The sequence below is a fragment of the Micromonospora arida genome, from assembly GCF_042873195.1.
GTDB classification, from domain to species: Bacteria; Actinomycetota; Actinomycetes; order Mycobacteriales; family Micromonosporaceae; genus Micromonospora; species Micromonospora arida.
The window spans coordinates 403165-458775 of record NZ_JBIALC010000004.1 but is presented as its reverse complement, the minus strand read 5'-3'; the positions used below and the strand labels follow the sequence as shown (position 1 = coordinate 458775).

Below are 55611 nucleotides of genomic sequence, written 5' to 3'. Positions count from 1 at the left end.
GCCCCGCGGTCAGGCCGAGCGCTACGGTCTCGGCGAGGATCAGCAGGCTCAGCCGCCAGCCGGGCCAGCCGATGCAGGCCAGTACGGCGAGTTCACGTCGACGAACCCGGACCGCCGTGGACACCGCGTTGCCGACCAGCAGAGCGCAGACCACCAGCAGCAGCCCGAGCAGCATGATGTTCTTGCGATCCACGGCGGTGACGATTTCGGTAGCGACGCCCTTGCGGGTACGCGCCTCCAACAGGTCCAGCTCGGGGCGGCCGAACTCGCCAGCAGGCAGCAGCACCGGGCTACGTACCGTCGAGCCGCCCAGCACGATCTCGACGGTCAGGCCGGTCTGTCGGACAATCTCGTCAGCCACCATCCGGACCCGCTCCCGGGCCACCTCGTCGAACCGGTCGATACCGGCGACCCGGACCCGCACCGAACTCACCGGGGCTGCCGCGAGCGCGGGCGCGACGCTGGAGTACAGCTCGCCGGCCACGGTCAGACTGGTCACCAGACTGGGCGCGCCACGCGGGTAACCGAGCGGGTCGTCTCCGGGAAGCAGTGGGCGGTCGCCGAGCAGGCCCCGGGAGCGCGCGTCGGCGCCCACCGGCGGGGTCCGACGGTAGAGGTCGAGGGCCTGTTGCGCCGCGCCGGCGGTGGATTCGAGCGCATCCGGTGCGAAGCTGCCCACCGCGGTGACCGACCACGACGACTGCCCGAGCAGACTCACCGGATCCGCCGTCCCCACACCGCCCGTGCTGAACCACGAGTCTCGCCACACGTCGTCGATCGTGGGGTCGACCGATTCGACTCCGTCTGATCGGGGCACCATCCGATCGCGGCCGTCGGGTTGCGGCGAGTAGGTCGGCGGCCCGGGCCGGAGCAGGGCCATGATGGTGGCCAGTGGGGCCTGCTCGGAGAGTGCGGAGTCGAGCCGGTCGCGGTAGATCTGCGCCAGGTCATGCTGGAGCGTTTGCGGCGGGCCCGTCGCCGAGTTGTGCAGCAGGGGCCAGAGCGCCTGAGTCGCGGTGCCGGGCACCTGGTCGGCCGCCCGGCCGGTCAGCCGGGACACGGCAATGTCCACCCGCTCGTCGATCGCGATGTCGTCGGCGGCGAGCACCGGCAGCGTCCGGCTGGCCGGGCTGCTCGTGGGCAAGGTGGAGGACAGGGCATCCGGGGCCGCCGAAGAAACGGCATCGGTGCCGGTCAGGTAGCGCCCCTGGCGTACCGCCCGGTCCAGGCCGACCAGGCGCGCCTCAGCCGCCGGATCGATCGCGGCGACGAGCATCGGTACCACCTTTGGCAGCCGGAGTTCCAGCCGGGCGGTGGCGGGCACCACGGACGCCGGACGGCCGGACGTGAAGATGGATGCCAGCCGGAAGGTGCCGTCCGGAAGTAACTGGTATGTCACGACGTCACTGACCTGGGTCCGCCGGGCGTCGGGATCGAAGCTGCCGGCGGCGATGTCGCACACCTGACGACGCTGGCCGTCGGGCTGCACCTCCAAGGTGCCGCCACCACCGGTGCCGGGGCACTCGGCGGCGGAGGTGGCCTGGCGGACCCTGGTGCCATCGGCGTACACGAACCGTTGGTCGTTGATTGCCGCCAGCGGCACCAGCGGCCGTCGCGACACATAGACGTAGGTTGGCGCCGCCGTCAACGTGCTCAGCCCGCGCTCCCCGCTGATCCGGGGAGCGACCTCGATGACCTGCCGCTCAGCCGACCTGTCGACCTGGTCGGTGAGGTCCACCCGCGGCTCGACTCGGAGATCGGCGATGCCGAGGACCGCCAGTGGGGCGGCCACCTCGACGCCGGAGATCCCTTCGATCAGCCGCCACTGGTCCAGCCCGATGCCGCCGTAGGCCGCGGTGGGCCGGTCCTGGTGAAGCAGGCCGGTGGCCGGCGCCGCGGGGTGGACCAGGATGTCGTACGACGGACGGAACTGCCCGTCGACGGAACCGCTCGCGACCAGCCGGGAGGTGCTCGCGGCACCGGTGAGCACGGTGAACCCGGTGGTCGCGACCAGTACAGCGGAGAACACTGCGAGGCTCCGGCCTGGTGTGTTCCGCAACTGCGATCGGACCATCCGCAACGTCGCCCAGCCCGGTGTTGCTCGCATGAGGAGACGAAAGTATCGGACAGAGCGTCAATATCTCAACCCGCTCTGTCGGCCGGCGGTGTGGGCGCGGCCCCACCTCCGCCGTCGTGCGGCAGTCGCGCCACCATCTCCTGGAATTCCCGTACGGTCATCGCCGTCCGCAACGTGGCAAAGACGGCGCCGGTTCCGGCCCGGGCGGTGGCCGGGTCGACCCCGGCACGCTGTTCCACCCGACGAAGGAACTCCGTCGGGCCGGCCTCCATCGGGGTCGCGCCGGCACCGCCGACCTCCAGGCCCACCCCGCTGGTCAAGCCATCGGCGCCGGCATGCGGGCCGGGGGCCACGGCCGCATCCGGGGCTGGGAGGGCCGTCCCGGCCGCATCCGGGGCCGGGCCGGTCAGGTAGCCGTCGACCTCGTTCGGAAGGTGCGCGACGAGGTCGCCGGGTGCGCCGCCGGTCACCCGTTCGGCCAACGTCTGGAGCACGGCGCGGGCGAGCACGCCGGCCTCCTCGGCCGGCAGGCCGGACCGTTGGGACACCGCGTCGATGAAGTACGGGAACCCGTCGCCGTCGGTCACGCTCGGCCGGTTACCCCTGGCCGGCCGCGACAAACTGCCGCTAGGCCAGCAGACCCTCGGCCAGCAGGTGGTCGAAGATGATCTGGTCGACCGGTGAGGTGCGGTGTCGGTCCGCGTACCCGAGCCAGGCCATCTCGGCGATCTCGCTGGCCGGCCGCAACTGTCCTCGATAGCCGGCCCGGTAGCAGGTCATCCGCACGGTGATGCCGGTCGTGTGGCCGTGCGCCTGAGCGGTGAAGGTGCCCAGGTGCACGGCACCGGGCACGTCTACCTCGACGCTCAACTCCTCGTCGATCTCCCGACGCAGGGTCTCCAGGTCGGTTTCGCCCGGCTCGCGCTTTCCGCCCGGCAGGTACCAGACGTCCTTGCCCACCGACCGGGTGCTCAGCACCCGACCGTCCTCGACGAGGATCCAGGCCACCTTGTCGATCTCGCGCACGATGCTCCTTACGGCCGCCGGGACCGGGCACGCTACCACCCGGCGGCGCGCTCAGTCGGCGAGCAGGTCGAGCAGCAACGCGGCGGTCCAGCTGAACGCCGGTGAGCCCAGCCCGGCGCCGGTGTCCGGGTGGAAGTACTCATGGCAGCCGGCCCCGGCGACCAGACCGATCATCGAGCGGCGCAGCCCGGCGGCCAGCTCCGGGTGCCCGTGCCCGAGCAGCCCACGCCGGACCAGCCAGCCGATGTTGAGCCAGCTCGGCCCGCGCCAGTAACGCAGCGGCTCGAAGTCGGGTGCGGTGCGGTCGTAGGTGGGCAGCGGCCGATCCATGAGACGGGCCACCCCGAAGCGCGCCGACCGAGCCTCGACGACCAGCGCGTCGGCCTGCCGGGTCGGCAGGTCGGGCAGGATCAGGGGGGTCAGCCCGAGCACGGTACGGGCGCTCACCAGGCGGTCGGTGCGCAGGTCACGGGGCTGGAACGTGCCGGTGTCCGGGTCGTACAACCGGCGCAGGAGAGCTTCGGTGATGCGGGCCGCGCGGGCCCGGTGCGGCCCGGGGTCGTCGCCGACGAGCGCGGCGATCTCGGCGAGGGCGTGTTCGGCGGCCCCGAACGCCGCGTTGAACAGCGGGCACTCCACCAGGAACGGGTGCCCGGCGGCCAGGTCGCGGTCGGAGTAGCCGTGGTCGCGGTAGGCGGCGACGATCGCCAGATAACGCGCGTAGTCCAGGTCCGTGGGGCGGTGCGCGGCGTCGGCGTGCGTGGTGTCGTGCCGACGGTACGCCCGCATCACGGCCGCCTCGGCCGGCACCGCCGCCATCGGCTCGTCCCACGCCGGGCTGTTGTCCAACCCGGACTCCCACGGGTGCACGATGCAGACCAGCCCGTCACCGGCCACGTCCCGCCGGTCAGCCAGGTAGCGCTGTTGGGCGACCAACGCGGGGTAGAGCCGGCGCAGCGCGGCCAGGGCGGTGGGGTCGGGCGCCCGCCGGTACGCCAGCAACGCGGCGAGCGCGTGCACCGGCGGCTGGACCAGGCCGGAGGTGGCCACCGTCGGCGCGCCCGGCACGTCGGCCGAACGCCACATCTCCGGCCCCGGGAAGTACGCGCCGACCCGCAGCGCCGGGTTGAACACGATGTGCGGCACCCGTCCGTCGGCCCACTGCGCCCGGAACAGGGTGGTCAGCTCCCGCCAGGCGCGGTCGGGACGGACCTGGGCCAACCCGATCGCGATGAACGCGGAGTCCCAGCTCCACTGGTGCGGGTAGAGCGTGCGCGAGGGCACCGTGTGGTCGTGCTCCCAGTTGGCGTCGAGCGTGTCGACCGCGAGTCGACGCAGCCCGGCCGCGTCGGCCGGGCCACCCGTGCCGGCGGGGTCGGCGCGCGTCGCTCCGACGTCACCGACCCCGTCGACACCGGCGGTCGCGTCGACGCTTGTCGGCCCGGCGTCGGCGGTCACGCGGCGGCCCGCCGGGGCAGCGCGTGTCGCAGCACCGTGGCGGCCTGTTGCAGGGCGCGGACCGGGTCGCCGCGGAGCCGGCACTCCAGGGCCAGCCATCCCCGGTAGTCCAGCTCCAGCAGGGTACGCACCAGCGCCGGCCAGTCCAGGTGCCCGGCGCCGGGCTGGTACCGGTTGGAGTCGCTGACCTGTACGTGCCCGAGGTACGGCGCGGCGGCGCGCAGCGCGCGGTGCACGTCGTCCTCCTCGATGTTCATGTGGAAGGTGTCGGCGACCACCCGGACCGAGGGCAACCCGAGCGCGGCGCAGAGCGCCACCGCCTCGTCGAGACGGTTGACCATGTGGTCCTCGTACCGGTTGAGGGGTTCCAGGAAGAGGGTGACCCCCTCGGCCCGGGCGTGTTCGCCCAGCTCGCCGAGGGCGTCGAGGAGCACCTGCCGGTCGCCGTCCGGGGCCCGGGGCGGCTCGAACGGCGGCAGTCGTCGGGAGAACATCCCCCAGGCGGCCGGGGTCATCACCCCGACGCCGCCCAGCTCGGCGATCACCGAGAGTTGGGAGCGCAGGTTACGGACGGCGTCGGCGGACCGGGCGGGGTCGAAGTCGCCGATGAAGTGGTCCATCTCGACGCAGACGGTGGGCATCACCACCCCGGCGGCGCGGGCCCGGCGCAGCTCCGGCAGCCGGCGGGCGAAGGCCAGGTCGCCGCGGCCGCGTAGCTCGATGCCCTGGTAGCCGAGGGCGGCCGCGAGGGCGTACTTCTGGATGAGGTTGGTGCCCGGCAGGAGTTGTTCCTGACAGGCCAGCGCGATGGTGGTCATGAGAACCTCAGCACGACTTGGAGGACGTCACCGGCGCCGCGGTCGAGCAGCGCGAGGGCGTCGGCGACCGCGCTGGCGTCGACGATGTGGCTGACCAGTGGCAGCGGGTCGACGCTGCGGTCGGCCACCAGGTCCATGAAGGTCTGCGCGACCCGGTCTCCGGTCCACCGGCCGGCCATGCTCGGCGCGGGGGTGGGCCCGGAGACCTGGGCGGCCACCATCTGGATGCGGTTGTGGTGGAACTCCTCACCGAGGCCGAGCGCGTCGGCCTGGCCCTGGTAGAAGCCGGCGGCCACGACCCGGCCGGCGTGGGTGGTGGAGCGGATCGCCTCGTGCAGCGCCGGGTACGCGCCGGACAGCTCCAGGCAGACGTCGGCCCCCCGGCCGTCGGTGGCCTGGCGCAGCACGGCGGCGGCGGAGGTGACAGTGGCGTCCACAGTCGAGTGTGCGCCGTACCGGGCGGCGCGCTCCAGCCGGTCGGGTACCGGGTCGACGGCCACCACCCGGGCCCCGGAGAGCACGGCGAGCCGGGTGGCGAGCAGCCCGATGACGCCCTGGCCGAAGACGCCTACCCAGTCGCCGAGGTGCAGGTCACCGGCGAGCACGGCGGTCAGCGCGATGGCGCCGGGGCGGGCGAAGACCGCGGCGAGGGGATCCAGCCCGGCGGGGAGCGCGCGGACCGCGTCGGCTGCGAGCACGGCCTCGGCCCGGTGTCCCCAGATGCCCCAGACGAGCTGCCCCGGGTGCCGGTCGGTGACGTCCGGCGCGACCTCGATGACCTCACCGACCTCTTCGTAGCCGAAGCCGATCAACGGGTAGGGCACCGGGGTCTGTCGGGGGACGAACATCCGGGCGGCATCGTCCCAGTCCTTGCTGAGCCGGGGATTGCTGCCCCGGTAGAGGGTCAGCTCGGTGCCGGCGGAGATGCCCGAGTAGCAGGTGCGGACTCGGACCTGACCGGAGCCGAGCGGATCCGGCGGGCAGGGCTCAAGGCTGATGCGTCGAGGCCCGGCGAGAGAGACCACCCAGTTGCCCATGTGTCACATCCCGGTAGCACTGGGCTCCAGGATAGACACAAAATCGCAATATGTCTTGTTATTGATCAATCGAAGGTGTTGAATCCGGCATGTACCCTTCGAGAGGAGTGTCACCGATGTCAGCACCTCCGAGGCGGATACTCGCCACCACCCTGATCATGGCACTAGCAGCGTCCACCCTGCTGGCCTGCGGCGACGACGAACCAGACAGCAACAGCAAAAAGATCACCGTCTGGAGCCTGGAAGACGTGGCCGACCGGGTCACCGCCACCAAGGCGATCATCGCCGACTTCACCGCCAAGACCGGGATCCAGGTCGATCTCGTGACCGTCAACGAGGACCAGTTCCCCTCCCTGATCGCCGCCAACGCCGCCGCCGGCGACCTGCCCGACGTGGTCGGGTCGGTCTCCCTCGCCGGCATCCGTACGCTCGCCGGCAACGAGCTGCTGCACACCTCGGCGAACGCGGAGGTCGTCGACAAGCTGGGCAAGCAGACGTTCTCCCCCCGAGCGCTGGAGCTCACCTCAGACGACGGCAAACAGCTCTCCGTGCCCAGCGACGGCTGGGGGCAGCTGCTCGTCTATCGCAAGGACCTGTTCGCCGCGGCCGGTCTGCCCGCCCCCGACACGTACGAGCGGATCACCACCGCCGCAGCCCGACTGAACACCGGCGGCGTCGCCGGCATCACCGCGGCGACCGCCCCCAGCGATGTGTTCACCCAGCAGACCTTCGAGCACCTGGCGTTGGCCAACGGCTGCCAGCTCACCGACGACTCGGGGAAGGTGACACTGGATTCGCCCCAGTGCGTCGAGGCGTTCCGCTTCTACGGTGACCTGATCCGCACCAGCTCGGTGAAGGGCGCGCAGGACGTGGACACCACCCGGGCCACCTACTTCGCGGGCAAGGCCGCCATGGTGATCTGGTCACCGTTCATCCTCGACGAGCTGGCGGGGCTACGCAACGACGCCAAGCCGACCTGCCCCCAGTGCCAGGGGGACCCGGCGTTCCTCGCGAAGAACAGCGGGTTCGTCACCGCGATCAAGGGCCCGAACGGCACCGAACCGGCCCAGTACGGCGAGATCAGCTCCTGGGCGGTTCTCGACGGCGCGGCAGCCGACCCGGCGAAGTCCTTCGTGGAGTACATGCTCGGCGACGGTTACCCGCGCTGGTTCGGCATGTCCCCCGAGGGCCGCTTCCCGGTGCGCAAGGGCACCCCCGCCGAGCCGGAGGCGTACCTGACCGCCTGGAACACCAGCCAGGCGGGCGTGGACGCGAAGAAGCCCCTCACCGACGTGTACGGCGACGAGGTGCTGACCACGCTGCGCCGCAGCCCGGACACCTTCGGGCGCTGGGGCCTCAGCCAGGGGCAGGGCAAGCTCGTCGGCGCCATGCTCGGCGAGTTGCCGGTGCCCAAGGCGCTGGGCGACCTCGTCTCCGGCAAGTCCGACGCGGCAGCCACCGCCAACCGCGCCACGAAGGACGTGGACGCCATCAAGGCGGGCGTCAATTGACCACCACCGCGCCGGGCCCCGGCCGCTCCCCCACCAGGGAGCGGCCGGCGCCACCCCGGCGCCGACCGTTGACCCTGCGCCGCCGCGAATCCCGGGCCGGGCTCGCGCTGGTCGCACCGACCCTGCTCGTCACCATCGCGGTCATCGGCATCCCGATCGTGTGGACCCTGGTGCTCGCCTTCCAGCGGGTCCGGCTGGCGACGCTGCGCAAGACCGGCCTGTTCGGCGAGTTCACCATGGACAACATCGACCGGGTGCTGCACACCCCCGGCTTCGCCGAGACGCTGTGGGTCACGCTGATCTACAGCATCGGCGGCACCGTCGGGTCGATCCTGCTCGGCCTGGTGGCCGCACTGGTCGTCCGCCGGCCGTTCCGGGGTCGCACCCTGGTCCGGGCGTCCATGCTGCTGCCGTACGTGGCGCCGGTGGTCGCCGTGACGTTCGTCTGGCAGGTGATGCTCGACCCACAGCTCGGCATCGTCAACGCGTGGGGCCAACGCCTGCTCGGCTGGGACGCCCCGGTGCCGTTCCTCACCCAGGAGTCGACAGCGCTGGCCACGGTGATCGTCTTCGAGGCCTGGCGGTACTTCCCGTTCGCGTTCCTGTTCCTGCTGGCCCGGCTCCAGGCGGTGCCCGGCGAGTTGGAGGAGGCCGCCCGGGTCGACGGCGCCACCCCCACCCAGCGGTTCCGGCACATCCTGCTACCGCAACTGCTGCCGGTGATCGCCCTGCTGGGTGTGCTGCGCTTCATCATGACGTTCAACAAGTTCGACGACGTCTACCTGCTCACCGGTGGTGCGGCCGGCACCGAGGTGGTCAGCGTGCGGGTGTACGAGTTCCTCACCGCCCGTACCGACATCGGGGCCGCGGCCGCCCAGGCGGTCGTGCTGGCCGTGGTGCTCATCGTGTTCGTGCTGATCTATCTGCGCTTCTTCGGACGGAGGGTGAGCTGATGGACCGGGACGTGGTCGAGACGGTGAGCCTGCGTTGGCTACGCCGCCTGGTGATCGCCGTGTTCCTGGTGATCACGGTCTTCCCCTTCTACTACATGCTGGTGCTCTCGGTGCGCCCCATCGAGCGGCTGCTGCTCGACCCCGGAGCGCTGGTGGTCGGCTTCGGTGAGCTGACCGTGGCCACGTACGCCGAAGTGCTCAAGGCCACCGACGACGGCGGCCAGGGTTTCCTCACCTTCATCCGCAACAGCGGGCTGGTCGCCGTCGCGGCGACCGTGCTCACTCTCCTGGTCGCGATCCCCGGTGCGTACGCGGTGGCCCGGCTGCGGTTCTTCGGCCGGCGACAGGTGGACTTCCTGTTCCTGGCGGTCTACCTGTTCCCGTCGATCGTCATCGCGATCCCGCTGTTCGTGGTCTTCACCAGGGCCGGGCTACGCGGCTCGCTGTTCGGTCTGGTGCTGGTCTACATCTCGCAGACGTTGCCGGTGTCGGTCTACATGCTGAAGAACTACTTCGAGACCATCCCGGTCAGTCTGGAGGAGTCCGCGGCCATCGACGGTGCCGGCCGGCTCGGCATCATCCGCCGTGTCAGCCTGCCCCTGGCGATGCCGTCGATCATGGCGGTCGCGCTCTACGACTTCATGATCGCCTGGAACGAGTTCCTCTTCGCCCTGCTGTTCCTGGTCGACAAACCCAACCGGTGGACGGTGTCACTCGGGTTGTCGCTGCTCGCCGACGGGGTGGAGGTCCCCAAGACCGTGCTGATGGCCGGGTCGGTCGTGCTCACCCTGCCCATCGTGATCCTCTTCTTCGCCAGCGAACGGCTGCTCACCGAGGGGCTGACCAGCGGCGCGGAGAAGGGATGATCGTCTCGTCCGGGTCGCCCGCCGGGCCCCCACCGGCCCGGATACGGTGGCCTCATGGCCAACCCGACCCGCTGGGCGACCGACACCGGTCCTGAGCACTCACAGTGGTATATCGACCGGTTCCGCAAGCTCGCGGCCGAGGGCGCGGACCTGGCCGGCGAGGCCCGACTGGTGGACGCCCTCGTCGCGCCCGGCTCGCGCATTCTCGACGCCGGCAGCGGCACCGGCCGCGTCGGTGCCGCGCTGGCGGAGCGGGGGCACACGGTGGTCGGGGTGGACGCCGACCCCGCGCTGGTGGAGGCGGCCCGCGCCGACTATCCCGGCCCGACGTGGCTGGTCGCCGACCTCGCCGAGCTGGATCTACCGGCGCTGGGTGAGGCGGAGCCGTTCGACGCGGCGGTGCTTGCCGGCAACGTGCTCGCCTTCGTCGCCGTCGGCACCGAACCGGAGGTGCTGCGCCGGGTGGCCGCGCACCTGCGACCCGACGGCGTGCTGACCGTGGGGTTCGGCACGGAGCGCGGCTACCCGCTGACCGCGTTCGACGCCGACGCGGTGGCCGCCGGGCTGCGCGTGGAGCAACGCTTCGCCACCTGGGACCTGCGCCCGTGGCGCGACGACGCCCCGTTCGCGGTCACCGTCCTGCGCCGCCCGGCCGACTAGGCACCGTCCGCCGCGCGTTGCCGCGCGTCGCTTCCCGGTGATCAAGAGGTTTGCGTCAGCATCGTGCGAACTTCTGACGCAAACCTCTTGATCACCGCCGGTACGCGGGCACCGCCGGCACGCGGGCACCGCCGGCAGGCGCCGGCACCGCGGGCAGCCGCCGGCACGCCGCGGGGCGGGTCGCCCTCAGGCCGGGGCGGCGACGGCGCGGGCGGCGGCCGGGTCGAGGGTCGCACCGGCGGGCACCAGGCTGACCAGCCCGGCCGGTAGCCGCACCGGCCGCACGTCGCGGTAGCCGAGCATCGGGAGCACCTCCGGGTCGGCCAGCACGTACCGTCGGCCCAGGTCGGTGACCACGGAGACCGCGCCGCCGGTCGCGCCGGGCGCCGCCGCGGCCTCGACCACCGCGCCGCGGCCCGGCTCCACCACCACGTGGTCCGCCAGCACCGCTGCGCCGGTCGGCGCGGTGTGGGGCACGGCCGTCAGGTCCCGCAGCGGTACGCCCCAGCGCACCTCACCAACCCCGCCGTCGTCGCCGATGCGGGTGCAGAGCGCCCCGCCGTCGCCGGCCGCGAGCCGGGGCGGGGTCGGTGGCGGGGCGTTCGGGCCGGTCGGGGCCAGGTCAGGCACCGTGGGCAGCGCGGCGAACCGACCCAACGTCATCGGCACCGGCTCGACCTGCCCGGTGCGGGCCAGCAACAACCCCGCCTGCAGCTCGGTGATGCCGGCCAGGCCGGCGTCGAGCGCCACCGCGTACTGCCGGCCGCCACCGGAGTTGCTCACCAGGTAGACCGTGCCGATCGCCGCACCCGGCACCCGGGTGGCGGGCCGACCCAGCGCAGGCAGGTCGAGTGGGGCGAGGTCGGTGCCGGCAGGCAGCGAGTTGAGCAGTGCCGGCGCCACCCGAACCGCCTGGGCCCGGGTGGTGGCGAGCGCCGCCAGCACCCGGCTCGGATCACGGACGAGGTAGCGGCGCTGGTGCCAGAGCAGGTGCAGCCCGCCGTCGGGGTGGCGCAGCAGCAGCGCGTCATCGCCCAACGGCCGACCGCCGTCGGGCTCGGTGCCGATCAGCAACGCGGAGCGGGGCGCCTCGACGCCCGTACCGGCCGGGACCGTCGAGCAGACCGTCCACGCTGCGCCGGCCAGCCGGCCCGGGGCGGGCAGCGAGTCGGGTGCGTCGGCGATGCCCAACGGCAGCCCGCGCGGCACCCCGTCGATCGTGCGTCGGGACACCAGAACGGTCTTCGAGCGATCCGCACCGACGATGAGCAGCGCCGAGGCGTAGTTGAGCACCGGGTGCAGCTTCTGCTCGCGATAGACGAACCGGGCGCCGGACTCCTTCTCCACGATCACCGCGCCCGGGTCGCGCCACCCCTTGCCGCCGCCGGCGAACAGGCCGTAGAGGGCGAAACCACCGAGCCCGATCGCCGCGACCAGGACGCTGGCCAGGCCGGCACCGGCCAGCCGCCGAAACGGCGACTGCGCGGGGTCGGTCTCCCGCATGACCAGGGCGGCGACTGCCCGTTGGACGCTGAACTGGTAGGAGTGCAGCTGGTCCTGCCGCGACGGCATGAGTCCGTTACCTTTCGGTGCGCTCTAGTGAGCGCGTGATTGGTTGCCCCGCCTTGCGGTGGGGACGGTCCCGGTCTTGCCGGCGGATGCCGTGCCGGGTTCACGTTTCACAGCCACCTGCCCATGTGTGTGGGTCTTCTGGTCGGCTCCGCGTGCTGCCACCGAGCCACTCCCGGCGGTGGTGAACTCAGCCGCGAGGGCGGCCAGGTTGAGTGCGGCGTTGTGGTCACGGTCGATGACCAGGCCGCACGCGTCACAGTCGTACTCACGCTCGTGCAGGGCGAGCTTGGCTTTCACCGCGCCGCAACCCGAGCAGGTTTTCGAGGACGGATACCAGCGGTCGGCCACGAGCAGCCGGCCGCCGTTCCACCCGGTCTTGTATGCCAACTGACGGCGGATCTCGGCGAACCCGGCATCGGCGATGTGCCGGGCCAGCCGCCGGTTGCGCAGCATGCCCGCGACGTTCAGGTCTTCGACAACGATGCTGCCGTGTTCGCGTGCCAGCCTCGTGGTGAGCTTGTGCAGCCCGTCGCGGCGCAGGTTCGCGACTCGCGCATGGGCACGACCAAGTCGGTCCGAGGCGCGTTGCCAGCGGTTCGAGGGCCGGCAGCCGTTGCGCCGGTCGGGGCCGGACTTCCGCGACGACGCCCGACCGAGCGCCCGCAGTCGGGCCTGCGCGGCGACGAGGTGGCGCGGGTTGTCGACCCGCTCGCCGGTGGACAACACCGCAAGATGTTTGATTCCGACATCCACCCCCACCACCGAGGCGGGCCGGGCCGGTTGCCGTTCGGTCCGCTGCACCTCGACGGTGAACGAGACGTGCCACCGTCCGCCGTCGCGGCGCACGGTGGCGGACATGATCCGCGCGGTGCCGCCCTCGATACGGCGGGCGAGCTTGCGGGCGGATTCGTGCAGCTTCAACCGACCCAGCCTCGGCAGCACCACGTGCCGGCGGTCGGGCTCGACGCGGATCGCGCCGGTGGTGAACCGCACCGACGGTGTGCCACGGCGGCGGGACTTGAAGCGGGGGAAACCGACCGGTCTGCCGGCCCGCCCGCCCTGACGGGAGTCAGCCCAGTTCTTCAAGCCGCGGGCGAGAGCGTCCAGGCCGGTGTTGAACGCCTCTTTCGACACCTCACCCCACCACGGCGCCGCATCAGCCTTCGCAGCGTTCCACGCCTTACGCAGCCCGGCGAGCGACCACGGCAGCGACGGCGTCAGCAACGCGTCCGGCACCCCATAGGAGCGCTCCGCAGCGCGCTGGTCCATGACCGCCTTGACCCGGGCGAGCGCCCAGTTGTGCGCCACTCGCGCGGCCCCCACATGCGCCCTCACGGCGCGTTCCTGGCCTGGGGTGAGGTCGAGGGCGAACCGGTAAGCCTGGATCGTCTTCACGTCGGATCCTCGATGACCACCTCGGCCGCGCGGCGAGCCGGTACGCGGGAACAGGCAACGTCCCGGACTCGTACCGCCGTCGCGTACGAGACGCCGGTAGCCGCCGCCCACTCCTTCAAGTTCACACCGCCCCTCAAGACGACCACTGAACACTCCTGACCGTCAGAACGCCAGCAGTTACTTCCCCTCCGGTGGATCGGCCGGGCACAGGATATGCGCTGCGTCGATGTCCCGTGGACCCTGCGTGGCCGCCGGTCGCGGGGCAACCGGTACCATCCGTGGACGAATCCGGCGGCGAGAGGGCACCCGTGGGCGCGCGTTTCGAAGAGCTGGCCTGGCGGGAGACCCCGATCGGCGCGATCAGCCTGCGCCGACGCCGGGACCCGGCACTCCAGGTCGAGGTGTACGAGGTCAAGCTCGACGACGAGTACCTGATGTCCAGCCTCTTCCCGGTCGCGGAGATCGAGCTGGCCCGGCTCGGTCTCGCCGAGGTGACCGGTGACTCGCTCGACGTGGTGGTGGGTGGTCTCGGGTTGGGCTACACCGCCTGCGCGGCGCTGGGCGACCCCCGGGTGCGCTCACTGTTCGTGGTGGAGGCGATCGAGGACGTGATCGACTGGCACCAGCGAGGGCTGCTGCCGTTCGCGGCGGGGCTCGCCGAGGACCCCCGGACCCGCTTCGTGCAGGCCGACTTCTTCGCGGCGGTGGCCGGTGACACCGGCTTCGACACCGAGGTGCCCGGCCGGCGGTTCGACGCGGTGCTCCTCGACGTCGACCACTCCCCGCGCAACGTCCTGCACCCGAGCCATGCGGCGTTCTATCCGCCGGCCGGGTTGCGTCGCCTGGCCGCCCTGCTGCGCCCCGAGGGCGTCTTCGCGCTCTGGTCGGACGACCCGCCGGACGCCGAGTTCACCGCCGCGCTCACCGAGGTGTTCGCGAGCGTACGCGCGCATGTCGTGCCGTTCGCCAACCCGCTGACCGGCGGGGAGTCGGCCAACACCGTCTACGTGGCGCGTACCGGCCGCTGATCGACTCCGGTATGCCGCTCGCGCATGGTGTCGGCCGGACGGGGAACGAGGAGCCGGGGCCGGCCGCACCAGGCGCGGCCGGTTACGGGAGGTCGACATGCGTGCACTGCTCTGGGTTGTCGGCGTGGTCGCCGGCGTGCTGATCCTGCTCGGGTTGCTTCTCGAGGCGGTCCGCTGGCTGATCATCATCGGTGTGATCGCGCTGGTGATCGTGATCGTCTGGGGCGTCGTCAAGGGGCGGCAGGCCATGAGCCACCAGTCCCGCCGACGGTGACGGGCGGCGGGACCGGTCAGAACCAGTCCGGGCGCATGTCGAGTGTGGTGCGGTCCCGGCTCTCCAACAGGTCGAACTGCGGGCCGGTCCGGGGCAACTCGACGGTGAAGAAGTAGCGGGCGGCCTGGCGCTTGCCGGCGTGGAACGCGTCGCCGGCCCCCTCCGCCGGCAGCGCCAGCACCTGCTCCAACCACATCCACGCGATCACCACGTGCCCGACGGCCTCCAGGTAGGCGGTGGCGTTGGCCAGCGCGAGCACCGGGTCGCCGTCGGCCCACAGTCGACGGGTGACAGCGGTGACCCGGTCCACCGCGGCGGCCAGCCGGTCGGCCAGCTCGGCCGCCTCTCCCCCGGCCTTGCTGGCGCGCTCGACCGTGTCACCGATCGTCGTGGTCAGCAGGGTGAGGCCAGCGCCGCCCTGCATGGTCATCTTGCGCCCCAGCAGATCCAGTGCCTGGATGCCGTGGGTGCCCTCGTGGATCGGGTTGAGCCGGTTGTCCCGGTAGTGCTGCTCCACGTCGTGGTCGCGGGTGTAGCCGGCGCCTCCGAGCACCTGGATCGCCAGGTCGTTGGCGGCGAGGCACCACTGCGACGGCCAACTCTTCGTGATCGGTGTGAGCACGTCCAGCAGCAGGTGCGCGCGCTCGCGGTCGGCCTCGGCCGGGGCGGTCTTCTGCTCGTCGAGCAACCGCGCGCAGTAGAGCACCAGCGCCAATGCCCCCTCCACGTAGCTCTTCTGGGCCAGCAGCATCCGTCGTACGTCGGGGTGGTCGATGATCGGCACCTGCGCGGCGGCCGGGTCCTTCGCGCCGACCGGCCGGCCCTGCGGCCTCTCCTTCGCGTACGCCAGGCTCTTGAGATAGCCGGTGTAGCCCAGCGCGGTGGCGCCCGCCCCGACCCCGATCCGGGCCTCGTTCATCATGTGGAACATCTGCGCCAGGCCCTGATGCGGCGCGCCGACCAGGTGACCGACCGCTCCGGCGCGGCCGGCCGGGGTGTGCGCGCCGTCGCCGAAGCTGAGCAGGGTGTTGGTGGTGCCCCGGAACCCCATCTTGTGGTTGAGCCCGGCCAACGCCACGTCGTTGCGCTCACCGAGCGACCCGTCCGGGCCGACCAGCACCTTCGGCACGATGAACAGCGAGATGCCCTTGACGCCGGGCGGCGCGCCCGGAATGCGCGCCAGCACCAGGTGGACGATGTTCTCGGCCAACTCGTGGTCGCCACCGGAGATCCACATCTTGGTGCCGAAGAGCCGGTACGTGCCGTCCGCCTGCGGCTCGGCGCGGGTGGTGATGTCGGCCAACGAGCTGCCGGCGTGCGGCTCGGACAGGCACATGGTGCCGAAGAACCGACCGTCGAGCATGGGCCGGACATAGGTGTCCACCTGCTCGGGACTGCCGTGCGCCAGCAGCAGGTTGGCGTTGCCCAGGGTGAGGAACGGGTACGCCGAGGTGGCCACGTTGGCGGCCTGGAACCAGGTGAAGCAGGCCGCCGCGACCGCGTGCGGCAGTTGCAGGCCACCGACCGTGGCGTCCAGCCCGGCGGTGAGCAGGCCCGTCTCGGCGAAGCTGTCCAACGCCGCACGGACCTGCGGGATCAGCCGCACCCGCTGCCCGTCGAAGGTGGGCTCGGCCAGGTCGGCGGCGCGGTTGTGCGGGGCGAACTGCTCGGTGGCCACCCGCTCGGCGAGATCCAGGGCGTCGTCGAAGGTCTCCCGGGAGTGCTCGGCGTAGCGGGGGCGCTCGACGAGCTCGGACACCCGCAGCCACTCGTGCAGCAGGAAGTCGAGGTCACGGCGGGAGAGCAGGGTGGACGGCACGGCACTCCTCAGCGGGCACGGGGGCGGGTCGGGCCGGGGCGACGGCCCACTGTCGCCCCGCCCATCCTCGCGGATCGGCAGGGCGGGCACCACCGGCCCCGGCGGGGTTCGACGAGCGGAACTTGTCACACCGACCGGTTAGCGTCGTTGTCCGTGACCGCACCCGGAGACGTCCCGCCCGAGGTCCTCGACCGGCTGCGGCCGATCTGTCTCGGGCTGCCGGAAACCTACGAGGAGCCCGCCTGGGTGGGCACCCGCTGGCGGATCCGCAAGCGGACCATCGCCCACGTGCTCACCGTCGACCCCGATCGCCAGCCGGTGCACGCCCGGGCTGCCGCAGTCGGCCAGCCCGCCTGCCTGCTGACCTTCCGGTCGCCACTCGACGAGATCGCCGGGCTCCTGGCCACGGGGCACCCCTTCTACAAACCGGACTGGAGCCCGAACGTGATGGGCATGGTCCTGGACGCGAACACCGACTGGGAGGAGGTGGGCGAGTTGCTCACCGAGAGTTACTGCGTCATGGCCCCGAAGCGGCTCGCCGCCCGGGTCATCCCTCCGGCACCGCCGATCGGCTGAGCGCCGAGGGCATCCTGCCGCCGGTTGAGCGTCGGCGGTGTCCTGCGACCGACGGTTTCGGCCGGCACGCTCCGGGGATACCGCGCCGGACGGCCGTAGCCGTCGGTTACCGGCTGAAGCCGAGGCGCCGCCGGGCGGGTGAGGAGCAGGTCGATGTCGTCGCTGCCCACCGAGGAGGATCACCGGTTGACGCCGGTGTTTCAGGAGGACCGGGTGTGCACGGGCGTGACCACAGTGCGAGGGCGGGTGTTCCTGAGCTACCCGTTGGCGGATCGGCCCGGCGTGCAGGTGGTGGAGGTGCTGCCGGACGGTCGTCGTGTCCCGTACCCCGACGTCGCCTGGAACCGCGCCGACCAATCGCCGAGCGGGGCGTTCGTCCACGTCAACGGGTTGCGCGGCGGCCCGGACGGCCGGTTGTGGATCGTCGACTCGGGCGCGCCGCAGATCGGTTCCGCGCAGGTGCCCGGCGGTGCTCGGCTGATCGCGGTCGACCCGGACGACGACCGCGTGGAGCGGGTCTACCACCTCGACGAGGCGGTACGCCCGGGCAGCTACGTCGACGACGTCCGATTCAACGGCCGGGTGGCGTATTTCAGCGACGCCGGGGCGGCCGGCCTCATCGTGCTCGACCTCGACTCTGGTCGGTCGAGACGGGTGTTGGACGGGCATCCGAGCACGGCGGGCGGCCCGGTGGTCGCCGACGGTCGCGTGCTGCGTGACCCGGACGGCGCCGAGGTACGCCTGCACGTGGACCAGTTGGAGGTGTCGCCGGACGGTAGCTGGCTCTACTACCAGCCGGCCTCCGGCGGGATGTCCCGGATCGCCACCCGCTGGTTGGACGATCCGTCGGTGTCCGCCGACGAGTTGGCCCGGACTGTCGAACGCTGGTGTGACACACCCAGCACCGGCGGCACGGCCATCGACGCCGCCGGCACCATCTATCTCAGCGACCTGGAACGGCGGCGTGTCCTCGTCCTCGCACCCGACGGCAGCGTACGGACGCTCGTCGCCGACCCTCGACTGGCCTGGGTGGACGCGATGTGGCTCGACGCCGATGCCCGGCTCTGGATGCCGGCGGCCCAGCTGCACCTGACCGCCGGGCTCAACGGCGGGGTCTCGGCCGTCGAATACCCGGTCCAGATCTACCGGATGCCCGTTGAGATCGGGCCGCCCGCCCGGGACCACGGCTGAGTGCGCAATTCGACAGCCGCCGAACGGCACCGGGTCTCCCCCGGCCGGGTACGAAATCCCGGTGGAGAGGATGCGCCGGATGGGTGAAGATCGCAGGGTGTCCGTCCCTGCCCGTCAGATCCGTGCTCGTTTCTCGGCCGAGACGATCACCGTGTACCAGGCGTACCCATCGGAGATCGCGCTGCCGGCGGTGGCCGCCGGTCGCTTCGTGGCCCCCTTCAAGCGTGACCGGATGACCTGGATCAAGCCGTCGTTCCTGTGGATGATGTACCGCTGCGGTTGGGCCACCAAGCCTGGGCAGGAGCGCGTGCTGTCCATCGACATCACGCGGGAGGGCTTCGAGTGGGCGCTGACGCGAGCCTGTCTGAGTCACTACGACCAGGGCCTGCACGGTGACCGGGCGACGTGGTCGCGGCAGCTCAGGGCCAGCCCGGTACGGGTGCAGTGGGATCCGGAACGGACACTGCACCTGAGCGCGTTGCCCTACCGGTCCTTGCAGGTCGGACTGTCCAGCGAAGCCGTCGCCCGGTACGTCGACGACTGGACGGTCAGCGTCACGGACATCACCCCCACCGTCCACCGCGTACGGGAACTGGTGCGGGCCCATGACGTGCGGGCGGCCACGGACCACCTGCCGGCCGAACGGAGCTATCCGCTCCCGAGGCAGATCGCGGCCCACCTCGACGCCACCGGCTGACCTTTCGCGGTCACCGGCCCAGGCCCGCACCTGGTCCTGACGTATCGGGGCTGTCGGAGGGTGCCGATAGGGTCCCGCCCATGGCTGAATTCGTACTGGTGGCGGGGGCGTGGCTGGGATCGTCGGCATGGGACGAGGTGGTGGCACCACTTCGGGAGGCCGGCCACGGCGCCCACGCATTGACCCTCTCCGGCCTCGCCGAGAAGCAGGGCGTGCCCGCCGGGCAGCACACCCACGTGCAGGACATCGTCGACGAGATCGAGCGCGGCGACCTGCGCGACGTGGTGTTGGTCGGGCACAGCTACTCGGGCATTCCGGTGGGTCAGGCCGCTGAGCGGATCGGCGACCGCTTGGCCCGGGTGGTCTTCGTGGACTCCGAGGTGCCGGTTGACGGTGGGTCGTTCGCCTCCGGCTGGTGGCAGGGTCAGGCGGCCTTCGAGGCGCAGATCGCCGACAACAACGGTTTCTGGGCTCCGCTCGGCGCGGCCGACTTCGACGGTCAGGGTCTCACCGACGAGCAGGTCGCCCGGCTGATCGAGGGCTCCACGCCGCATCCGGGGGCGACGCTGACCGAGCCGGCCGTGCTGAACCGGCCGTTGGGTGAGCTGCCGGCGACGTACGTCAAGTGCCTGCTCGACGGGCCTGAGCCCAACGACACGGTGGCGAAACTGCTGACCAGTGACCACTGGCGACTGGTCACCATGGACACCGGCCACTGGCCGATGTTCTCCCAACCCACCGAGCTGGCCCGGATCCTGTTGGCCGAGGCCGCCTGACCCGCGGTGTCCTGGGCCGCGGCTCAGGACACCGCGCCGCCGCTGCCCTCAGGCGGCGTCGATGGTCTGGATGCGGCGCACCGGTGACGCGAGCAACCACAGCACGGCGAGCACGCCACCCAGGCCGGCGATGGCCAGGGTGGGTCGCAGCCCGATGGTGGTGCCCAACGCACCGCCGACCAGCGCACCGAGCGGTCGGATGCCGTAGTTGACGGCACTGTAGGCACCGGCCCGGCGTCCCAGCGCGTCGGCGGGTGTCACGGCGATGATGAGGGCGTTGAGGTTCACGTCCATCAGCATCACCCCGACGCTGGAGACCAGCTCGATGGCCGCCAGCATGGCGACCTTCGTCCAGGTGGGTCCGGACACCAGCGCGGTCAGCGCCAGTGGCGCGGGGAAGAGCACCGCGCCGATCATGGCGGTACGGCCCAGGCCGATGGCGCGCGAGACCCGAGGTGCGAGCGCCGCGCCCGCGAAGCCGCCGAGCGCTCCGAAACCGAGGGCGATGCCGATCGCGCCGGCTGACAGGTCGAGTTCGCGGCTGGCGTAGAGGACCAGCAGCGCGCCAGCGATGAAGGTGAAGAAGTTGACAGTGCTGGTGCAGCCGAGGGCGGCCCGTAGCACCGGGTGCCGCAGCACCAGCACGAGCCCTTCGCGGACCAGGCCGAGAGTGGACGTCCGGCGCGGCGGCGGCGGGGGCTCGGTCACCGGGATGCGGCTGAGCAGCAGCGCGGAGCCGAGGAAGGAGACCGCGTCGACGACGATCGCGACCGGCGCGCTGAGCGCCTGGACCAGCCCACCGCCGACGGCCGGGCCGGCGATGAAGGACAGCGACCGGCTCATGCTCATCTTGCTGTTCGCGTCCACGTACGCCGATCGCGGCACCAGGCCGACGAAGAACGCCTGACGCGCCATGGCGAAGAGCACCGCGCCGAAGCCGGTGAGCAGTGCCACCAGGTAGAGCTGGGTGAGGGTGATCGCGTCGAACAGGTAGGCCACCGGCAGGCTGAGCAGCACGGCGGCGCGGATCAGATCCGCGATGATCAGCAGTCGACGCTTGTGGGTGCGTTGGTCCACCCAGGCGCCCAGGAACAGGCCCAGCAGGTTGGGCAGCCAGATCAGCGCGGTGAGGACGCTGACCTGCACGGGGGTGGCGGTGAGCAGGGTGACGGCGATCAGCGGTAGGGCCAGTTCACTGATCCGATCGCCGAAGTGGGAGATCGTCTCGCTGATCCAGAAGGTGCGGAACCGCCGGTCGCGGTGCAGGGCCGGCGGGGGCCCGGTGTCGGCGGGGGCGTCGGTGGCGGCGGTCACGACGTGGCCGCGTCGTCGTCGCCGGGCTCGGCCGGGGCTTCGTCCCCCGGCTCGGGCAGCAGGTAGCGCAGCATGCGGACGATCCGCGCGTCGGGCGGGGCCGCCCCCTCCTTGCGCCGCACGTACGGGGCGATCAGTTCTTCAATGGACTCCTCCAGTTGCCGCAGCTCGTCGGCGGTGGCCACGAACCGCGTGTCGGCCATGCCGGCCAGCGTGCGCCACTCAGGGTCCAGTCGGGGCTCCTCATGCAGCAGCCACTGCTGGGGTGCATCGGCGTTGCGGGCGAACATCTCGCCGCGTAGCTGCCGGCTGGCGGACTGCCCCTCGGTGCCCTCCGGCACCGTGAAGCGGAAGCCTCGGGCTGCCGCCTGCCACCAGCGTTCCCGCTTGCTGGTGGCACCGTCCCAGTCGAGGACCAGGCCGAACGTCGCGAGGTGCCGCAGATGCCAGCTGACCACCGACGGTGTGGCGCCGACGTGCGGCGAGAGCCCGGTGGCCGTGGCCGGGCCGTGCCGCTGAAGGTGCTCCAGGATCGCCAGCCGGACCGGGTGGGCCAGCGCCCGAAGCGCCTGCGGCTCGCTGATCTCGAAATCCCCGTACGGATTCTTGAGAGACATGTTTCGAGAGTAGTCTCTCAGATTGGATCGGGGCAACCCCGAGCCGCCGCCGCGGCCCCGTTGATCAGGCGATGCCCAACCGCGCCAACGGCTCGACCAGCTCCCGCTCCTCGTAGCTGAGGTGCGACAGGAGGGCGTCGGTCAGCAGGTCCACCGCGGCCCGCAGCTCGGCGAGGCCGTCCGGAGACCCGACGTACGCGACCAGGGCCCGGTCGACACCCTCCAGCACGTCGTGGATGACGTGATGCTCCTGCTCCAGCCGGTCGACCACCGGGCCGAGTCGGGGATCACGTGCCCGCAACCGGGGGAAGAGCGACTGGTCCTCGATCGTGTGGTGGGTGGTGACGATGCGGCAGTACGACTCGCAGTAGACGCCGAGGGTCCACCGGTTCTGCCTCATGGTCATCGTGTTGATGTGGGACCGGGCCGCACCGGCGTCGATCTCGCCGGCCGCCACCTGCTCGATCAGGTCGTGAATCTGGGCCAGCTCGGCGCGCAGGCCGTCGTGGATCTGCACGAGGTGTGCGCCGGTGGCCTGCTCCTGCGGGGTGTAGGCGCGCTCCGGGTCGGGCTCAGGCCCGGTCGGCCGGGTCGACTCGTCCCACACCTGCTGCTCGCTTCGCCGTACGCCGTCGTCCGGGGTCGGCACCACGGCGAACGCACCACCGGTCGCGGCGGCGCGGCTCGCCCGGACCGGCGGCGCAGCGACCGGCTCCGGCTCGGGTTCCGGCGTACGCTCCGCAGCCGCGCCCCGGTCACGTTCGGCAGCGACCAGCTCGCGAACGGCGGGGGCCACCTCGCCGGCGAAGCGGCGCAGGTCGTCGGGGTCGTCGCTGCCCAGGATGAAGGTACCGACGCCCTCCTCCAGTGCGAGTTCGGCCAGCTCCTCGGCCCACTGCTCGGCGGGCCCGTTCAGTGGGCCGCGCCCGACGGTCGAGAACTCTCCGGCGATGTTGAGCAGCCGGCGCACGTCCCGCGGGGACCGGCCGGCCTGCTGGGCGGCGTCGTCGATGATCGCGTTGCCCTTGGTCAGGTCACCGGGCTGGAGGTAGCCCAGCGAGGGCAGCCAACCGTCGGCCCGACGACCGGTGAGCCGGAGCATCCGGGGCTTGTACGCACCCAGCCAGATCGGCACCGCGTGGGCCGGAGCGGGACCGCGCTTGGCGCCCACCACCCGGTGGAACTCGCCGTCGACCCGCACTCCCCCGCGCGTCTCGACGTCCCAGAGCTGACGGACGACCTCGATGGCCTCCTCCAGCGCTCGTACGCCCTGGCCGGGGGTCAGCCGCCGGCCGCCCATCGCCTCGATGGCATCCCAGAACGCCCCCGCCCCGAGGCCGAGGCTGATCCGGCCACCGCTGAGCAGGTCGAGGCTGGCCACACTGCGGGCGAGCACCGCCGGCGGACGAAGTGGCAGGTTCGTCACATTCGCCGCCAGGTGCACCCGGTCGGTGCGGGCCGCCACGAAGCTCAGCAGCGTCCAGGTGTCGAGGAACGCCGGCTGGTAGGGGTGATCCTGAAAGGTGACCAGGTCCAACCCGACCTGCTCGGCCAGGACGGCGACACCGACCGTACGGTCCGGATTGTCAGCGCTGGGCGTGACGAAGGAGCCGAAGACCAGGTCGTGGCCGTAGTCGCTCATCTGCGAGCCTCCCGATTTCCCCGACGCCTCGGACGATGCGTCGCAACCTTAACCTTATGCCACACAGAACATCTTCTGCCAACAAGGTCTGGCTCACTGCGCTATTGTCGGGGGATGACGGGTGCCTCTCACCGGCCGGACCGGCCCGATCCGCTCGACGACGACCTGGGCTGGATGCTCGGGATCGTCTTCCGCGGCTACGTCCGGGCGGCCGAGCACGCGCTCACCGATTTCCCCGGCGGCCCACGCGGCTACCAACTGCTCACCGCGGCCAGCAACGGGCCGGCCCGAAACCAGGGCGCGATCGCCGAGGAGATCGGCATCGACCGCACCGTCCTCACGTACCTGATCGATGACCTGGAGCGGCCCGGGTTCGTCGCCCGGCGCGCGGACCCGGCAGACCGACGCAACCGGCTGATCGAGGTCACCGACGCCGGCCGTGCCGCGTGGGAGCAGCGGCGGTTGGCACTGCGGCAGGTCGAGTCGCACCTGCTGGGGGCGCTCACCTCGGCCGAGTCGGCGACGCTGCGGTCACTGCTCCAGAAGGTCGCCTGCTCGGCCCAGGCGGTGGACCCGTTGCGCGACCTCTGCGAGGTGGTGACACAGGTGCAGGCCGACTCGGCGACACCGGCGCCTGCTGCGCGCCGGACCGGCGCCGCGACGGCGCGGAGCGGGCGAACCGCCACCCCCCGAGCCCGCCGCAGCAGGCCCGACTGACCTGGATGCGACATCGGGCCCGCCCCGCACCGCCCGACGTCGTCCGTCGAGCGGTGCCGGACAGGCCCGATGTCGCTACCGCGCCCGGTCAGCGCACGTGCACGAAGACCGGGTTCGAGTAGAACCACAGGTCGTCCCACGGGCTCTCCAGCCCATCGGCGAGCGGCTCGGCCTCGTCGGTGCTGGTGCCACGCACCCGCGCGTAGGTGTCCGCCTCGACGTTGCGCAAGGTGTGCCGGATGACGTAGCTGTCGCCCTGCCGACGCCAGTCCCGCGGGCCGAACCGGGCCGCCACCTTGGTGGTGGAATTGGTGTCGGCGTCCAGGCTGGCGCTCGGACCGGTGATCTCACCGACGATCAGGTCGACCCGGCGGACCTCGGGCCGGTCGCCGTTCGCGTTCACCCCACCCAGCGGTCGGAAGGTGATCTCGATCTCGACATCGGTACGGCTGCGACGGCTCACCGTGATCGTCTCGCCCACCTCGGCGGTCCTGCCCTGGGACCTGGCGGTGACGTCGAGGCTGCGGATCAGGTCACCGGTGGTGACCCAGATCCGGCCGTTGCGCAGGCCATCCATGATGTCGCCGTAGTCCTGGCGGGCGTGCACGTACGTCTTGCTGTACTCGCCCGGCCAGAAGTCGGAGCCGCCCCGGGTCCAGTGCACGTGCGAGTCCGAGGTCGCGGTGATCCACCAGCGCCGGCCCTCGCCGAGCAGTGAGTCCCACAGGCCGCCGACCCGGGCGGTCATCTGGTCGAAGCCGCCGTAGGTGGGGTGGTTGCCGTAGCCGCCCCGCTTGCCACCGTTGAGCGGGCCGGCCTGGTGACCGGGCGCGCCCTCGAAGCCGATGTAGACGTCCGGCGCGGCGTTGTTGCCGTTGCGGAACTCGCGCGGGGTGTCCTGGCCGTAGACGCCGAGACCGGGCGCCGAACGGGACGCGTGGTGGGCGATCACCAGCGGCTTGTGCGGCATGCCCCGGGCGACCTTGAGGAACTCCACCATTCTGGCCTCGGTGTCGCGGGCCGGGTCGGTGGGGAACGCGTCGTACTTGGCGAACCGGCTCTCCAGCTCGAAGAGCTGCTTCGCCTCGTCCTCGTGGCGCGGGATCATCAGCGTGTGGTGGTCCAGCGAGGGCGCGTCGAACTCCATACCCCAGAACTGGAGCACCTCGGGGACCAGCTTGCGGGACCGCAGCAGGTCGGGGTACGCCTGCTCGATGTTCACCTTCGAGTGGGTCGGTCCACCGTGGTCGGTGCACATCGCCCAGGTCAGGCCGAAGTTCTTCGCCATGATGGCGTTGGTGACGATCGGGTAGACCGCGTCCGCGCCCTTGTGGAAGACGATCGGGGACTTCGTGGTGTCGAACTCGCCGCTGTACTCGGAGTGGATATGGTGGTCGCCCGCACGCCACGCCCGGTTCTTGGAGTTGCCCCGGTCGGTCTTGTCGTCGTCACCCGGCCGGCGGTCCTCGTCGGCCCATGCCGCGCCGGCCCCGACCAGTGGGCTGGCCGCGGCCAGCGTCGCGCCGACGCCCGCGTACTTGACCAGCTTGCGCCGGGACAGCTGCGCGTGCTCGGTCTCTTCGGGATGCTTGTCTCTCACCTGAGAGCCTCTCCTCGATCAAGCGAATGCTCTTTCGATCAAGGAGCCTCGGAGAAGGCGGTGAACAGCCGCCGTACGCAGCAGGTGCGCACGATGAACACCCTGCCCCGACCTGCGTGCAACGCCGGATTGGGCAGCAGCGGGTCACCCCGTGCTCGCGCAGTGTCCAGTCGGCACCGAGCTGTCCGGGTCAGGGCACCGGACGACCGGTGCCGGTCGACGGCCCGGTCAGATCCGGGCGCGCGGCAGCCAGCCCAGGAATCGGAGCCGGACCCGGGGTAGCGGCACCGTGGGCAGGTCCTCAGCGGCGGCGACGAGGCAGGAGCCGAGATAGACCGCGAGGGAGGCGCGCGCGCCACCGAACTCGGCGAGCAGTTGGCTCTGCTTGGTGGCGCAGGGCCACTCGCGGCCGCATCCGGTGCAGGTCCAACTCGGCGGGTTGGGGAGGTGCTCCGGCAGCTTGGCGCGGCGGTACCGACCGACGACGCTGTTGTCCGAGCGCACGTCGCGTCGCCGCGCCGCGGCACTTTCGTTGCGGTGGGCCACCGGGCGGGCTCCGGGCAGGTAGCGGCCGACGGTGCCGAAGAGCACCCCGACGCGGATCAGGGCGTCCGGTCCGACGTGCTGGGTCAGCAACGCGGTCATCAGATAGTGCCCCAGCAGGTCGAAGGCGTCACGGTGCAGGCCCAGGTCGCGGCAGAGGTCGACGAACTCCGGCGTGGTCAGTGGCACCCGGTCGTCGAGTGCGCGGCGCAGCACCTCACGGAGCCCACGTCCGAGCCTCTCCAGCGCGTCTCCCTCGCCCAGACCCAGGCTGTCCTCGTCCGCCACCCGGGCCAGCGCCTCGGCGACGGCCAACCGAACGACGCGGTCAGGATCGGTACTGTCCAACGCTTCCCCCTCCGTGGGTCGGCCTTCCGGCAGTGACCCGGTCATCCTCCGACGAATCATGAACAAGATTTCGCTGTCGGCCACGAGGGTGGCTAGGACAGCAGACGTAGAGCCAGTTGGCGCGCTAGCCGGAAAACGAAGTCGAGCTGCCGACACAGCACGGTGATTCGCAGGACGGCGCGTCGGCGATTGTCGTATGGTGACATTCCCATCTACAGATATTGCGGCTCAGACTCGCTGAATGGTCAGACCAGATCCGACACACTCAACCGGTCGCTGCCGTCCCGCTCGCGACGTTCCATCTCACCGCACCGCCGGCCAACGATGCGCCGGGTCACCGCCGAGTACCCCGGCACGTCCCGAACCTGCCGTCGGCACCCGTTCCAGCACCCGGCGGCACCTCCACCGGACGGAGACAGCGGATGACGTCATCGCCAGTGCAGACCCACGAGTTCGACAGCAGTGACCCGGCGACCATCCAGGAATTCCTGTCCGCCACGTACGACCCGAAGCTGCGTATTCAGAGCAGGAACGGATATCGGCTCACCCATCACCGCGTCGACACCGGCCCCTTCGCCATCGCGACCACGCGCCAGAACGGGCACCTTGAGATCGACGCCAGCGCCCTCGGCGGGCTGGCCATCGGTCGCGCTCGCACCGCGCACGGCGATCGCTCCTGCGCCGGATCGGCCCACCGGTTCGGCCCCGGCGATGTCTTCCTCGTGACGAGGCCGGAGGAGCCGTGCACCATCCACTGGCATCCCGGCGAGGTGGAACTCTGCGTACTGGACCTGTCGGTGCTGGCGCAGGTGGCCACCACCGCGCCGACCCGCCGGCCCGGTCGGATCGAGTTCACCGAACTGGGTGCCGCCAGCACTGCCCTCGCCCGTCAGTGGCGCAACACCACCAGCTTCGTTCGCGACATCGTGTTGAACAGCCCGGCCGCCGGGGCACAGTCGCTGGTGATCGGCAACGCCGCCCGGATGCTGGCCGCGGCGGCGCTGGCGGTCTTCCCCAACACCGCGTTCACCGAACCGACCGCCGCGGACCGGAACGACGCCACCACCGCCACGTTGCGACGGGCGATCACGTTTCTGGAGGAGCACGCCGACCGGGACATCAGCGCGGCCGACATCGCCGGCGCCGCCGGCGTCTCCCTCCGGGCGGTGCAACTCGCCTTCCGCCGTCACCTCGGCACCACCCCGATGGCCTACCTGCGTCGGGTCCGGCTCGTCCGGGCACACCACGACCTGGTACGCGCCGACCCGCGCCAGGAGACGGTCTCGGCGATCGCCAGTCGGTGGGGATTCGCCAGCCACAGCAGGTTCACCGCGCGTTACCACGCCAACTTCGGTGTGCCGCCGCGCGAGACGCTGAACACCTGAGGCCGTCCGTCCGCAAAGGGACGCCAACCAGCCAGGCGCCCGGTGTTCAACGGAGGACGCGGGCGAGGCGTCGAACGGCCTCGTCCATGAGTTCGGGCGCGGCTGCCGCGTAGGTGAGGCGTAGGTGCGGGGCCGGGGGCTCGGCCGCGTACCAGGGCCGGCCCGGGAAGACGGCGACGCCTTCGGCCGCTGCGGCAGCGGCCAGTGCCTCGTCGTCGGTGCCGGCGGCGAGGCGCACCCAGAGGTGCATGCCCCCACGGGGGATCGACTGGGGGGCAAGGCTTGGCAGATGCCGGCGTAGTGCGCTCAGCAACGCGTCACGGCGTGTCCGGAGGGCCGTGCGCAGTGCCCGGCGATGCCGCGACCACGCCGGAGAGGTGAGGAAGTCGATCGCCGCCTGTTGCAGTGGTCCGGCGACGAAGAAGTCGTCGAGCAGCCGCGCGGCGCGCAACCGCGCCCCGGCCGGGCCCCGGGCTCCGATGGCGGCGACGCGTAGCCCGGGGGCGGTCGACTTGGTCAGCGAGCGCAGGTAGATGACGTGCCCGTCGAGATCATCGCTGGCCAGTGGTGGCGGGGCTGGACCGTCGATGGTGAGGTCACGGGCGTAGTCGTCCTCGATCAGGAACGCCCCGGCGTCGCGTACGGCCTCGGCGACCTGCGCCCGGCGGTGCTCCGCCAGCGTCGCGCCGTGCGGGTTGGCGTACAGGGGCTGGCAGTAGAAGAGCCGGGCGGCGGTGCGGGCGAACGCGGCGGCGAGTTGGTCGGGCCGTACCCCGTCGGCGTCAGCCGGCACGGGCACCACCCGCAGCCCGGCCGCGCGGGCCGCGGCCAACGCACCCAGGTAGGTCGGCGACTCGACGAGCAGGGCGTCGCCGGGCGCGGTGAGCGCCCGCAACGCGGACGACAGTGCGGCCTGCCCGCCGGGGCAGATCAGCACGTCCTCGGCGTGCAGCCCTGCCCCGGCCTCGCGGGCGAACCAGGCGCGCAGGTCCGCGCGACCCTCGACCGGCCCACGCTGCCAGCTCGCGGGCTGGCGGGCGGCTCGGGTGAGGGCGGCGCCGAGCGCAGCGGCAGGCTGCAGGTCCGCGTGGAGGTAGCCACCGGACAGCGGGATCGTTCCGGCGGGCGTCAGCGCCAAGAGCGCCTGCATCTCATCCTGACCGAACCGGCGGGGCCCGAGCGCGACGGTCTGCCAGGACAGGTCGGGTACGCCTGGCTGGTCCGGCGCAGTGGCCACAAAGGTGCCCCGGCCGGGTCGCGCCTCGATCAGCCCTTCGGCCGCCAACTGACGGATCGCCTCGGCGACGGTGACCGGCGAGGCCTGATGTCGGGCGGTCAGCTCGCGTACCGAGGGCAACCGGGCACCGGGACCGGCGGCGGCAGCGAGACTCCGCAGATCTTGGATAACGCGTTGGGCTGCGTTACCGTTCTCCATGAGGGACAAGAGTAGCGCTACTGTCAGAACCACGGTAACAGCGGATCGGATCGTCGGGCTCGGCCTCGGCGCACTGGGCGTGCTCGGCTTCAGCCTGTCGCTTCCAGCCACCCGCATCGTCGTGCAGCAGCTCGACCCGTGGTTCGTCGCCTTCGGCCGGGCTGTCGGCGCGGGGCTGCTGGCCTGGGCGTACCTGCGTCTCACCGGCGCACCGCGGCCTACCCGCGCTCAGTGGCAACGGCTGCCGATCGTCGCGCTCGGAGTCATCGTCGGCTTTCCCTTGTTCACCTCGATGGCGCTTCTCACCCAGACCTCCGCGCACAGCGCGGTCGTCATCGCCGTGCTGCCCGCGATGACGGCGGTGTTCGCGGTGCTGCGGGCCGGCGAACGCCCGCCGCCGCTGTTCTGGATCGTGAGTGCCGGCGGACTGCTGGCGGTGCTCGCTTTTCTCGGCGCCAGCGGCGCGGTAGGCGGGGCCCTCACCTTGCCCGACCTGTTCCTGCTCGCGGCGGTCGTGCTCTGCGGCCTTGGCTACGCCGAGGGCGGCGCGCTCGCCCGCGAGCTGGGCGGCGCTCGGACGATCTGCTGGGCGTTGCTGCTCTCGCTGCCCGTCACCGTTCCCGTCACGGCCGTTGCCGCCGCCGCCAGTCCGCCGCAGGCCGACGCTCTCGGCTGGTCGGCGTTCGGCTATCTCACCGGGGTCTCGATGTTCCTGGGCTTCTTCGCCTGGTACGCGGGCCTGGCCCGGGGCGGCATAGCGCAGGTGGGCCAGGTCCAACTCGCCCAGCCGGTGCTCACCCTGGGGTGGTCGGCGCTGCTGCTCGGCGAGGTGGTCTCCCCCGCCTCGATCGCGGCGGCGCTGGTGGTGCTGGGATGCGTCGTGGCGACCCAGCGCATCCGCCAGAGCCCACGGACGGTCATGGCGCGACGCGAAGCCGGGGCGGGATCGTCCTAAGGCCTTAGCCCCGGTCGCGCTCGCGGCTGTCGCGGGCGGTCTGCAACTCGGGCACCGAGGCCTCCAGCAGATCGGCGAGGCCACGCAGTTGCTCGGCGACCCGGGCGCCGAGCGGGGTCAGCGAGTATTCGACGCGCGGTGGGATCGCGGTGAGCACTTCGCGGGTGAGCATCCCGTCGCGTTCGAGGGTCTGCAGGGTCTGGGAGAGCATCCGCTCGCTGACCCCGTCGATGCGGCGACGCAGCGCGTTGAAACGGTAGCGGCCCTCGCCGAGCGCCAACAAAGCCAGCGAGGCCCACTTCGAGGTGACGTCCTCGAACGCCGCACGGGAGGTGCAACCCCGCGCGAAGACATCACTGACGAATTCCTGGGTAGGCCCCGCCGGGTCCTGGGCCGGCATGTCGCTCACCTCACCAGCCTATCTCATGCCGCCTATTGGTTAGTGCTGTAGATTCGGAAGTGCTTACTGATCTGTTCCCACCCCTCGGAGGTTCCCATGCCCACCTATGCCGTCACCGGCGCCACCGGCCGGCTGGGCCGCCTGGTGATCGAGCAGTTGCTCGACAGCGGCGTACCCGCCGCCGAGATCGCCGCCATCGTCCGCAGCCCGGAGAAGGCCGCCGACCTGGCCACGCGCGGAGTCGAGATCCGTAAGGCCAGCTACGACGACCCGTCGACGCTGCCCGGCGCCGTGGCCGGCGTACGCCGCCTGCTGCTCATCTCCGGCGACACTCCCGGTCAGCGCGTCGCGCAGCACGCCGCGGTCATCGACGCCGCCAAGCTCGCCGGGGTGGAGCGTCTCATCTACACCAGCATCCTGAAGGCCGACACCACAGCGAACCCGCTCGCCCCGGAGCACAAGGCCACCGAGGAGGTCCTCGCCGCGTCCGGTCTGCCCTACACCGTGCTGCGCAACAGCTGGTACACCGAGAACTACACCGACCAACTCCCGCAGTACCTGGCGTCCGGCACGATCCTCGGCGCCACCGGCGGCAGCAAGATCTCTGCGGCGACCCGGGCCGACTACGCGGTGGCGGCCGCGGCCGCGCTGGCCCGGGAGGAGGACGGCAACGCCGTCTACGAACTGGGCGGCTCCGCGTTCACCTTCGACGAGTTGGCCGAGACCGTCACGGAGGTGACCGGCACCACCGTCGTCCACCAGGACATGTCCGCCGCCGAGCTGGCCTCCGCTTTGGAGAACGTCGGCCTGGACGCGGGCACCGCCGGCTTCGTCGCCGCGCTCGACCACTCGATCGCCAATGGCGAACTGGCAACCGACAGCGACGACCTCAGCCGTTTGCTCGGCCGCCCGAGCACCCCACTGCGCGACGCCATCCGGGCCGCGCGGGCCTGACCGAGTTCATTGCCGAAGCGGGCGGCGGGGGCCCCGGTCGCCGTCGCCCGCTTCGACGCTGAAGCCGCACAGTTATCCTCGGCGGCATGGTGAGGCAGCACGTCGATGAGCAGCTCTCCCGGCCCGTCGGGTCGCCATGTCGGCACGCGTTGCGGTCCGATCTGGACACTCCGGCGTCCGCCCGGTGAACGGCGGCGACTTCGTGGTCCGCGCCGCCGTGGAGCAGGACGACCCCGAGCTGGTCTTCGACGTGCTGTGGCAACTCGCCCCCGACGACGCTCGGCCGGACGCCGCCCGGCTCGCCACCGCCTGGCGCGACCTGCACGCCCAAGCCGGCCGCCGCCTCCTGCTGGCCGTCGCCGGAGACACCTTCGTGGGCACCCTGGACACCCTCGTCGCCCCCAACCTCACCCACGGCGCGCGACCGTACATGGTGGTGGAGAACGTGGTGGTCGCGCCCGGCTGGCGCCGTCGTGGAGTCGCCCGAGCCCTCATGCTGGCGGCGCTCGACGAGGCGACGGCGGCCGGTTGCTACAAGGTCCAGCTGGTGTCGAACGCCGCGCGTACCGACGCCCACCGGTTCTACGCGTCCATCGGGTTCGCGCAGTCCGCTCTCGGTTACCGCCGATATCTCACCACCGCAACGTGACGCCGGCTGCGGGCGCTCCCGCGTCCCGGCCGACTACTCCGCCTCGCCCTGCTCCTCGGTGAGCTCGGCAAGGACGTCGGCCGCGTCAGAGTTCCCGCCGTCGGCGAGCCGACGGAGTTCACCGACGTCCGCCCGCTCCGCGGCCAACTCGACGAGTTGGTCAGCCGCGTCCCGGTCACCCTGGTCGGCGAGACGCCGCAGCTCTTTCGTGTCGCCGAGTTCGGTGGCGAGTTCGACAAGTTGGGCCGCCGCGTCGGCGTTGCCGTCCTCGGCCAGCTGACGCAACTCGCCCAGGTCGCCCCGCTCCCCCGCGAGCTCGACGAGCTGGTCGACCGCGTCCCGGTCACCGTCCTTGGCCCGTTGGCGCAGGTCGGCAAGATCAGAGTCGGACATCGCGCACCTCTCCGCAGTTGGCGCGGGGTCGCCTGGTCCCGCTCACCATCGAGAACCTAGACCAGCGGGCGTCGAGGTGGGCGGAGGACCGGCAGACACCACCGGTACGCCGGAGGTGGTCAGCCCGCCTCGGTCGACTCCCCGAGCAGCAGGCCGGTCAGCAGACTGCGCAGGGTCCGTTCGACGAGATCCGCCCGGGGTGCCGGTCCGGAGGGTTGACTGAACGCCGCGACCAGGTGCGGGTACGCCGCGAGGTCCACTCCCGCGAAGCTGAACGCCCCGGCGGGGGACTCGCGGCGGGCGAAGAGGCTCACCACGCCGGTCATCATCGCGATGGCCTCGAACTTGGCGGCGACGGGGCAGCGCACGGGTTCCAGGATCCGGATGCAGTTGTCGAACCAGGCCAGGCTCTGCGGACCGATGCCGGACGGCCGGTGGATCAACTCGAGCAGCCACGGGTGGGCACCGAACAGCGCCAACTGCCGGCGCCCCAGCAGCACCATCGTCTCCAACCAGTCGCCCTCCACCTGCGGGTACGGGCGCAGCTCCCCCACGGCCCGGTCGGTCATCAGGTCCAGCAGGTCGTCGCGGGACGACAGGTAGCGGTAGAGGGAACCGGCGCCGGTACCGAGCGCGGCGGCCACGGCGCGCATCGACACCGCGGCCAGCCCTTCGGTGTCGGCCAGGGTGATGGCGGCCACGACGATGGCGTCCCGGCTGTGCGCCGGGGCGGGGCCGCGGCTGCCGCGTTCGGGCCTGCTCCAGATCGGCTGCCGGTCGGGGCCGCCTGCGGCTGTGTCACTCACCGACCTACTGTAAACCGCAAACACCGTTCGCGATTTGTGTCGTCGCCGCGCGGATCACGCCGACGCGCGGCGAACGAGTCACGCCGCACGGACGGCGCGGTCGCGCAGCGTCGTTGATCTTGGCTAGGCTGGTGGGCATGCCCGCACACCAGCCGCACCGCCACGACGACGGCCGGCAGTGGGCCCCGGCCCGGCGCGCCTCATCGAGCCGGCCGACTGGTGAGTGACGCACCCGTGCCCGCCCAGCGGGGTGGTCCATCCACACCGCCGCCGCACCGCTCGGGTTGGATCGACCGTTGCGACCGGCTCGCCCGGTCACGGCCCTTCGAGATCGCCATCGTCGTGGTCATCCTCGCCAACGGCATCGTTCTCGGCCTGGAGACGTACGACGATCTCAGCCCTGCGGGCACCGCGCTGCACGCGCTGGAGCTGTTCTTCCGGGCGGTCTTCGTCGTCGAGATCGCCGTCCGGCTGGCCGCCTACGGCAGGCGCCCACAGGACTTCTTCCGGCACGGCTGGAACGTCTTCGACTTCGTGGTGATCACGGCGATCTTCATCCCGGGCCTGCACGGCGACCCGGCGCTGCTACGGGTCGTCCGGGTCGCCCGCATGGTCCGCCTGGTCCGGTTCTCACCGGGCCTGCGGACCATCGTCTCCGCGCTGTGGCGCAGCCTGCCCGGCGTCACCGGGTTCCTCGCCCTGGCCGTGGTGACGCTCTACGTGTACGGCATGGCCGGCTGGCTGATCTTCGGCAACAGGTATCCGGAGGAGTACGGCGACATCGGCCGATCGCTGCTGACGTTGTTCGTGCTGTTGTCGCTGGAGACGCTGCCGGACCTCATCGAGCAGGGCATGGCGATCTCACCATGGACGCTGCTCTACTACGTCAGCTACGTGGTCATCACCGTCAACCTGCTGCTCAACATCCTCATCGCGGTCATCGTGAACTCCATGGAGGAGGCCCGCCGGTTGGAGATGACCGAGCGACTGGCTCCCGGGTACGACGAGGACGGCGACGGCGTACCGGACGAGGTGGACCGGATCGCGCTCACCCAACGGCTGGACGACCTGCGGGCGGTCATCACCGAGTTGGAGCGCGAGCTGCGCATCGACCGGGACGACGGTCACGGCCGACCCCACCGGGACAACGCCCGCGCCAGACGGTGATCCGACGCTCGCGCTGCGTCTTCGGGTTCGGATAGTGTCGACGGCGGTCCCATCGGCCTGCCTTGAGGGGTACCGAGCATGACGACCAGTGTCGACAATGCCCAGACCGCCACCGATCCCACTGACACGCTCGGCACGGTGATCGACGACGTGATCCGCCCGCAGGCGCCGATCGTCGACCGGAACGGGGCCTTCCCCCGTCCGGGTGTCGACGCTCTCGCCGCAGCCGGCCTGCTCGGCCTGGCCTCCTCGACCGAGGTCGGCGGCGCCGGCCACGGCATGCGGGCGGTCGCCGAGGTGATCGAGCGGCTGGCCGCCGAGTGCGGGTCCACCGCGATGGTGGTGCTCATGCACTACGCGGCGACCGCCGTCATCGAGGCGCACGGTCCCCGGGACGTCCGCGCGGCCATCGCCGCCGGCGATCACCTCACCACGTTGGCGTTCTCCGAGTACGGCTCGCGCAGCCACTTCTGGTCGCCGACCGGCACCGCGACAGTCGCCGACGACGACACCGTCCGCCTCGACGCCCGTAAGAGCTGGGTCACCGCGGCCGGCGAGGCCAGCAGCTACGTCTGGTCGAGCCTTCCGCTGACCCGCGACGCCGGCCCGATGACTCTGTGGCTGGTGCCTTCCGACAGCGCCGGCCTGAGCGTGACCGGCGACTTCGACGGGCTGGGTCTGCGGGGCAACGGCTCCCGCCCGATGACCGCCGACGGGCTGCGGGTTCCGTCGACGGCGAGGATGGCGGCCGACGGGGCCGGGCTGGACACCGCGCTCGGCGCGGTCCTGCCCTGGTTCCTGGTGCTCAACGCCGCCTTCTGTCTCGGTCTCGCTGACAGCGCGGTGGCCGAGGCCGGCCGACATCTCACCGGGACCACGCTCGCGCACACCGGCGCCGCCCTGCGCGACGCGCCCGTCACCCGACGCGACCTCGCCCGGCTGATGATCCGTACCGACGCGCTACGCGCCTTCCTGGGCGACACGCTGACCGCACTGGAGACCGGCCGCGACGACGCGATGCTGCGGGTGCTCCAGGTCAAGGCGCTCGCCGGCGAGACCGTCGCCGACGTGACCGATGGCGCGATGCAGCTCTGCGGCGGCAGCGCCTTCCGCAAGGAGTTGGGCCTCGAGCGCCGTTTCCGGGACGCCCGCGCGGCCCGGGTGATGGCGCCGACCACCGACGCGCTGCACGATTTCGTCGGTCGGCTCGCCACCGGGCTCCCGCTGCTCGACGAGGCCAACCGCTGATGCCCGCGCCAACCGTTCTGCTGGGGGCTGTCGCGTACGACCCCAAGGTGGTGACCATCTGGGAGGGCTTCCGCACCTGGCTGCGCGGGCAGGGCCTGGACTTCGACTTCGTCCTCTACTCGCACTACGAGCGACAGGTCGAGGATCTCATCGCCGCACGGATCGACGCGGCCTGGAACTCTCCCCTGGCCTACCTGCGGGCCGAGCGGCTGGCGGCCGCCAACGGCACTGCCGTACGCGCGCTCACCATGCGCGACACCGACCAGGACCTCACCTCGGTCGTGGTGGTCCGCGCGGACTCGCCGGTGCGCCAGCTCGCGGACCTCGCCGGACGGGTGGTCGCCGTCGGGGCGGTCGACAGTCCACAGGCGACGCTGATCCCGCTGGACCACCTCGCCGCGCGCGGAGTCACCGTCGACGTACGCCGCTTCGACGTGGGTGTCGGCCTGCACGGCGACCACATCGGCGGCGAACGCGACGCAGCCCGCGCCCTGGTGGCCGGGGAGGTCGACGCCGCCTGCATGATCGACGCCAACCATCTGGCATTTGTCCAGGAGGGCACGTTACCGCCCGAGGGCACCCGGATCGTGGCGCAGACCGCACGCTACGACCACTGCAACATGACGGTCCGCGCACCGGAGTCCGACGGGGTCCGGCTCTTCGGCACGCTGCTGCTCGGCATGTCGTACGCCGATCCGCAGGTGCGTCCGCTGCTGGACCTGGAGGGGCTGACGGCCTGGCGGGAGGGCCGCACCACGGGGTACGACGTCCTCGCCGACGCGGTCGACACCAGCGGTTTCTACTCCCCCGACGGGCGGGTGACGGCCACGGACTACCGGCCGTGAGCGCGACACCGGGCGCCGCGCTCGACCTGGGTGACCTGGGTTTCGGCCGGGGCGCGCACCTGCTCGTGCAGCGCGCCCTGGCCGGGTTGCCGCCCGGCGGCCGGTTGGCGGTCTCCGGGCGCGACCCGGCGCTGCGCGTACACCTGCCCGCCTGGTGTCGTGGCCGGGGCCACCAGGTCGAATGGCCGGATCGGGGCGAGGCGAACGAGTTGGTGGCGGTGGTGGTCCGGGGGTCGGCGGATGACGACCGCTGGTTCGGCGCGGAGCGGGCTGGGCCGGCCCTGCCGTCGGCGCTCAGCAGCCGTCCACCCGCACGGTGGGGGCTCGGCGTCCGGGGCGCGCTGCTCGAAGCCGGTGGTCCGGAGGCCCGGTTCGACCTGGACGACCGTGACCTGGTCTGGGCCGACATCGCCCCCCACCTGTACGCGCAGGCTGCCGCCCGACAGTGGGACCCGCAGACCGCGGTGCCGTGGGACGACCCGTTCGCGCTGCCGGCCGACGTCGAGGCCGCGGTGGTGCAGGTGATGACGTACCTGGTCGAGAACGAGCAGGCAGCCCTCGTCGTGCCGGCCCGGTTCGTGGGACGCATCCACCCGCACTTCCGGGAGGTCGTGCAGCTTCTCGCCGTGCAGATGGCCGACGAGGCCCGACACATGGAGGTCTTCAGCCGGCGGGCGCTGCTACGGGGCGCCGAGATGGGCACGTCGTCCGCCGGCGGTCGGCAGTCGCTGTTCACCCTCGTCGCGGAGGCGGACTTCGCGCTGGCGTCGTTCCTCCTCTCCGTGCTCGGCGAGGGCAGCTTCGTCGATCTGCTGTCGTTCCTGCACGAGTTCGCCCCGGACCCGGTGACCCGTCGGATCTGTTGGCTCGCCATGCAGGACGAGCGCCGGCACGTGGTGTTCGGCATGGCACACCTGGAGCATCAGGCGCAGTCGGATCCACTGCTGCGCGACCGGCTGCGGGCGGCCATCCACCGCCGTCACGACGCGCTGGTCGACACGGCGGGCCTCAACGCGGACGTCTTCGACGCGCTGGTGGTGCTCGCGGCGGGTGGTTGGCATCCGGACGACGTGTCCGCCGGCTTCGGCCGGGTGCAGGCTCTGCAACACGCGATGGATCAGGGCCGTCAACGCCGACTCGTCCGCCTGGGCTTCCGGGCCGACGAGGCGGCGGCGCTCTCCGCCCTGCACACCCGCAACTTCATGTAGCCGATCCCCGCGCACGGCGCGGCGTGCGCGGGGATCGCGGCAGGGCAGGTCAGCGAGCGCTGGTCACTGGCCGAGCAGGGTCCGGATCTGACGCGCGTAATCGGCCACCGTGAAGTCCGGGGCGACGGAGTCCACCAGGACCAGGTCGTTGATGGTGTGATCGACGCGTAGCGCCAGGATCGCCTGGTACTCGGGCGAGTTGTACCAGGTCATGGCGGTCTCGGCGTCCGGGAACTCGATCAGCACGACGGAACCGGGCCAGCTGCCCTCGAGGACCTGCACCTGGGCATCCAGGACGAGCCACTTGGCGCCGTACGCCTCGGTGGTGGCCTGCACCTGCTCCAGGTAACGCAGGGACTCCTCGGTCGGCACTCCGCCCGGGATACGCAGGTGATTGATCAGGTAGGTGCTCATGTCTCACTCCTCAATGCAGGTGCGCTTACCGGCCGAAGGCGTACGACCGGTCGTCTTGGATTGGGTACGCGCCACGTCGGATGGAACGACGCGGACTGTTACCGCTGGGATCGGACGCGGATCAGGTGAGGATCCGGGCCGTGGTGATCGTGAAGAACTCCCGAAGGGCGGCCGGGTCACCGGATGCCTTCGCCCGCGCTGCCGCGCCCTCGTAGCTGGAGACGACGAAGCCGGCGAGATCAGTGGCGGGTTCGTCGCCGTGCAGTTCACCAGCAGCCCGCGCTTGCTCGATCGCCGCGGCGAGCGCGGCGACCCAGCGGCCGAAGCCGGCGTCGACGGCGTTGCGCAGGACATCACTGTGCGCCGGGATCTCGGTGGCGAAGTTCCCGAGCAGGCATCCACGGTCACCCATGGTGTCGCCGAGGCCGGTGATGTACCTCAGATGACCGGTGATCCGCTCAAGCGGGCTGCCGCCCTGCTTCTCGTCGAGCATCTCCAGCCCCATCGCCCCGGAGTATCTCGCCACCGAGTCGAGGGCGAGGTCCTCCTTGCTGGCGAAGTGGTTGTAGAAGGTGCCCTTGGGCGCCCCGGCCGCGGCGACGATGTCCTGGACGCTCGTCCCGTTGTAGCCCCGCAGGTGGAACAGGTCCAACGCGGCGTCGGACAACCGTTGCCGGGTCCCGGCGGAGGCCGGCGACTTTGTTCGTGGCATCTCGTGGCATTCCTCTCCCCCGGGGTTTCCGGCTGACTGACGGACACCACGATATGACCGGTCGTCTCGAAATGCCAGTAATGTGACCGCCGTCATCCCCCAGGTACTGTGGAACGGCCATGAACAGGGATTCCAGCGCGGTCCGCGAGGAGTTGCTGCGGCTGCGCGAGCAGAGCGAGATCCAGGCCACCGTCCTGGCCGGTGACCTCCGGAGCCTTTTCGAGGCGTCCCGGTCGTCCAACGCCGATGACGAGCACGACCCCGAGGGCAGCACGATCGCCTTCGAACGCGCGCAGCTCACCGCTGTCCTGGACGCCACCCGCCGACGCCTGGCCGAACTGGACGTCGCGCTGCGGCGGGTCGACGACGGCAGCTACGGCGTGTGCGAACGGTGCTCCCGTCCCATTCCCGCCGAGCGCCTCGTCGCCCGCCCGTCCGCGCGTACGTGTGTCGCCTGTGCCAGCCGACGGTGAGATGCCCGCATGCGCCTTGGCGGTGGTCCGCCCGACCGCGCCCCGGCCGGAGGAGGTCTCACTTCGGGGGGACCCCCCGGCGGGCACCGTCATAACCGGTGATCAGCTGGCGCAACAACCTCCAGCGGGCGCGGCGTCGAGGGCGATGAGGCTGATCGGTGCGGACAGCAGCCCTCCGGAGATGCCGGTCGACAGTCCACGCCCGGTCGCCTGCGGCCCACAGCAATCGTCGCCGCCCGCCGAGACGGCGGAGTCACTGCTGCACACGCCGGTTTCGGGCAGGTCGAGCTGGACGTCGCGGGCGGCGGCCCAGTCACCGGCCAGCGCGGCGACCACGGAGCGGACCTGCTCGTAGCCGGTGGCCATGAGGAACGTCGGTGCTCGGCCGTAGGACTTCATGCCTACGGCGTAGTAGCCCTGCTCCGGGTGGGCGAGTACGTCCACGCCGTGCGGGGGCACGGTGCCGCAGGAGTGCTCGTTGGGGTCGATCAGCGGGGCCAGGGCACGGGTGGCACCCAGCACCGGGTCGAGGTCCAGCCGCAGCTCGGCGGCGATGCTGTGGTCGGGGCGGAAGCCCGTGGCCGCGACCACACGGTCGACGGTGATCGACTCGCCCCTGCCGTCGCCGTGCCGCAGGCCCACACTCACCCGGCCGTCCGTCGGGGTGAGCGTCCGCACGGAGAAGCCGGTGAGCAGCCGGATCCGTCCGGCGTCGACGTGCGCACGCAGCCGTACGCCGAGCGCGCCCCGCGCCGGGAGGGCGTCGGCGTCCCCGCCGCCGTAGGTACGCGTCGGCGCGGTGGCCCGGATGGCCCAGGTCACCTCGGTGCCGGGCTCGACGGCGGCCAGCTCCGCCAGGGACAGCAGGGTGTTCGCGGCCGAGTGACCGGCGCCGACCACCAGGATGTGCCGTCCGACGAACCGGCCTCGGTCGGCGCCGAGAACGTCCGGCAGTGCGTGCTCCAGGTACGCCGCCGCATCGGCCTCCCCTCGCGCGCGCAGACCGGACGCGCCGAGGACGTTCGGCGTGCTCCAGGTGCCGGAGGCGTCGATGACGGCGCGGGCGACCAACTCGTCGCCGTCGGCGAGGCGGAGCAGGAACGGTGCGGTGTCGCGCCCGGCGGTCCACAACCGGTCGAGGCCGAGCCGGCTGATCGCCTCGACGCGTGCCCCGTACCGCACGTGTGGCTTCAGTTGTGGCAGCTGCGCGAGGGGCCGGAGGTAGTCGTCGACCAGCTCGGCGCCGGTGGGCAGTGCCCCCGGGTCGGGGGCGACCCAGCCGGCCTCGTCGAGGAGCCGCCGGGCGGCCGGGTCGATGTTGTAACGCCACGGCGAGAAGACCCGCACGTGCCCCCACTGGCGTACCGCGGGACCCGGGGTGTCGCCGGCTTCGAGGACGGTGAAGGGCAGCCCGCGTTCGTGCAGGTGCGCGGCGGCGGCGAGACCGGTCGGGCCGGCGCCGATGACGATGGTGGGAAGGTCGTCCAGAGCGTTCACCAGTGGCTCCTCGGTGTGGTGGCCCCGTCCTGAGGGCCAAGGCCGGTCAGGTGATGGTGGGGCTGCGACGTTCCAGCAGGACGACGTCGCGCCAGCGGTCGTGATGGCGACCGACCCGCTCGCGTACGCCGATGACCCGGAAGCCGGACCGCTCGTGAAGGGTGAGGCTGGCGGTGTTCTCCGGGAAGACTCCGGACTGGATGGTCCAGATGCCGGCTGCCTCGGTGGAGGCGATCAGCGCGGTCAGCAGCAGCCGGGCGATGCCCCGGCCCTGGGTGGCGGGGTCGACGTAGACGGAGTGTTCGACCACTCCGGCGTAGACCGCGCGGGTCGAGGTCGGCGAGACGGCGACCCAGCCGAGCACCACCCCGTCGCGGTCGACGGCCACGAAACGGTGCGCGCTCAGTCGCGCGGCGTCGAACGCCGCCCAGGTCGGGGCGGTGATCTCGAAGCTGGCGTTGCCGGCGTCCAGACCGGCCTGATAGATCGCCAGGACCCGGTCGGCGTCGGCGTCGGTCATGGGGCGCACGGTGATGTCGGCCATCAGCGGGTTCCCTTCCGGAAGAGATCAGGCGACTTGACGTCTGTCGAATCAGACAGTTGCATACTGTTTAGATAGATGTCAACCTAGATGAATGTCGAAACAAGCGGCACAGGATGAGGTCTGCTGCCCCCCGCTCGCCGAACGGCGCGTGCCGGCCGAGGCAGCCGCGGTGCTCGCGCCCGCGTTCAAGGCCCTCGGCGACCCGGTGCGGCTGCAACTGATGTCGATGATCGCCTCCGCCGAGAGCGGCGAGATCTGCGTCTGCGACCTGACCCCCGCGTTCGACCTGACCGGACCGACCATCTCGCACCACCTCAGGACGCTGCGTGAGGCGGGGCTGGTCGACGCCGAACGCCGGGGCACCTGGGTCTACTACCGCGCCCGGCCGGCCATCCTGCGCCAACTCGCCGCACTGCTCACCGTGGCACCGGCGGCATGACGACGGCCCTCCAGAGCGACCCGGCCGAGGCACACCCCTCAGCGGCCTCCGGCGTAGCTGGCGCGCTGACCCAGCTCCTCCTCGATGCGGATGAGCTGGTTGTACTTGGCCGTGCGGTCGGAGCGTGACAGCGAACCGGTCTTGATCTGACCGCAGCCGACACCCACAGCCAGGTCGGCGATGGTGGTGTCCTCGGTCTCCCCGGATCGGTGCGACATCACCACCCGGTACCCCGCCTTGTGCGCGGCGTCCACCGTCGCCAGGGTCTCGGTGAGGGTGCCGATCTGGTTGACCTTGACCAGGATCGCGTTGGCGTAGCCGCCGTCGATCCCGTCGCGCAGCCGGTCGACGTCGGTGCAGAAGACGTCGTCGCCGACCAGCTGCACGCGCTCCCCCGCCATTGCGGTCAGCCGCTTCCAGCCGGCGATGTCGTCCTCGGCCATCGGGTCCTCGATCGAGCTGATCGGGTACCGGGAGACCAGATCGAGCAGGTACTCGATGTGCTCCTCGACGGTGCGCTGGCGCCCCTCGCCGACGTAGTCGTAGACGCCCGCGCGGAAGAACTCCGAGCTGGCCGGGTCGAGGCAGATCCGCACGTCGACGCCGGGCTGGTAACCGGTGTCCTCGATGGCGCGCAGCACGAACCGCAGCGCCTCGTCGGCGTCCGTGAACGTCGGCGCGAAGCCGCCCTCGTCACCGACGTTGGTGTTGTGCCCGGACGCGGCCAGGGACGCCTTGAGGGTGTGGAAGACCTCCGCGCCCATCCGGACCGCCTCGGCGAACGTCTGCGCTCCCACCGGGGCGATCATGAACTCCTGGAAGTCGAGCGGATTGTCGGCGTGCGCACCACCGTTGATGATGTTCATCATCGGCACCGGCAGCAGGCGGGCGCCGACGCCACCGACGTAGCGGTACAGCGGCTGCCGGTTGGCCAACGCCGCTGCCTTCGCGGTTGCCAGGGACACCGCCAGGATCGCGTTGGCGCCCAGTCGACCCTTGTCCTTGGAACCGTCGAGAGCGATCATCGTCTCGTCGATCAGGGCCTGGTCCTCCGCATCGAGCCCGAGCACCGCGTCGGCGATCTCGCCGTTGACCGCGGCGACGGCCGTGCTGACGCCCTTGCCGTGGAAACGCGTCCGGTCCCCGTCGCGTAGCTCGACCGCCTCGTTCGCCCCCGTCGACGCGCCGGACGGCACGGCCGCCCGGCCGGTCGACCCGTCGGCGAGGACCACGTCGGCCTCCACGGTCGGGTTGCCCCTGCTGTCGAGGATCTGCCGAGCCCGCACCAGACTGATTGCCGTCATCACACACTCCCTGCTCAAGCCGCCTGTTCGCAGCCAGACTGGCAGGAAACGGCAGCCCTGACACCGCGACGATGGACACGTTGACCCGTACCCCGGGGTGCGGGTTTAGGGTCGCGGGATGCGGGTGGGTGAGTTGGCACGCCGGACCGGAACCACGGTCCGGGCACTGCGGTACTACGAGTCGGCCGGGCTGGTCGTACCCCGGCGGCTGAGCAACGGCTACCGCGAGTACGACCCGATCGCGGTGCGGCTGGTGGCGCAGATCCGCGAGCTGATGGCGCTCGGCCTCACCGTCGAGGAGACCCGCCCGTTCGTCGAGTCGATCGCCGATGGTTCCGACGACACCGACGTGTGCGCGGCGGCGGTGGCCACGTACCGCAGCACCATCACCAACCTCCAGGAGCGGATCGGCAAGTTGACCGCCCAGCGGGACGCGCTGGACGCGCGCCTGGACGCCGCCGCGACCCAGGTCGTACCCGGCAGTCCCGCCGAAGGCGCCGACCCCACCGCGCTGGTCGGCGTCAGATTGCCGCCGCTGTCCTTCTACGGCACCGACGGCCGCCCGGTCGATCTCGGCGCGCTCGGCCCCGGGCGCAGCGTCATCTTCGTCTACCCGCTGACCGGACGACCGGGTGTCGACCTGCCCAACGGGCTGCTGGAGATCCACGGCGCGCGCGGCAGCACCGAGCAGGCCGCCTGGTTCCGCGACCACCACGCCGAGCTCCGCGCGGCCGGCGCCGCCCGGGTGTACGGCCTGTCCGCGCAGTCGACCGGGTACCAGCGGGAACTCGCGCACCGACTCCGGCTGCCCTACCCGCTGATCCCCGACCCGAGGCTGACCCTGGCCGACGCGCTGAGGCTGCCGACCCGCACCGCGGGCGACATGACGCTCTACGAGCGGTTGACGCTGATCGTCGCCGACGGCGCTGTCGAACACGTCTTCCACCCGATCCCGGACCCGGCGTCGCACCCACTGCACGTGATGCGGTGGCTCACCAAGCGACGCCAGGCCCCCGGATCGGTTGCCGCTTAGAAGTCGTCGTCGAACGCGCCGCACTGCTCACCGTCCATCGTTACTTCTGCAACATGATCGATGCGGCGTCCGCCACAACAGCCAACGACCAATCGAGCTGACGGCATTCGCGCTGACTCGTGCACTCGAGGCAGCCGCCTGAACGCCACGGCTGGTCAAGTGCCCGAGTCCAGTGAACATCAAGCGTCCGCATCGCGGCGAACAGTTCGTCTGCCCGACTTACCGGTGCATCGATCGGCACGGCGGCGCCCTCCCGCGTTCACGACGTTGGCCCCACCTGGGGGCAGCGACCATCTGCCGTGCTCCCCCCAGGTGGGTGTGCGGCCGAGATCCCAGGAGTTTGCCGAAACCAGGGAACCCTACGGAGATCGACCCATGCCGACCGAGCGAGTGGACTACCGGCGGATCGCCAACGAGATCGCGGGAAAAGTCAAGTCGGGTGAACTTGCTCCGGGCGAGAAACTGCCGTCCACGCGCGAGATGGCCGAGCAGTACGGCGTGCACATCTCCACGATCAACCGGGTCATGACGATCCTCAAAGACCGCGAGTTGGCCGAGGGCCATCCAGGCAAAGGTGTCTACGTCGCAGAGGCCCAGCGCTGAGGGCGCCGCTTCCTTGATCAATTAATGAGAAGCAGCTCAGCACCGTCGCGTTAGACGCAGTGGCTGCTGGCCAACCCCGCACCGCTCGTCGATCATGGAGTTGTGGTGGTTGACAAAGCGCCTACACAACGCCAAATCAGGCACCACAACTCCATGGTCGACGAGACTGGAACGACCCTTCCCCGCGATCTTGCACTTCCTGTCGCGACATAAATGAGCATTGCGCGCATATCGGCGACCGAAGCTGCAAGATCGGCGCGCCGACGCCCGCTGCGACGTGCTCGCGTACGGACGGGGTGTTGCAACGCGTCGGCCGCGGCCGCCCGCTAGAAGTCGTCGTCGAAGGCGACCGTGCCGGTCACCCCGACCTGGTACGCCGACACCCGCCGCTCGAAGAAGTTGGACAGTTCCTGGACGTCCTGCAACTCCATGAAGCCGAACGGGTTGCTCGACCCGTAGTGCGGCGCGATGCCGAGTTGGGCGAGGCGGCGGTCGGCGACGTGCTGGAGGTACTCCCGCATGTCGGCCAACGTCAGACCGGGTACACCCTGGCCCACCAGGTCCTCGGCGAACTGCACCTCACACTCGACCGCCTCGGTGAGCATCCGGCGGACCTGGTCGGCGAGGTCGTCGTCGAACAGGTCCGGCTCCTCGGCGCGGACGGTGTCGACGACGTCGAACGCGAACGCCATGTGCATGGACTCGTCGCGGAACACCCAGTTGGTGCCCGAGGCGAGGCCGTGCAGCAGGCCGCGCGAGCGCAGGAAGTAGACGTACGCGAACGCGCCGTAGAAGAACAAACCCTCGATGCAGGCGGCGAAGCAGATCAGGTTGAGCAGGAACGTGCGCCGGTCCTCGCGGGACCGCAGCTCCCGCAGGTCGTTGAGAGAGTCGATCCACCGGAAGCAGAACTCGGCCTTACGACGGATCGAGGGGATGTTCTCGATGGCCGCGAAGGCCTCGAAGCGCTCCGTCTCGTCGGGCACGTACGTGTCGAGCAGGTTGAGATAGAACTGGACGTGCACGGCCTCCTCGAACAGCTGGCGGGACAGGTAGAGGCGACCCTCCGGGCTGTTGACGTGCTGGTAGAGGTTGAGCACCAGGTTGTTGGCGACGATCGTGTCACCGGTGGCGAAGAACGCCACCAGGCGGCTGACCAGGTGCCGTTCGGCCGGCGACAGCTTGTCCAGGTCGGCGAGGTCGGCGTGCAGGTCGACCTCCTCGACCGTCCAGGTGTTGCGGATCGCGTCGCGGAACCGGTCGAAGAAGTGCGGGTAGCGCATCGGGCGGAGAGTCAGGTCCATCCCGGGGTCGAGCAGCATGTGCGTGGTCCTCGTGTCGGTGGTGCTGGCGTCGGTGGTGTCGGCGGGGGTCACTGGCAGGCCTCGCACGACTCGGGGTTCTCCAGCGAGCAGGCCAGCGCCTCCGCGTCGACGACGACGGGTGCGACAGCGCTGACGGTGGCCTGCTGGATCCGCGTCGCTGGGCGCGAGCGCAGGTAGTAGGTGGTCTTCAGCCCGGCCTTCCAGGCGTACAGGTACATCGAGGAGAGTTTGCCGATGGTCGGCGCGGCCAGGAACAGGTTCAGCGACTGGGACTGGTCGATGAACGGGGCGCGGGCGGCGGCCAGGTCGATCAGCGCCCGCTGCGGGAGCTCCCACGAGGTGCGGAACAGCTCCCGTACGCCGGCCGGCAGCTCGGCGATGTCCTGCACCGACCCCTCCGCCCGCTTGATCGCCGAACGGATCCGCTCGGTCCACAGACCGCGGGCCTTCAGCTCGCGCACCAGAGCGGTGTTGACCTGGAGGAACTCCCCCGACAGGGTCTCGCGCTTGAACAGGTTGGACACCTGCGGCTCGATGCACTCGTAGCACCCGGCGATCGAGGCGATGGTCGCGGTCGGCGCGACCGCCACGAGCAGCGAGTTGCGCAGCCCGTACGCCTCGACCCGCTCACGCAGCGCGGCCCACCGCGCGGTCTGCGTACCCTCGACACCCCACAGGTCGGGCTGGAGCTGGCCCCGCGCGGCCCGGGTCTGCGGGTACGCCGGATGCGCGCCGAAGTCGCGCGCCAGGTCGGCGGAGGTCTCCAGCGCGGTCAGGTACAGCTCCTCGCTGATCAGGGTGGACAGCTCCCGCGCGGCCGGCGAGTCGAACGGCAGCCGCAGCGCGAAGAAGACGTCCTGGAGGCCCATCAGTCCGAGTCCGACCGGCCGCCAGCGGGGGTTGCTCGCCGCCGCCTGCGCGGTCGGGTAGTAGTTGATGTCGATGACCCGGTCGAGGAAGGTCACCGCGGTCCGCACCGTGGCGCGCAGCCGCTCCCAGTCGATGCCGCCGTCGGTGAGGTGGGCGGCGAGGTTCACCGAGCCGAGGTTGCACACGGCGGTCTCGGTGTCACTGGACACCTCGACGATCTCGGTGCAGAGGTTCGACAGGTGCACCACGTTGCCCGGCTCGGCGGTCTGGTTGCAGAGCCGGTTGGCGGCGTCCTTGAAGGTCATCCAGCCGTTGCCGGTCTGGGCGAGGGTCCGCATCATCTTCCCGTACAGCTCCCGTGCCGGGACCTGCCGCACGTAGCGCCCCTGCGCCTCGGCCTCCCGGTACGCGGCGTCGAACCGCTCCCCCCACAGGTCGGGCAGCTCGGGCACCTCGTGCGGGTCGAACAGCGACCACAGCTCGTCGGCCTCGACCCGGCGCATGAACTCGTCCGGCACCCAGTTGGCCAGGTTGAGGTTGTGGGTACGTCGGGCGTCCTCGCCGGTGTTGTCCCGCAGTTGCAGGAACTCCTCGATGTCCGGGTGCCACGGCTCCAGATAGACGCAGGCCGCGCCCTTGCGCCGGCCACCCTGGTTCACCGCGGCGACGCTCGCGTCCAGGGTGCGCAGCCACGGCACGATCCCGTTGGACTGCCCGTTCGTGCCCCGGATCAGCGCTCCCCGGGAGCGGACCCGGGAGTACGCGATGCCGATGCCACCGGCGAACTTGGACAGGTTGGCGACCTGGGCGTACCGCTGGTAGATCGAGTCCAGCTCGTCGAGCGGGGAGTCGACCAGGTAGCAGGAGGACATCTGGGTGTGCCGGGTCCCGGAGTTGAACAAGGTCGGCGAGCTGGGCAGGTAGGCCAGGCTGGACATCAGCCGGTAGAAGCCGACCGCCTCGTCGGCCGTCCGGGACAGGCCGCAGGCCACCCGCAGCAGCCAGTACTGCGGGGTCTCCAGCACCAGTCGGCTGGTGGGGTGGCGCAGCAGGTAGCGGTCGTACACCGTGCGCAGGCCGAAGTACTCGAACCGGCGGTCGCCGTCCGGGTCGATGGCGTGGTCGAGGGTCGCGGCGTGTGCGGCGACGAACGCGGCGGTGTCGTCACCGATCAGGCCCTCGGCGTGGCCGACCCGGATCGCCGCGCTGAACGAGGTGATGCCCTGACGACGCACCTCCTTGTCGACGTAGCCGGCCAGCAGTCGCGCGGCGAGGCGCGAGTACTGCGGCTCCTCACCGATCATCTCGGCGGCGGTCTGGATGGACAGCCGGTCCAGTTCGGCAGTGGTCGCGCCGTCGTAGAGGCCGCTGATCGTGCGGGTGGCCACCCGCATCGGGTCGACGTCGGTCAGGTCGTCGGCCCACCGCTCGACCGCACGGACGATCTTGTTCACGTCCACGGGTTCGGTGCCGCCGTCGCGCTTGCGGACCTGCATCGGCGTCCGCCGCACTGTCGCGTCGCCGCTGGCCGGGACTACCTCGGTGACTGTCACCACTCGCTCCTCGGAGTTCGAGACCTGGTGGCCCGGACGCGAGGAGACAGACACCGACGGACGCCACGCCAGTCCGGCGTGGGGTCAGGTGGCGTCAGCCGTCCCACGCGGCCTCGGACCGCCGCCCACCCGGGTGCGGGTACGCGGCGCGCTGGCAGGTCTTCGGACTCGCGGGCACGACCGGTCTCGCCGGTCTCCTACTGGCCGTCGCTTCCCAGGCCGATTGGTGGCCCAGTGCTGTTGACGGCGGTCGTTCCCACTCACCGCTGCGGGACAGTCCCGGATTTCCACCGGGTTCCCTGTTGCCTCGACCGCCCCGGATGAGCGGCCGAACCAGCTACGCCCGACACCATATATAGGGGCGCAGCCGTTGTCACACCCCACATGTCGGTGTCGGGCGTGTCGGCGCCGACTCGGTGATCACCGTCACCGCCCCGACCGACAACGCCACGCCGACCGACGCCAGGCACCGGAGACGGGGGCTCTCCACCGGCTGTCGACAGTCGACAAAGATGCGATGTATCCAGGCCATGGTGGCGCAGGCCGCATCCATGTGTCGCCGTCAATGCCCCAACAGGAGTGGAACATCCAATCTCACAGACCGCCACTCCCGTTACCTTCGCCCGCCAACCGGCACGATGGGCGGCAAGGCGGATCAGCCCGGCGAGGCAAACATCATATGTCTGCGGGTCTGCGGTGATCGACATCGTTGACGTGCTGGAGCGGCTCTCCGTATACTCCCAGTGATCATCTGATCTTTAGCCTAGTCGGGCGAGGAGCGCATGCCGCAGATCACCGCCGTCACCGTCGAAGACGTCCGCTTCCCCACCTCCCTGACCGCTGACGGGTCAGACGCCATGAACAAGGACGGCGACTACTCGGCGGCCTACGTCGTCCTGCACACCGACGGCGTCGACGGCGTGGGCGCGCCACTCGCGGGGCACGGCCTGACCTTCACCATCGGTCGAGGCAACGACATCGTCGCGGCGGCGGCAGTCCACCAGGCACAGCTTCTCGTGGGCCTGGACGTGGCGACGATGGCAGCGGACATGGGCGCGGTCTACCGCCTCCTCACCTCCGACTCGCAACTGCGCTGGCTCGGTCCGGAGAAGGGTGTCGTCCACCTGTCCCTGGCGGCCGTGCTGAACGCGTCGTGGGACCTGGTCGCCCGGCTCGCCGACAAGCCGGTGTGGCGGCTGCTCGTCGACATGTCCCCCGAGCAACTCGTCGACATCGCGGACCTGCGCTACCTGTCCGACGCGCTGACCCGCGACGAGGCACTGGCCATCCTGCGGGCCAAGGAGGGCACGAAGGCCGCCCGCCTCGCCGAGCTCGACCGGACCGGCTACCCCGCCTACACCACCTCGGCGGGTTGGCTCGGCTACGGCGACGACAAGCTGCGCCGCCTGTGTCAGGAAGCGGTGGACACCGGCTACGGCTACGTCAAGCTCAAGGTGGGTGCCAACCTCGACGACGACATCCGCCGATGCGCGATCGCGCGGGAGATCCTCGGACCGGATCGCAACCTGATGATCGACGCCAACCAGGTGTGGGACGTCGGTCAGGCCATCGAGTGGGTCACCGCCCTCGCCCAGTTCAAGCCACTGTGGATCGAGGAGCCGACCAGCCCCGACGACATCCTGGGCCACGCGGCCGTCCGCCGCGCCGTCGCTCCGATCGGCGTCGCCACCGGCGAACACTGCCACAACCGGGTGATGTTCAAACAGCTGTTCCAGGCCGAGGCCATCGACTTCTGCCAGCTGGACACCGGCCGGCTGGCCAGCATCAACGAGATCGTCGCCGTGCTGCTGCTCGCCGCGAAGTTCGACGTCCCGGTGTGCCCGCACGCCGGCGGTGTCGGGCTGTGCGAGATGGTCCAACACGTGTCGGTGCTCGACTACGTCGCGATCTCGGGGGACCTCACCAACCGGGTCACCGAGTTCGTCGACCACCTGCACGAGCACTTCACCGATCCCTGCATCATCCGGGACACCGGTTCCGGCAGCGGATACGTCCTGCCCAGCCAGCCCGGCTACTCCACCCGGATGCGTACCGAGTCGGTCGCGCTCTACCGGTTCCCTGACGGCCACTACTGGGCGGCGACAGACCCGACTACCGTGTCATCTCCGGAGGCGGCGTACGTGATCGCGGGTGGGAAGGCCACCCCCGCCGGCCGCTAGGGGGATCATGTCTCGCACTGACGAAGTGGTCAACGGCATCAAGCGGATGATCCTCGAAGGGCAGTTCAGGCCCGGGGACCGGTTGCCCATCGAGAAGGACCTCGCCGAGCAGCTCGGTGTCTCGCGGGGGTCCCTGCGCGAGGGGATGTCGGCCCTGTCGATCCTTGGCATCGTCAACATCCGCCAGGGCGACGGCACCTACGTCACCAACCTCGACGCGCCACAACTGCTGGCCCCGATGGGTTTCGTGGTGGACTTCCAGGGCCAGGGCGATCCCCGGCACATCCACACCGTTCGCCGTCTGCTGGAGTGCGAGGCCGCCTGCCTGGCGGCGACCAGGATCACCGACGAGGCCCTGTCCCAGGCGGGTGACCTGCTCGACGAGGCGGCCCGGTTGATCGGCCAGTCACCGCCGGACCACGAGCGGATCATGGAGATCGACATCGCCTTCCACCGGATCATCGCGGTGCACGCCGAGAATCCGGTGCTCGTCGGCCTGATCGAAGCCTTCGCCGGGCGCACCATCCGTGGCCGGCTCTGGCGGAGTCTGCACGAGGAGGGTGCGGACCTGCGCACCCATGACGAACACGTGGCGATCCTGAAGGCCCTCGTGGCACGCGACCCGGAGCGGGCGCGCACCCGGATGGCCAACCACCTGATCGGCGTGGAGGAGTCGTTGCAGGGGTTACCCGACGACGCCGACACCGGCATCGAGTCGGCCCGGTCGTGACGGCCGATGTGCGGGTCTCACGGTCGGCTCCACATGCTGCCACCGGCGAACTGCTCGTCCGAGATCGCCCGGTAGAGATTGCCGCCCTGGGGGGGCGCCGAAGCCCTGGGGGCTCACCCGCAGCGGCGGACCGACGCCGCTGCGGGTCGCCGGACGGGCGGGATCACGGGCGCCCCGCTGGACGACAGCCGTCACCGCTCGTCCCGATCCACGTTGGTGCTGCCGGTCATCGCCGCGACCAGATCGTCGGTGGTGACCTCGTCGGCGCGGAGTTGGGCAGCGCGCCGACCGAGGCGCAAGACCTCGACCCGGTCGGCGATCTCGAGCACCTGAGGCATGTTGTGGCTCACCAGCACCACCGACATGCCCGCGTCACGGGCACGCCGAACGACGTCGAGCACCCGCCCGGTCTGGACCACGCCCAGGGCCGCGGTGGGCTCGTCGAGGATGACCACGTTGGTCGCCCAGATGATGGCCCGGGCCACCGCCACGCACTGCCGCTGCCCACCGGAGAGCATCGCGATCGGGGTGGTGACCCGAGGGATCCGTACGCCGAGTTCGTCCAGGGCGGCGGCGGCGCCCTGGCGCATGGCGCGCTTGTCCAACAGCCCGAGCCGGCCGAGCGGTCCGGAGCGGAGGATCTCCCGGCCGAGGTACAGGTTGGCGGCCACGCTGAGGTCGTCGGCGACGGCGAGGTCCTGGTAGACCGTCTCCACCCCCGCCCGTCGGGCATCGACCGGAGTGGAGAACTGGACCGGACGGCCGCCCACCCGGATCTCGCCCTCGTCCGGCGGGTGCACGCCGGACAGGGTCTTGATCAGGGTGCTCTTGCCGGCGCCGTTGTCACCGATCAGCGCGACGACCTCACCTCGGCGGACCATGAAGTCGGCGCCACGCAACGCCTCGACGTGCCCGAACCGCTTGACGATGCCGCGGGCTTCGAGGACCGGCGGTTCCGCGTCGGTGGGTTGCTGATCGCTGTCCGCGATGGCAGTGGGGATCGTGCCCATCACTGCACCGGCGGGTTGGCGCAGCTGGGCTCGAGCACCGCCTTGATCTCCGCCGAGTCGATGTTCTCCTTGGTGACGAACGTGACGCCGGTGTCTGCCGACGCCAGCGGCGCCTTGTCCCGAAGGTGCTTGACCATCTTGTCGACGCCGAAGTAGCCCATCTTGAACGGGTTCTGCACGACCAGCGCCGAGATCTGGCCGCTGCGCACCCCGGCGATCTCGTCCGGGGCCGCGTCCCAGCCGATGATGACCACCTTGCCGGACTTGCCGGCCGCCTGGATGGCCTGCGCGGCACCGAGCACGCTCGGCTCGTTGGCCGCGAAGACGCCGGCGAGCTTGGGGTTGGCGGTGAGGATGTTCTCGGTGACCCGTCGGGCCTCGTTGACGTCACTGCGGCTCGGCTGCTGGCCGACCAGCTTCAGGTTGGGGTACTGGGCGAGGCCGGCCTTGAAGCCGTCGACCCGCTCGGTGTTGGTCTGCGATCCTGGTTGGAACTCGACGAGCGCCACCTCGTGGTTGCCGGGGCCGAGCTCGGTGGCGAGCAGCTTCGCCGCCTCGGTCGCCGACGCGCGGTTGTCGGTGGCGAAGAGGGGCACGTTCGACGGCTGCGGGCTGGTGCCAGAGTCGATCATGGCGACCGGGATGTCGGCGCTGAGCGCCTTGTCGGTCGCCGGTGCCAGCGCGCTGGAGTCGGTCGCCGCGTAGACGATGCCGTCGACCTTCTTGGTGACGAAGTTCTGGATCAGGTTGACCTGGCCCTCGACGTCGGTCTCGGTGGTCACCCCGTCCCACTGGACGGTGACGTCCCCGGCGCGCTGCGCGGCGCACTCGGCGCCCGCCTTGACCGTGTTCCAGTAGTCGGCCCCGACCGCCTTGGGTACCACGGCGAGCTTCAACGGGCCGCTCGCGTCCTTGGTCGCGCCGTCGCCGCCGTCACGGACCTCGACCCCGCCGCAGGCACTGAGCAGGGCGGTCGCCGCGGCCGCGGCCAGGATGGCCTGCGCGCGCAGGAGTCGTCCTCGCGTCCGCCGGCTGGTGGTGGTGTGTGCCATGGTGTGTGTCCTTCCTCGTTCGGACTCTCGGAATGGCATGTCAACCCCGTGATTCCAGCCGCCGGCGGCGGTACTGGTCGAAGTAGACGGCGGCCCAGATGATCACGCCGACGATCACCTGCTGGTAGTGGATGCTGATGTCGAGCAGGACGGCGCCGTTGCGGACCAGGGCGATGAGGAACGCGCCGATGATGGTCCCGACGATCCGGCCCTGCCCGCCGAACAGGCTGGCTCCGCCGATGACGGCGGCGGCGATGACGTCGAGTTCCAGCGAGATCCCGTAGTTGGGCTGGCCGGAGTTGACCCGGGACGCGGCGATCATGCCGCCCAGCCCGACCAGCACGCCGGCCAGGACGTACACCCCGGTCAGGTGCCGCCCGACCCGGATGCCGGAGCGGCGGGCCGCCTCCAGATTGGAGCCCATCGCGTAGGTGTACTGACCGAAGCGGGTCTGGGAGAGCAGGAAGGCGACCCCGACGGCGACCAGGACGGTGATCACCACGGCGAACGGGATGCCGAGGATCTGCCCGTTGCCGAGCAGTTGGAAGGACCGCGGCAGGCCGTACACGCCGACTGCTCCGGTGATGATGAAGACCAGGCCGCGACCCACGGACATCGTCCCCAGTGTCGCGATGAACGGCGGAATCCGGGCCACCGTCACCAGCAGGCCGTTCAACAGCCCGGCCAGCGCGCCGACGCCGATCGCGACCGCCGTCGCCGCCCAGAGCGAGAAGCCGAGGTCGCGCACGACCATCGCGCCCAACACGCCGGCGAGCGCCGCGACCGACCCCACGGACAGGTCGATGCCCTTCGTGATGATGACCATCGTCTGGGCTGTGGCGATGATGGCGATCACCGCCGTCTGGGCCCCGATGTTGAAGAGGTTGTCCGCTGTCAGGAAGTAGGGACTCGCGAAGGTCAAGGCGATGAACAGAACGACCAGCGCGGTCGCGGCGGTGAACTCGGAGACGGCGTGGGAGATCCGTTCCCGGAACCAGTCGCTGAGTTCGCCGCGCTGTGTGCCGGCGGTTGCCTCGGCGCTACTCATCGTCGGACCTGACCTCCCCAAGCGCGGCGCCGGCGTCCGACGGGGACCCGCCGACGAGCCGAACGCCTGTGAGCGACCGACCCCGCTTTAACGGTGGTGCGGCTAGGTAGCCACACATCCCTTGGAGATAGGTCTGATGTTTCCCACGATCAGGCGTTACCTTGCCACGCATTCACGCATGTTGCCAAGGTCTTGCGCGCATGTTTTGCCATCGTTACCTGCACAGTCGAAGGCATACGTCCGATCAAATCGACATCGCTGCCGCCGTCAGCATGTTATCGATAACATGCTATGTCCCCAGTTGGGAAGGCGCTGCCGCCTCAGGACGGGGCCAACCGGTAGACCCGGCTGACGGTCTGGCGCCAGATCGCGGCCCGCTCGTCGTCGGTCAGCGGGTCCAGCAGGTCATCGAGGACGGTGACCCAGCGGGTGTACGAGGTGGCGAGCAGGCACACCGGCCAGTCCGAGCCGAACATCAGCCGATCCGGCCCGAACACGTCCAGGGCGTGCTCGACTGCGGGCCGCAGGTCGGCCGTCGTCCAGGACCCACCGTCCACCTCGGTCACCAGGCCGGAGAGCTTCGCCGTCGTGTTGGGCTCAGCCGCGAGCGCCCGCAGGTCGCGCTGCCAGTCATCGAGATCGGCGCGCCCGAGCGGGGGCTTGCCGAGGTGGTCCAGGACAAACCGCACCTGGGGCAGGTCGCGGACGAGCCGGGCGGCCGCCGGCAGCTGACGATGGTGCACCAGGAGGTCGAAGGCGAGGCCGGCGGCACCGACCGCGGCGATGCCGTGCCGCACGTCGGGGCGGTCGAGATAGGTCGGGTCCGGTTCGGACTGGACCGGGTGGCGGATCCCGACCAGCCGT

The 55611-nt window shown here is 71.0% G+C and carries 54 protein-coding genes and 1 riboswitch (2 of these 55 cut by a window edge); of the genes, 25 read left to right on the top strand and 29 right to left on the bottom strand.

The features are described 5' to 3' along the window. The 6 genes from ACFYP0_RS16240 to ACFYP0_RS16215 form a co-directional block, all read right to left on the bottom strand. Positions 1-2029 carry the 5' portion of an ABC transporter permease gene (locus tag ACFYP0_RS16240; RefSeq protein ID WP_356980349.1) on the bottom strand. It extends 746 nt beyond the left edge of the window, so 2029 of the gene's 2775 nt are visible here — the first part of the coding sequence; its start codon is at positions 2027-2029; the stop codon falls past the left edge of the window. A gap of 113 nt (positions 2030-2142) precedes the next feature. Beyond that, the gene (locus ACFYP0_RS16235) at positions 2143-2664 is read right to left on the bottom strand and encodes a DUF2267 domain-containing protein (RefSeq protein WP_356980351.1); all 522 of its coding nucleotides are present in this window, start codon (positions 2662-2664) and stop codon (positions 2143-2145) included. 40 nt (positions 2665-2704) lie between these two features. Next, positions 2705-3103, bottom strand: coding sequence for an NUDIX hydrolase (locus tag ACFYP0_RS16230; protein WP_350860946.1), 399 nt, complete (start codon positions 3101-3103; stop codon positions 2705-2707). 51 nt (positions 3104-3154) lie between these two features. Then, positions 3155-4441, bottom strand: a complete 1287-nt coding sequence (locus tag ACFYP0_RS16225) for an MGH1-like glycoside hydrolase domain-containing protein (RefSeq protein WP_356980389.1) — start codon at positions 4439-4441, stop codon at positions 3155-3157. Positions 4442-4557: 116 nt separating this feature from the next. Next, positions 4558-5379 carry a sugar phosphate isomerase/epimerase family protein gene (locus ACFYP0_RS16220; protein ID WP_112589707.1) on the bottom strand — a complete coding sequence of 274 codons (822 nt, stop codon included), beginning with the start codon at positions 5377-5379 and terminating at the stop codon, positions 4558-4560. Next, positions 5376-6416 (bottom strand): zinc-dependent alcohol dehydrogenase, encoded by a 1041-nt coding sequence (locus tag ACFYP0_RS16215; RefSeq protein WP_356980354.1) that lies wholly within the window; start codon positions 6414-6416, stop codon positions 5376-5378. Before ACFYP0_RS16215 ends, ACFYP0_RS16220 begins: the two co-directional genes overlap by 4 nt. A gap of 116 nt (positions 6417-6532) precedes the next feature. Here ACFYP0_RS16215 and ACFYP0_RS16210 point away from each other — a divergent pair, with 116 nt between their 5' ends. From ACFYP0_RS16210 to ACFYP0_RS16195, 4 genes are read left to right on the top strand one after another with little or no spacing between them, the layout of a single operon-like run. Beyond that, the gene (locus ACFYP0_RS16210) at positions 6533-7927 is read left to right on the top strand and encodes an ABC transporter substrate-binding protein (protein ID WP_356980356.1); all 1395 of its coding nucleotides are present in this window, start codon (positions 6533-6535) and stop codon (positions 7925-7927) included. Continuing rightward, positions 7924-8880, top strand: coding sequence for a carbohydrate ABC transporter permease (locus tag ACFYP0_RS16205; protein ID WP_124857333.1), 957 nt, complete (start codon positions 7924-7926; stop codon positions 8878-8880). Before ACFYP0_RS16210 ends, ACFYP0_RS16205 begins: the two co-directional genes overlap by 4 nt. Beyond that, complete coding sequence (locus ACFYP0_RS16200; RefSeq protein WP_091406739.1) at positions 8880-9746, top strand: carbohydrate ABC transporter permease; 867 nt, start codon at positions 8880-8882, stop codon at positions 9744-9746. The genes ACFYP0_RS16205 and ACFYP0_RS16200 overlap by 1 nt, the downstream gene beginning before the upstream one ends. Before the next feature lie 54 nt (positions 9747-9800). Continuing rightward, a complete protein-coding gene (locus tag ACFYP0_RS16195) occupies positions 9801-10406 on the top strand; it encodes a class I SAM-dependent methyltransferase (RefSeq protein WP_356980358.1) in 606 nt (201 codons plus the stop codon). A 186-nt stretch (positions 10407-10592) separates the two neighbouring features. On the opposite strand, the gene eccB is transcribed toward ACFYP0_RS16195, so the two are convergent. Beyond that, complete coding sequence (gene eccB / locus ACFYP0_RS16190) at positions 10593-11978, bottom strand: type VII secretion protein EccB (RefSeq protein ID WP_356980360.1); 1386 nt, start codon at positions 11976-11978, stop codon at positions 10593-10595. A gap of 24 nt (positions 11979-12002) precedes the next feature. Beyond that, the gene (tnpB, locus tag ACFYP0_RS16185; RefSeq protein WP_356980362.1) at positions 12003-13373 is read right to left on the bottom strand and encodes an IS607 family element RNA-guided endonuclease TnpB; all 1371 of its coding nucleotides are present in this window, start codon (positions 13371-13373) and stop codon (positions 12003-12005) included. Between the two features lie 308 nt (positions 13374-13681). On the opposite strand from tnpB, the gene ACFYP0_RS16180 reads away from it, so the two are divergent. Further along, the gene (locus ACFYP0_RS16180) at positions 13682-14401 is read left to right on the top strand and encodes a spermidine synthase (RefSeq protein WP_124853376.1); all 720 of its coding nucleotides are present in this window, start codon (positions 13682-13684) and stop codon (positions 14399-14401) included. 97 nt (positions 14402-14498) lie between these two features. Next, positions 14499-14675: a hypothetical protein gene (locus ACFYP0_RS16175; protein WP_167362498.1), complete on the top strand. Its 177-nt coding sequence runs from the start codon at positions 14499-14501 to the stop codon at positions 14673-14675. 16 nt (positions 14676-14691) lie between these two features. On the opposite strand, the gene ACFYP0_RS16170 is transcribed toward ACFYP0_RS16175, so the two are convergent. Next, positions 14692-16494, bottom strand: coding sequence for an acyl-CoA dehydrogenase (locus tag ACFYP0_RS16170; RefSeq protein ID WP_355493434.1), 1803 nt, complete (start codon positions 16492-16494; stop codon positions 14692-14694). A 153-nt stretch (positions 16495-16647) separates the two neighbouring features. On the opposite strand from ACFYP0_RS16170, the gene ACFYP0_RS16165 reads away from it, so the two are divergent. From ACFYP0_RS16165 to ACFYP0_RS16150, 4 genes are all read left to right on the top strand, one after another. After that, positions 16648-17070 (top strand): MmcQ/YjbR family DNA-binding protein, encoded by a 423-nt coding sequence (locus ACFYP0_RS16165; RefSeq protein ID WP_124856947.1) that lies wholly within the window; start codon positions 16648-16650, stop codon positions 17068-17070. 153 nt (positions 17071-17223) lie between these two features. Beyond that, a complete protein-coding gene (locus tag ACFYP0_RS16160) occupies positions 17224-18261 on the top strand; it encodes an SMP-30/gluconolactonase/LRE family protein (protein WP_124856945.1) in 1038 nt (345 codons plus the stop codon). Between the two features lie 97 nt (positions 18262-18358). Next, positions 18359-18958, top strand: a complete 600-nt coding sequence (locus ACFYP0_RS16155) for a DUF4291 domain-containing protein (protein WP_124856943.1) — start codon at positions 18359-18361, stop codon at positions 18956-18958. Between the two features lie 80 nt (positions 18959-19038). After that, a complete protein-coding gene (locus tag ACFYP0_RS16150) occupies positions 19039-19734 on the top strand; it encodes an alpha/beta fold hydrolase (protein WP_124856941.1) in 696 nt (231 codons plus the stop codon). A gap of 48 nt (positions 19735-19782) precedes the next feature. On the opposite strand, the gene ACFYP0_RS16145 is transcribed toward ACFYP0_RS16150, so the two are convergent. The 3 genes from ACFYP0_RS16145 to ACFYP0_RS16135 all read right to left on the bottom strand — a co-directional run bounded on the left by ACFYP0_RS16145 (position 19783) and on the right by ACFYP0_RS16135 (position 23307). Further along, the gene (locus ACFYP0_RS16145) at positions 19783-21048 is read right to left on the bottom strand and encodes an MFS transporter (protein WP_124856939.1); all 1266 of its coding nucleotides are present in this window, start codon (positions 21046-21048) and stop codon (positions 19783-19785) included. Further along, positions 21045-21665: an ArsR/SmtB family transcription factor gene (locus tag ACFYP0_RS16140; protein ID WP_124856937.1), complete on the bottom strand. Its 621-nt coding sequence runs from the start codon at positions 21663-21665 to the stop codon at positions 21045-21047. The genes ACFYP0_RS16145 and ACFYP0_RS16140 overlap by 4 nt, the downstream gene beginning before the upstream one ends. Before the next feature lie 64 nt (positions 21666-21729). Then, positions 21730-23307 carry an LLM class flavin-dependent oxidoreductase gene (locus ACFYP0_RS16135; protein ID WP_355493433.1) on the bottom strand — a complete coding sequence of 526 codons (1578 nt, stop codon included), beginning with the start codon at positions 23305-23307 and terminating at the stop codon, positions 21730-21732. 114 nt (positions 23308-23421) lie between these two features. Here ACFYP0_RS16135 and ACFYP0_RS16130 point away from each other — a divergent pair, with 114 nt between their 5' ends. Next, positions 23422-24024: a MarR family winged helix-turn-helix transcriptional regulator gene (locus ACFYP0_RS16130; protein ID WP_355493432.1), complete on the top strand. Its 603-nt coding sequence runs from the start codon at positions 23422-23424 to the stop codon at positions 24022-24024. An 88-nt stretch (positions 24025-24112) separates the two neighbouring features. Here the strand turns inward: ACFYP0_RS16130 and ACFYP0_RS16125 are convergent, their stop codons facing one another. Beyond that, the gene (locus ACFYP0_RS16125; RefSeq protein WP_355493431.1) at positions 24113-25624 is read right to left on the bottom strand and encodes a phosphoesterase; all 1512 of its coding nucleotides are present in this window, start codon (positions 25622-25624) and stop codon (positions 24113-24115) included. A 228-nt stretch (positions 25625-25852) separates the two neighbouring features. Continuing rightward, positions 25853-26515, bottom strand: coding sequence for a hypothetical protein (locus ACFYP0_RS16120; protein ID WP_244218946.1), 663 nt, complete (start codon positions 26513-26515; stop codon positions 25853-25855). Positions 26516-26937: 422 nt separating this feature from the next. On the opposite strand from ACFYP0_RS16120, the gene ACFYP0_RS16115 reads away from it, so the two are divergent. Further along, complete coding sequence (locus tag ACFYP0_RS16115) at positions 26938-27900, top strand: AraC family transcriptional regulator (RefSeq protein WP_355493430.1); 963 nt, start codon at positions 26938-26940, stop codon at positions 27898-27900. A 46-nt stretch (positions 27901-27946) separates the two neighbouring features. Here ACFYP0_RS16115 and ACFYP0_RS16110 read toward each other — a convergent pair whose 3' ends face one another. Then, positions 27947-29335, bottom strand: coding sequence for an aminotransferase-like domain-containing protein (locus ACFYP0_RS16110; protein ID WP_355493429.1), 1389 nt, complete (start codon positions 29333-29335; stop codon positions 27947-27949). Here ACFYP0_RS16110 and ACFYP0_RS16105 point away from each other — a divergent pair. After that, a complete protein-coding gene (locus ACFYP0_RS16105; RefSeq protein ID WP_386996489.1) occupies positions 29334-30290 on the top strand; it encodes a DMT family transporter in 957 nt (318 codons plus the stop codon). The genes ACFYP0_RS16110 and ACFYP0_RS16105 overlap by 2 nt on opposite strands. A 4-nt stretch (positions 30291-30294) precedes the next feature. On the opposite strand, the gene ACFYP0_RS16100 is transcribed toward ACFYP0_RS16105, so the two are convergent. After that, positions 30295-30690, bottom strand: a complete 396-nt coding sequence (locus tag ACFYP0_RS16100) for a winged helix-turn-helix transcriptional regulator (RefSeq protein ID WP_196924914.1) — start codon at positions 30688-30690, stop codon at positions 30295-30297. 96 nt (positions 30691-30786) lie between these two features. Between ACFYP0_RS16100 and ACFYP0_RS16095 the strand changes: the two genes are divergently transcribed. Beyond that, positions 30787-31644 carry an SDR family oxidoreductase gene (locus ACFYP0_RS16095; RefSeq protein ID WP_355493427.1) on the top strand — a complete coding sequence of 286 codons (858 nt, stop codon included), beginning with the start codon at positions 30787-30789 and terminating at the stop codon, positions 31642-31644. A 184-nt stretch (positions 31645-31828) separates the two neighbouring features. Then, positions 31829-32293, top strand: a complete 465-nt coding sequence (locus ACFYP0_RS16090) for a GNAT family N-acetyltransferase (RefSeq protein WP_356980369.1) — start codon at positions 31829-31831, stop codon at positions 32291-32293. A gap of 33 nt (positions 32294-32326) precedes the next feature. Here ACFYP0_RS16090 and ACFYP0_RS16085 read toward each other — a convergent pair whose 3' ends face one another. Together ACFYP0_RS16085 and ACFYP0_RS16080 are read right to left on the bottom strand one after the other, a co-directional pair. Further along, on the bottom strand, positions 32327-32686 hold the full coding sequence (locus ACFYP0_RS16085) for a hypothetical protein (protein WP_244218945.1): 360 nt from the start codon (positions 32684-32686) through the stop codon (positions 32327-32329). A gap of 119 nt (positions 32687-32805) precedes the next feature. Further along, on the bottom strand, positions 32806-33492 hold the full coding sequence (locus tag ACFYP0_RS16080; RefSeq protein WP_355493426.1) for a TetR/AcrR family transcriptional regulator: 687 nt from the start codon (positions 33490-33492) through the stop codon (positions 32806-32808). A 219-nt stretch (positions 33493-33711) separates the two neighbouring features. Here ACFYP0_RS16080 and ACFYP0_RS16075 point away from each other — a divergent pair, with 219 nt between their 5' ends. From ACFYP0_RS16075 to ACFYP0_RS16060, 4 genes are all read left to right on the top strand, one after another. Then, positions 33712-34659: an ion transporter gene (locus ACFYP0_RS16075; RefSeq protein ID WP_124856919.1), complete on the top strand. Its 948-nt coding sequence runs from the start codon at positions 33712-33714 to the stop codon at positions 34657-34659. A 78-nt stretch (positions 34660-34737) separates the two neighbouring features. After that, the gene (locus ACFYP0_RS16070; RefSeq protein ID WP_355493425.1) at positions 34738-35907 is read left to right on the top strand and encodes an acyl-CoA dehydrogenase family protein; all 1170 of its coding nucleotides are present in this window, start codon (positions 34738-34740) and stop codon (positions 35905-35907) included. Then, entirely contained in the window at positions 35907-36752 is an 846-nt protein-coding gene (locus tag ACFYP0_RS16065; RefSeq protein WP_355493424.1) for a phosphate/phosphite/phosphonate ABC transporter substrate-binding protein, read from the top strand. The genes ACFYP0_RS16070 and ACFYP0_RS16065 overlap by 1 nt, the downstream gene beginning before the upstream one ends. Then, entirely contained in the window at positions 36749-37960 is a 1212-nt protein-coding gene (locus tag ACFYP0_RS16060; RefSeq protein ID WP_355493423.1) for a ferritin-like domain-containing protein, read from the top strand. Before ACFYP0_RS16065 ends, ACFYP0_RS16060 begins: the two co-directional genes overlap by 4 nt. 63 nt (positions 37961-38023) lie before the next feature. On the opposite strand, the gene ACFYP0_RS16055 is transcribed toward ACFYP0_RS16060, so the two are convergent. Next, complete coding sequence (locus ACFYP0_RS16055) at positions 38024-38374, bottom strand: DUF1330 domain-containing protein (protein WP_355493422.1); 351 nt, start codon at positions 38372-38374, stop codon at positions 38024-38026. A 121-nt stretch (positions 38375-38495) separates the two neighbouring features. Continuing rightward, a complete protein-coding gene (locus ACFYP0_RS16050; RefSeq protein WP_355493421.1) occupies positions 38496-39086 on the bottom strand; it encodes a TetR/AcrR family transcriptional regulator in 591 nt (196 codons plus the stop codon). A 119-nt stretch (positions 39087-39205) separates the two neighbouring features. On the opposite strand from ACFYP0_RS16050, the gene ACFYP0_RS16045 reads away from it, so the two are divergent. Next, complete coding sequence (locus ACFYP0_RS16045; protein WP_355493420.1) at positions 39206-39559, top strand: TraR/DksA family transcriptional regulator; 354 nt, start codon at positions 39206-39208, stop codon at positions 39557-39559. Between the two features lie 102 nt (positions 39560-39661). Here ACFYP0_RS16045 and ACFYP0_RS16040 read toward each other — a convergent pair whose 3' ends face one another. Continuing rightward, the gene (locus ACFYP0_RS16040; protein ID WP_386996482.1) at positions 39662-41056 is read right to left on the bottom strand and encodes an NAD(P)-binding domain-containing protein; all 1395 of its coding nucleotides are present in this window, start codon (positions 41054-41056) and stop codon (positions 39662-39664) included. A 46-nt stretch (positions 41057-41102) separates the two neighbouring features. Then, positions 41103-41600 (bottom strand): GNAT family N-acetyltransferase, encoded by a 498-nt coding sequence (locus ACFYP0_RS16035; protein WP_355493418.1) that lies wholly within the window; start codon positions 41598-41600, stop codon positions 41103-41105. Between the two features lie 91 nt (positions 41601-41691). On the opposite strand from ACFYP0_RS16035, the gene ACFYP0_RS16030 reads away from it, so the two are divergent. After that, a complete protein-coding gene (locus tag ACFYP0_RS16030; protein ID WP_386996479.1) occupies positions 41692-42039 on the top strand; it encodes an ArsR/SmtB family transcription factor in 348 nt (115 codons plus the stop codon). A gap of 38 nt (positions 42040-42077) precedes the next feature. On the opposite strand, the gene eno is transcribed toward ACFYP0_RS16030, so the two are convergent. Then, positions 42078-43343, bottom strand: a complete 1266-nt coding sequence (gene eno / locus ACFYP0_RS16025) for a phosphopyruvate hydratase (protein ID WP_386996477.1) — start codon at positions 43341-43343, stop codon at positions 42078-42080. 118 nt (positions 43344-43461) lie between these two features. Here eno and ACFYP0_RS16020 point away from each other — a divergent pair, with 118 nt between their 5' ends. Together ACFYP0_RS16020 and ACFYP0_RS16015 are read left to right on the top strand one after the other, a co-directional pair. Further along, complete coding sequence (locus ACFYP0_RS16020; RefSeq protein WP_112624579.1) at positions 43462-44376, top strand: MerR family transcriptional regulator; 915 nt, start codon at positions 43462-43464, stop codon at positions 44374-44376. A 375-nt stretch (positions 44377-44751) separates the two neighbouring features. After that, complete coding sequence (locus ACFYP0_RS16015) at positions 44752-44979, top strand: GntR family transcriptional regulator (RefSeq protein WP_386996475.1); 228 nt, start codon at positions 44752-44754, stop codon at positions 44977-44979. Positions 44980-45305: 326 nt separating this feature from the next. Here ACFYP0_RS16015 and ACFYP0_RS16010 read toward each other — a convergent pair whose 3' ends face one another. Then, on the bottom strand, positions 45306-46301 hold the full coding sequence (locus tag ACFYP0_RS16010; RefSeq protein WP_386996611.1) for a ribonucleotide-diphosphate reductase subunit beta: 996 nt from the start codon (positions 46299-46301) through the stop codon (positions 45306-45308). 50 nt (positions 46302-46351) lie between these two features. Continuing rightward, a complete protein-coding gene (locus ACFYP0_RS16005; RefSeq protein WP_386996608.1) occupies positions 46352-48670 on the bottom strand; it encodes a ribonucleoside-diphosphate reductase subunit alpha in 2319 nt (772 codons plus the stop codon). Between the two features lie 193 nt (positions 48671-48863). Next, positions 48864-49080, bottom strand: a riboswitch (cobalamin riboswitch). A 429-nt stretch (positions 49081-49509) separates the two neighbouring features. On the opposite strand from ACFYP0_RS16005, the gene ACFYP0_RS16000 reads away from it, so the two are divergent. Together ACFYP0_RS16000 and ACFYP0_RS15995 are read left to right on the top strand one after the other, a co-directional pair. After that, on the top strand, positions 49510-50907 hold the full coding sequence (locus tag ACFYP0_RS16000; RefSeq protein ID WP_124856893.1) for an enolase C-terminal domain-like protein: 1398 nt from the start codon (positions 49510-49512) through the stop codon (positions 50905-50907). Positions 50908-50914: 7 nt separating this feature from the next. Continuing rightward, complete coding sequence (locus tag ACFYP0_RS15995; protein ID WP_124856891.1) at positions 50915-51637, top strand: FadR/GntR family transcriptional regulator; 723 nt, start codon at positions 50915-50917, stop codon at positions 51635-51637. 191 nt (positions 51638-51828) lie between these two features. Here the strand turns inward: ACFYP0_RS15995 and ACFYP0_RS15990 are convergent, their stop codons facing one another. From ACFYP0_RS15990 to ACFYP0_RS15975, 4 genes are all read right to left on the bottom strand, one after another. Further along, positions 51829-52647 (bottom strand): ATP-binding cassette domain-containing protein, encoded by an 819-nt coding sequence (locus tag ACFYP0_RS15990; RefSeq protein WP_356980378.1) that lies wholly within the window; start codon positions 52645-52647, stop codon positions 51829-51831. After that, a complete protein-coding gene (locus ACFYP0_RS15985) occupies positions 52647-53699 on the bottom strand; it encodes an ABC transporter substrate-binding protein (protein ID WP_124856885.1) in 1053 nt (350 codons plus the stop codon). Before ACFYP0_RS15985 ends, ACFYP0_RS15990 begins: the two co-directional genes overlap by 1 nt. A gap of 40 nt (positions 53700-53739) precedes the next feature. Continuing rightward, complete coding sequence (locus ACFYP0_RS15980; protein ID WP_091406814.1) at positions 53740-54747, bottom strand: ABC transporter permease; 1008 nt, start codon at positions 54745-54747, stop codon at positions 53740-53742. Positions 54748-55067: 320 nt separating this feature from the next. Beyond that, positions 55068-55611, bottom strand: partial view of an amidohydrolase family protein gene (locus tag ACFYP0_RS15975; protein WP_356980381.1) — the 3' portion only. It continues 335 nt past the right edge of the window; the window shows 544 of its 879 coding nt (coding positions 336-879); its start codon lies beyond the right edge, outside the window — the gene reads right to left on this strand; the stop codon is at positions 55068-55070.

Excerpts from the sequence above, each read along its gene's own strand:
- ACFYP0_RS16095 (WP_355493427.1), top strand. The coding sequence starts at position 30,787 with ATGCCCACCTATGCCGTCACCGGCGCCACCGGCCGGCTGGGCCGCCTG.
- ACFYP0_RS16015 (WP_386996475.1), top strand. The coding sequence starts at position 44,752 with ATGCCGACCGAGCGAGTGGACTACCGGCGGATCGCCAACGAGATCGCG.
- ACFYP0_RS16130 (WP_355493432.1), top strand. The coding sequence starts at position 23,422 with ATGACGGGTGCCTCTCACCGGCCGGACCGGCCCGATCCGCTCGACGAC.
- ACFYP0_RS15980 (WP_091406814.1), bottom strand. The coding sequence starts at position 54,747 with ATGAGTAGCGCCGAGGCAACCGCCGGCACACAGCGCGGCGAACTCAGC.
- ACFYP0_RS15995 (WP_124856891.1), top strand. The coding sequence starts at position 50,915 with ATGTCTCGCACTGACGAAGTGGTCAACGGCATCAAGCGGATGATCCTC.
- ACFYP0_RS16195 (WP_356980358.1), top strand. The coding sequence starts at position 9,801 with ATGGCCAACCCGACCCGCTGGGCGACCGACACCGGTCCTGAGCACTCA.
- eccB (WP_356980360.1), bottom strand. The coding sequence starts at position 11,978 with ATGCCGTCGCGGCAGGACCAGCTGCACTCCTACCAGTTCAGCGTCCAA.
- ACFYP0_RS16110 (WP_355493429.1), bottom strand. The coding sequence starts at position 29,335 with ATGGAGAACGGTAACGCAGCCCAACGCGTTATCCAAGATCTGCGGAGT.
- ACFYP0_RS16070 (WP_355493425.1), top strand. The coding sequence starts at position 34,738 with ATGACGACCAGTGTCGACAATGCCCAGACCGCCACCGATCCCACTGAC.
- ACFYP0_RS16045 (WP_355493420.1), top strand. The coding sequence starts at position 39,206 with ATGAACAGGGATTCCAGCGCGGTCCGCGAGGAGTTGCTGCGGCTGCGC.
- ACFYP0_RS16105 (WP_386996489.1), top strand. The coding sequence starts at position 29,334 with ATGAGGGACAAGAGTAGCGCTACTGTCAGAACCACGGTAACAGCGGAT.
- ACFYP0_RS16000 (WP_124856893.1), top strand. The coding sequence starts at position 49,510 with ATGCCGCAGATCACCGCCGTCACCGTCGAAGACGTCCGCTTCCCCACC.
- ACFYP0_RS16175 (WP_167362498.1), top strand. The coding sequence starts at position 14,499 with ATGCGTGCACTGCTCTGGGTTGTCGGCGTGGTCGCCGGCGTGCTGATC.
- ACFYP0_RS15990 (WP_356980378.1), bottom strand. The coding sequence starts at position 52,647 with ATGGGCACGATCCCCACTGCCATCGCGGACAGCGATCAGCAACCCACC.
- ACFYP0_RS16030 (WP_386996479.1), top strand. The coding sequence starts at position 41,692 with ATGTCGAAACAAGCGGCACAGGATGAGGTCTGCTGCCCCCCGCTCGCC.
- ACFYP0_RS16035 (WP_355493418.1), bottom strand. The coding sequence starts at position 41,600 with ATGGCCGACATCACCGTGCGCCCCATGACCGACGCCGACGCCGACCGG.
- ACFYP0_RS16115 (WP_355493430.1), top strand. The coding sequence starts at position 26,938 with ATGACGTCATCGCCAGTGCAGACCCACGAGTTCGACAGCAGTGACCCG.
- ACFYP0_RS16065 (WP_355493424.1), top strand. The coding sequence starts at position 35,907 with ATGCCCGCGCCAACCGTTCTGCTGGGGGCTGTCGCGTACGACCCCAAG.
- ACFYP0_RS16050 (WP_355493421.1), bottom strand. The coding sequence starts at position 39,086 with ATGCCACGAACAAAGTCGCCGGCCTCCGCCGGGACCCGGCAACGGTTG.
- ACFYP0_RS16200 (WP_091406739.1), top strand. The coding sequence starts at position 8,880 with ATGGACCGGGACGTGGTCGAGACGGTGAGCCTGCGTTGGCTACGCCGC.
- ACFYP0_RS16160 (WP_124856945.1), top strand. The coding sequence starts at position 17,224 with ATGTCGTCGCTGCCCACCGAGGAGGATCACCGGTTGACGCCGGTGTTT.
- ACFYP0_RS16215 (WP_356980354.1), bottom strand. The coding sequence starts at position 6,416 with ATGGGCAACTGGGTGGTCTCTCTCGCCGGGCCTCGACGCATCAGCCTT.
- ACFYP0_RS16220 (WP_112589707.1), bottom strand. The coding sequence starts at position 5,379 with ATGACCACCATCGCGCTGGCCTGTCAGGAACAACTCCTGCCGGGCACC.
- ACFYP0_RS16020 (WP_112624579.1), top strand. The coding sequence starts at position 43,462 with ATGCGGGTGGGTGAGTTGGCACGCCGGACCGGAACCACGGTCCGGGCA.
- ACFYP0_RS16150 (WP_124856941.1), top strand. The coding sequence starts at position 19,039 with ATGGCTGAATTCGTACTGGTGGCGGGGGCGTGGCTGGGATCGTCGGCA.
- ACFYP0_RS16005 (WP_386996608.1), bottom strand. The coding sequence starts at position 48,670 with ATGCAGGTCCGCAAGCGCGACGGCGGCACCGAACCCGTGGACGTGAAC.
- ACFYP0_RS16135 (WP_355493433.1), bottom strand. The coding sequence starts at position 23,307 with ATGAGCGACTACGGCCACGACCTGGTCTTCGGCTCCTTCGTCACGCCC.
- ACFYP0_RS16140 (WP_124856937.1), bottom strand. The coding sequence starts at position 21,665 with ATGTCTCTCAAGAATCCGTACGGGGATTTCGAGATCAGCGAGCCGCAG.
- eno (WP_386996477.1), bottom strand. The coding sequence starts at position 43,343 with ATGACGGCAATCAGTCTGGTGCGGGCTCGGCAGATCCTCGACAGCAGG.
- ACFYP0_RS16055 (WP_355493422.1), bottom strand. The coding sequence starts at position 38,374 with ATGAGCACCTACCTGATCAATCACCTGCGTATCCCGGGCGGAGTGCCG.
- ACFYP0_RS16010 (WP_386996611.1), bottom strand. The coding sequence starts at position 46,301 with ATGCTGCTCGACCCCGGGATGGACCTGACTCTCCGCCCGATGCGCTAC.
- ACFYP0_RS15985 (WP_124856885.1), bottom strand. The coding sequence starts at position 53,699 with ATGGCACACACCACCACCAGCCGGCGGACGCGAGGACGACTCCTGCGC.
- ACFYP0_RS16100 (WP_196924914.1), bottom strand. The coding sequence starts at position 30,690 with ATGCCGGCCCAGGACCCGGCGGGGCCTACCCAGGAATTCGTCAGTGAT.
- ACFYP0_RS16210 (WP_356980356.1), top strand. The coding sequence starts at position 6,533 with ATGTCAGCACCTCCGAGGCGGATACTCGCCACCACCCTGATCATGGCA.
- ACFYP0_RS16085 (WP_244218945.1), bottom strand. The coding sequence starts at position 32,686 with ATGTCCGACTCTGATCTTGCCGACCTGCGCCAACGGGCCAAGGACGGT.